53 protein-coding genes, 1 tRNA gene and 2 pseudogenes (1 of these 56 cut by a window edge) are annotated in these 57052 nt (G+C 60.2%); 29 read left to right on the top strand and 27 right to left on the bottom strand.

All coding sequences use genetic code 11. The annotated features are described in order from the left end of the window. The 3 genes from HK439_RS03965 to HK439_RS03955 all read left to right on the top strand — a co-directional run. Positions 1 to 1167, top strand: partial view of a PAS-domain containing protein gene (locus tag HK439_RS03965; protein WP_190290078.1) — the 3' portion only. 1080 nt of this gene lie to the left of the window's left edge; 1167 of the gene's 2247 nt are visible here — the last part of the coding sequence; the start codon falls outside the window, past its left edge; it ends in the stop codon at positions 1165 to 1167. 125 nt (positions 1168 to 1292) lie between these two features. Further along, complete coding sequence (locus HK439_RS03960) at positions 1293 to 1994, top strand: hypothetical protein (protein WP_190290077.1); 702 nt, start codon at positions 1293 to 1295, stop codon at positions 1992 to 1994. Beyond that, complete coding sequence (locus HK439_RS03955) at positions 1991 to 2389, top strand: hypothetical protein (RefSeq protein WP_235987580.1); 399 nt, start codon at positions 1991 to 1993, stop codon at positions 2387 to 2389. The genes HK439_RS03960 and HK439_RS03955 overlap by 4 nt, the downstream gene beginning before the upstream one ends. 42 nt (positions 2390 to 2431) lie before the next feature. Here HK439_RS03955 and HK439_RS03950 read toward each other — a convergent pair whose 3' ends face one another. Continuing rightward, entirely contained in the window at positions 2432 to 3292 is an 861-nt protein-coding gene (locus HK439_RS03950; RefSeq protein WP_235987578.1) for a quinoprotein dehydrogenase-associated SoxYZ-like carrier, read from the bottom strand. A gap of 143 nt (positions 3293 to 3435) precedes the next feature. Between HK439_RS03950 and HK439_RS03945 the strand changes: the two genes are divergently transcribed. Next, positions 3436 to 4473, top strand: coding sequence for a quinoprotein relay system zinc metallohydrolase 2 (locus HK439_RS03945; RefSeq protein ID WP_190290076.1), 1038 nt, complete (start codon positions 3436 to 3438; stop codon positions 4471 to 4473). 15 nt (positions 4474 to 4488) lie between these two features. On the opposite strand, the gene HK439_RS03940 is transcribed toward HK439_RS03945, so the two are convergent. Next, positions 4489 to 5121 (bottom strand): hypothetical protein, encoded by a 633-nt coding sequence (locus HK439_RS03940; RefSeq protein WP_190290075.1) that lies wholly within the window; start codon positions 5119 to 5121, stop codon positions 4489 to 4491. A gap of 168 nt (positions 5122 to 5289) precedes the next feature. Between HK439_RS03940 and HK439_RS03935 the strand changes: the two genes are divergently transcribed. From HK439_RS03935 to HK439_RS03910, 6 genes are all read left to right on the top strand, one after another. After that, the gene (locus tag HK439_RS03935; protein WP_190290074.1) at positions 5290 to 6402 is read left to right on the top strand and encodes an S-(hydroxymethyl)glutathione dehydrogenase/class III alcohol dehydrogenase; all 1113 of its coding nucleotides are present in this window, start codon (positions 5290 to 5292) and stop codon (positions 6400 to 6402) included. 12 nt (positions 6403 to 6414) lie between these two features. Then, positions 6415 to 7305 carry an S-formylglutathione hydrolase gene (fghA, locus tag HK439_RS03930; protein WP_190290073.1) on the top strand — a complete coding sequence of 297 codons (891 nt, stop codon included), beginning with the start codon at positions 6415 to 6417 and terminating at the stop codon, positions 7303 to 7305. A gap of 343 nt (positions 7306 to 7648) precedes the next feature. Next, entirely contained in the window at positions 7649 to 9445 is a 1797-nt protein-coding gene (gene xoxF5, locus HK439_RS03925; protein WP_190290072.1) for a lanthanide-dependent methanol dehydrogenase XoxF5, read from the top strand. A 143-nt stretch (positions 9446 to 9588) separates the two neighbouring features. Further along, on the top strand, positions 9589 to 10125 hold the full coding sequence (locus tag HK439_RS03920) for a c-type cytochrome, methanol metabolism-related (protein ID WP_190290071.1): 537 nt from the start codon (positions 9589 to 9591) through the stop codon (positions 10123 to 10125). A 155-nt stretch (positions 10126 to 10280) separates the two neighbouring features. Then, positions 10281 to 11060 carry a substrate-binding domain-containing protein gene (locus tag HK439_RS03915; protein WP_235987598.1) on the top strand — a complete coding sequence of 260 codons (780 nt, stop codon included), beginning with the start codon at positions 10281 to 10283 and terminating at the stop codon, positions 11058 to 11060. After that, the gene (locus tag HK439_RS03910) at positions 11060 to 11647 is read left to right on the top strand and encodes a PQQ-dependent catabolism-associated CXXCW motif protein (RefSeq protein ID WP_419247573.1); all 588 of its coding nucleotides are present in this window, start codon (positions 11060 to 11062) and stop codon (positions 11645 to 11647) included. Before HK439_RS03915 ends, HK439_RS03910 begins: the two co-directional genes overlap by 1 nt. Before the next feature lie 41 nt (positions 11648 to 11688). Here HK439_RS03910 and HK439_RS03905 read toward each other — a convergent pair whose 3' ends face one another. The 4 genes from HK439_RS03905 to HK439_RS03890 all read right to left on the bottom strand — a co-directional run bounded on the left by HK439_RS03905 (position 11689) and on the right by HK439_RS03890 (position 14542). Continuing rightward, positions 11689 to 12534: a quinoprotein dehydrogenase-associated SoxYZ-like carrier gene (locus HK439_RS03905; protein WP_190290069.1), complete on the bottom strand. Its 846-nt coding sequence runs from the start codon at positions 12532 to 12534 to the stop codon at positions 11689 to 11691. Then, the gene (locus HK439_RS03900) at positions 12519 to 13415 is read right to left on the bottom strand and encodes a YncE family protein (RefSeq protein ID WP_328804101.1); all 897 of its coding nucleotides are present in this window, start codon (positions 13413 to 13415) and stop codon (positions 12519 to 12521) included. Before HK439_RS03900 ends, HK439_RS03905 begins: the two co-directional genes overlap by 16 nt. 73 nt (positions 13416 to 13488) lie before the next feature. Next, on the bottom strand, positions 13489 to 14034 hold the full coding sequence (locus tag HK439_RS03895; protein WP_190290067.1) for an SRPBCC family protein: 546 nt from the start codon (positions 14032 to 14034) through the stop codon (positions 13489 to 13491). 7 nt (positions 14035 to 14041) lie between these two features. Then, positions 14042 to 14542: a DUF3280 domain-containing protein gene (locus HK439_RS03890; protein WP_190290066.1), complete on the bottom strand. Its 501-nt coding sequence runs from the start codon at positions 14540 to 14542 to the stop codon at positions 14042 to 14044. Positions 14543 to 14738: 196 nt separating this feature from the next. Here HK439_RS03890 and HK439_RS03885 point away from each other — a divergent pair, with 196 nt between their 5' ends. The 9 genes from HK439_RS03885 (at position 14739) to gfa (ending at position 22337) form a co-directional block, all read left to right on the top strand. After that, positions 14739 to 15893 (top strand): ABC transporter substrate-binding protein, encoded by a 1155-nt coding sequence (locus HK439_RS03885; RefSeq protein WP_235987597.1) that lies wholly within the window; start codon positions 14739 to 14741, stop codon positions 15891 to 15893. A 76-nt stretch (positions 15894 to 15969) separates the two neighbouring features. After that, on the top strand, positions 15970 to 16926 hold the full coding sequence (locus HK439_RS03880; RefSeq protein ID WP_235987595.1) for a PQQ-dependent catabolism-associated beta-propeller protein: 957 nt from the start codon (positions 15970 to 15972) through the stop codon (positions 16924 to 16926). 185 nt (positions 16927 to 17111) lie between these two features. Continuing rightward, entirely contained in the window at positions 17112 to 18086 is a 975-nt protein-coding gene (locus HK439_RS03875; RefSeq protein WP_190290233.1) for an ABC transporter substrate-binding protein, read from the top strand. A 163-nt stretch (positions 18087 to 18249) separates the two neighbouring features. Next, entirely contained in the window at positions 18250 to 18999 is a 750-nt protein-coding gene (locus HK439_RS03870) for an ABC transporter permease (protein ID WP_190290063.1), read from the top strand. After that, complete coding sequence (locus HK439_RS03865) at positions 18996 to 19628, top strand: ABC transporter ATP-binding protein (protein ID WP_190290232.1); 633 nt, start codon at positions 18996 to 18998, stop codon at positions 19626 to 19628. Before HK439_RS03870 ends, HK439_RS03865 begins: the two co-directional genes overlap by 4 nt. After that, a complete protein-coding gene (locus tag HK439_RS03860; RefSeq protein ID WP_190290062.1) occupies positions 19625 to 20071 on the top strand; it encodes a hypothetical protein in 447 nt (148 codons plus the stop codon). Before HK439_RS03865 ends, HK439_RS03860 begins: the two co-directional genes overlap by 4 nt. Positions 20072 to 20090: 19 nt before the next feature. After that, on the top strand, positions 20091 to 20834 hold the full coding sequence (locus HK439_RS03855; RefSeq protein WP_190290061.1) for an ABC transporter ATP-binding protein: 744 nt from the start codon (positions 20091 to 20093) through the stop codon (positions 20832 to 20834). Beyond that, entirely contained in the window at positions 20831 to 21625 is a 795-nt protein-coding gene (locus HK439_RS03850) for an ABC transporter permease (protein WP_190290060.1), read from the top strand. Before HK439_RS03855 ends, HK439_RS03850 begins: the two co-directional genes overlap by 4 nt. A gap of 142 nt (positions 21626 to 21767) precedes the next feature. Beyond that, positions 21768 to 22337 carry an S-(hydroxymethyl)glutathione synthase gene (gene gfa / locus HK439_RS03845; protein WP_190290059.1) on the top strand — a complete coding sequence of 190 codons (570 nt, stop codon included), beginning with the start codon at positions 21768 to 21770 and terminating at the stop codon, positions 22335 to 22337. Positions 22338 to 22503: 166 nt separating this feature from the next. Here the strand turns inward: gfa and HK439_RS03840 are convergent, their stop codons facing one another. The 14 genes from HK439_RS03840 to HK439_RS03775 form a co-directional block, all read right to left on the bottom strand. Beyond that, entirely contained in the window at positions 22504 to 22995 is a 492-nt protein-coding gene (locus HK439_RS03840) for a phage holin family protein (protein ID WP_190290058.1), read from the bottom strand. 9 nt (positions 22996 to 23004) lie between these two features. After that, positions 23005 to 23298 (bottom strand): hypothetical protein, encoded by a 294-nt coding sequence (locus HK439_RS03835; RefSeq protein WP_190290057.1) that lies wholly within the window; start codon positions 23296 to 23298, stop codon positions 23005 to 23007. A 453-nt stretch (positions 23299 to 23751) separates the two neighbouring features. Continuing rightward, positions 23752 to 24900 carry an FAD-dependent monooxygenase gene (locus HK439_RS03830; protein ID WP_190290056.1) on the bottom strand — a complete coding sequence of 383 codons (1149 nt, stop codon included), beginning with the start codon at positions 24898 to 24900 and terminating at the stop codon, positions 23752 to 23754. Positions 24901 to 25070: 170 nt separating this feature from the next. Next, positions 25071 to 26138, bottom strand: coding sequence for an AraC family transcriptional regulator (locus HK439_RS03825; protein ID WP_190290055.1), 1068 nt, complete (start codon positions 26136 to 26138; stop codon positions 25071 to 25073). Between the two features lie 85 nt (positions 26139 to 26223). Further along, positions 26224 to 27426, bottom strand: coding sequence for a mandelate racemase/muconate lactonizing enzyme family protein (locus HK439_RS03820; protein WP_190290054.1), 1203 nt, complete (start codon positions 27424 to 27426; stop codon positions 26224 to 26226). A gap of 263 nt (positions 27427 to 27689) precedes the next feature. Beyond that, positions 27690 to 28013 (bottom strand): AzlD domain-containing protein, encoded by a 324-nt coding sequence (locus HK439_RS03815; RefSeq protein WP_190290053.1) that lies wholly within the window; start codon positions 28011 to 28013, stop codon positions 27690 to 27692. Then, positions 28010 to 28726 (bottom strand): AzlC family ABC transporter permease, encoded by a 717-nt coding sequence (locus HK439_RS03810; protein WP_190290052.1) that lies wholly within the window; start codon positions 28724 to 28726, stop codon positions 28010 to 28012. Before HK439_RS03810 ends, HK439_RS03815 begins: the two co-directional genes overlap by 4 nt. Then, on the bottom strand, positions 28723 to 29253 hold the full coding sequence (locus tag HK439_RS03805) for a hypothetical protein (RefSeq protein ID WP_190290051.1): 531 nt from the start codon (positions 29251 to 29253) through the stop codon (positions 28723 to 28725). Before HK439_RS03805 ends, HK439_RS03810 begins: the two co-directional genes overlap by 4 nt. A 16-nt stretch (positions 29254 to 29269) precedes the next feature. After that, positions 29270 to 29995, bottom strand: coding sequence for an SDR family oxidoreductase (locus tag HK439_RS03800; RefSeq protein ID WP_190290050.1), 726 nt, complete (start codon positions 29993 to 29995; stop codon positions 29270 to 29272). Further along, a complete protein-coding gene (locus HK439_RS03795) occupies positions 29992 to 30879 on the bottom strand; it encodes an NAD(P)-dependent oxidoreductase (protein ID WP_190290251.1) in 888 nt (295 codons plus the stop codon). Before HK439_RS03795 ends, HK439_RS03800 begins: the two co-directional genes overlap by 4 nt. Further along, positions 30876 to 31733 carry a shikimate dehydrogenase family protein gene (locus tag HK439_RS03790; protein WP_190290049.1) on the bottom strand — a complete coding sequence of 286 codons (858 nt, stop codon included), beginning with the start codon at positions 31731 to 31733 and terminating at the stop codon, positions 30876 to 30878. Before HK439_RS03790 ends, HK439_RS03795 begins: the two co-directional genes overlap by 4 nt. A 213-nt stretch (positions 31734 to 31946) precedes the next feature. Continuing rightward, positions 31947 to 33575, bottom strand: coding sequence for a TRAP transporter large permease (locus HK439_RS03785; RefSeq protein ID WP_235987576.1), 1629 nt, complete (start codon positions 33573 to 33575; stop codon positions 31947 to 31949). Between the two features lies 1 nt (position 33576). Further along, positions 33577 to 34389, bottom strand: coding sequence for a TRAP transporter small permease subunit (locus HK439_RS03780; protein ID WP_190290048.1), 813 nt, complete (start codon positions 34387 to 34389; stop codon positions 33577 to 33579). A 101-nt stretch (positions 34390 to 34490) separates the two neighbouring features. Next, positions 34491 to 35501, bottom strand: coding sequence for a TRAP transporter substrate-binding protein (locus tag HK439_RS03775; RefSeq protein ID WP_190290047.1), 1011 nt, complete (start codon positions 35499 to 35501; stop codon positions 34491 to 34493). Between the two features lie 249 nt (positions 35502 to 35750). Between HK439_RS03775 and HK439_RS03770 the strand changes: the two genes are divergently transcribed. Then, positions 35751 to 36425, top strand: coding sequence for a GntR family transcriptional regulator (locus HK439_RS03770; protein ID WP_235987575.1), 675 nt, complete (start codon positions 35751 to 35753; stop codon positions 36423 to 36425). Between the two features lie 261 nt (positions 36426 to 36686). On the opposite strand, the gene HK439_RS03765 is transcribed toward HK439_RS03770, so the two are convergent. Continuing rightward, on the bottom strand, positions 36687 to 36920 hold the full coding sequence (locus HK439_RS03765; RefSeq protein ID WP_190290045.1) for a hypothetical protein: 234 nt from the start codon (positions 36918 to 36920) through the stop codon (positions 36687 to 36689). 502 nt (positions 36921 to 37422) lie between these two features. Between HK439_RS03765 and HK439_RS03760 the strand changes: the two genes are divergently transcribed. The 3 genes and pseudogenes from HK439_RS03760 to HK439_RS03750 form a co-directional block, all read left to right on the top strand. After that, complete coding sequence (locus HK439_RS03760; RefSeq protein ID WP_190290044.1) at positions 37423 to 39201, top strand: B12-binding domain-containing radical SAM protein; 1779 nt, start codon at positions 37423 to 37425, stop codon at positions 39199 to 39201. A 189-nt stretch (positions 39202 to 39390) separates the two neighbouring features. Beyond that, complete coding sequence (locus HK439_RS03755; protein ID WP_190290043.1) at positions 39391 to 41250, top strand: hypothetical protein; 1860 nt, start codon at positions 39391 to 39393, stop codon at positions 41248 to 41250. A gap of 222 nt (positions 41251 to 41472) precedes the next feature. Continuing rightward, positions 41473 to 41662: pseudogene (locus tag HK439_RS03750) on the top strand (helix-turn-helix domain-containing protein); the annotation flags it as partial. A 201-nt stretch (positions 41663 to 41863) separates the two neighbouring features. Here HK439_RS03750 and HK439_RS03745 read toward each other — a convergent pair. Genes HK439_RS03745 through HK439_RS03735 form a run of 3 tightly spaced genes read right to left on the bottom strand, consistent with a single transcriptional unit; the run spans position 41864 to position 45886 of the window. Further along, positions 41864 to 42664: a DUF3299 domain-containing protein gene (locus HK439_RS03745; RefSeq protein ID WP_190290042.1), complete on the bottom strand. Its 801-nt coding sequence runs from the start codon at positions 42662 to 42664 to the stop codon at positions 41864 to 41866. A gap of 1 nt (position 42665) precedes the next feature. Continuing rightward, positions 42666 to 44294, bottom strand: a complete 1629-nt coding sequence (locus HK439_RS03740) for a hydrolase (protein ID WP_190290041.1) — start codon at positions 44292 to 44294, stop codon at positions 42666 to 42668. Positions 44295 to 44326: 32 nt separating this feature from the next. After that, positions 44327 to 45886: an amidohydrolase family protein gene (locus HK439_RS03735; protein WP_190290040.1), complete on the bottom strand. Its 1560-nt coding sequence runs from the start codon at positions 45884 to 45886 to the stop codon at positions 44327 to 44329. A 185-nt stretch (positions 45887 to 46071) separates the two neighbouring features. On the opposite strand from HK439_RS03735, the gene HK439_RS27215 reads away from it, so the two are divergent. From HK439_RS27215 to HK439_RS03715, 4 genes and pseudogenes are all read left to right on the top strand, one after another. Beyond that, the gene (locus HK439_RS27215) at positions 46072 to 47070 is read left to right on the top strand and encodes an AraC family transcriptional regulator (RefSeq protein WP_190290039.1); all 999 of its coding nucleotides are present in this window, start codon (positions 46072 to 46074) and stop codon (positions 47068 to 47070) included. A 425-nt stretch (positions 47071 to 47495) separates the two neighbouring features. Next, a pseudogene (locus tag HK439_RS03725) lies at positions 47496 to 47691 on the top strand (IS481 family transposase); the annotation flags it as partial. Positions 47692 to 47816: 125 nt separating this feature from the next. Continuing rightward, positions 47817 to 49319: a tetratricopeptide repeat protein gene (locus HK439_RS03720; RefSeq protein WP_190290038.1), complete on the top strand. Its 1503-nt coding sequence runs from the start codon at positions 47817 to 47819 to the stop codon at positions 49317 to 49319. A gap of 52 nt (positions 49320 to 49371) precedes the next feature. Next, a complete protein-coding gene (locus HK439_RS03715; protein ID WP_190290037.1) occupies positions 49372 to 51546 on the top strand; it encodes a hypothetical protein in 2175 nt (724 codons plus the stop codon). A gap of 144 nt (positions 51547 to 51690) precedes the next feature. Here the strand turns inward: HK439_RS03715 and HK439_RS03710 are convergent. From HK439_RS03710 to mnmA, 3 genes are all read right to left on the bottom strand, one after another. Further along, positions 51691 to 51767, bottom strand: a tRNA-Met gene (locus tag HK439_RS03710). A 153-nt stretch (positions 51768 to 51920) separates the two neighbouring features. Then, positions 51921 to 52643, bottom strand: a complete 723-nt coding sequence (locus HK439_RS03705; RefSeq protein WP_190290036.1) for a class I SAM-dependent methyltransferase — start codon at positions 52641 to 52643, stop codon at positions 51921 to 51923. Next, complete coding sequence (mnmA, locus tag HK439_RS03700; protein ID WP_190290230.1) at positions 52640 to 53812, bottom strand: tRNA 2-thiouridine(34) synthase MnmA; 1173 nt, start codon at positions 53810 to 53812, stop codon at positions 52640 to 52642. Before mnmA ends, HK439_RS03705 begins: the two co-directional genes overlap by 4 nt. Before the next feature lie 416 nt (positions 53813 to 54228). On the opposite strand from mnmA, the gene HK439_RS03695 reads away from it, so the two are divergent. After that, positions 54229 to 56319, top strand: coding sequence for a flagellar hook-length control protein FliK (locus HK439_RS03695; protein ID WP_190290035.1), 2091 nt, complete (start codon positions 54229 to 54231; stop codon positions 56317 to 56319). A gap of 43 nt (positions 56320 to 56362) precedes the next feature. Continuing rightward, on the top strand, positions 56363 to 57013 hold the full coding sequence (locus tag HK439_RS03690) for a flagellar hook assembly protein FlgD (RefSeq protein ID WP_190290034.1): 651 nt from the start codon (positions 56363 to 56365) through the stop codon (positions 57011 to 57013). Positions 57014 to 57052 lie beyond the last annotated feature (39 nt).

Below are 57052 nucleotides of genomic sequence, written 5' to 3'. Positions count from 1 at the left end.
AATGAAGAACAGGCACGCGTCGACGAACAGTTGCGGCTGGCGAAGGAGCAGGCGGAAGAAGCGATGTCGTCCAAGACAAAGTTCTTTGCGGCAGCAAGCCACGACCTGCTGCAGCCGATCAATGCGGCGAAACTGCTGATTTCGACCATGAGCGAGGGGGCCAGGAACACGCCCCTGACCGATACGGTTCTGCGCCTGGAACGCTCGTTCAACTCAATCGAATCCCTGCTTCACGCGCTCCTCGATATTTCGCGGCTGGAGTCGACGGGAACGGAAATGACGGTCTCGGCCTTCCGCATTGGCGATCTGCTGAATTCGGTCAAGGAAGACTACACGCAGCTTGCGGAGGAAAAGGATATCCGGCTTGACGTGGTCCCCTGCAGTCTTTGGGTTTCCAGTGACCAGCGGTACCTGTTGCGCTCGATCCAGAACCTGGTCGTCAATGCGATCCAGTATACCGAAAAAGGCCGTGTGCTGGCCGGGTGCCGGTGCCGGGGCACGGAGGTGGTGCTGGAGGTGTGGGACACCGGCGTCGGCATCTCCATGGAAGATCAGCAGCGGATTTTTTCCGAATTCACCAGGGCATCGTCGAACGGGGGCAGCTTCGGCATGGGGCTTGGCCTGTCCATCGTCGATCGCGCCTGCCGCCGGCTGGGGCATCAGGTAACGGTGCAATCCGAACGGGGCAGGGGATCCGTTTTCTCGATCACGCTTCCCGTTGTCGCCGCCCCGGACCAGGAAGGCAACCGGGAGACCGATGATCCGCATGCCATGCCCGAGGATATGGATCTCATCGTCCTGATCGTCGAAAACAATCCGGACGTGCTTTTTGCAACGGCCCAGAAAATCGAAAGCTGGGGAGGCAGCGTTCTGACCGCCGCGTCCACCGATGAAGCCCTGGAGCAGGTGCGTGAAATCGGCATGGCGCCCGACATTGTCCTGGCCGACTACCAGCTTGATGGGGACGACAACGGCATCAGGACGATCCTGGCCGTCAGGCAGGAAACGGGCACAGAGGTCCCGGCCATAATGATTACCGCCAGCCGGGAGGAAACATTGGCCGAGGACAGCCGGTGCCACGATTTCACGGTGTTGACGAAGCCGGTGAAACTGTCGCGCCTGCGCCCGCTTATCGACTGGAAGACCCGCCGGCCCGCGGCGGTCTGAACCGCCTGCAAAACGCAGACAAAAGTCTGCAGTGACACACGGGGAGAGGAGGATAGGCTTTCGTCAAGGTTTGCCGGGACTTGATGATCTGCAGGACGGACCGGAAATACCAACGGGAGGAAATCATGGTGCGATTTCAGGTGTTGCGGACGCCGGTCTGGGGTCTTTTTGCCGCCTGGCTCATCCTGTTCGGAACGACGGCTCCGGGTCTCGCAGCTGAAGTCTATGATCTTCTTTTCAAGACCGGGACACTGGACGGCATCTCCCGGACAGCGGTTCTGGATTACGAGCGTCATGTCTCCACGCGGGACAACGAGGATCTTGCAAAGCGGGAAACCGGAACGATCAGCCTGAGTTTCGCGCCGGAGGACATGGCCGAGCTGCAATTCAAGCAGGGTGACAAGCACCGCAATCTCGGGTCTTTCCCGGCGACGGTCGGCAATCCGATGATCATGTATTTTGTCGAAACCGTTGTCAGGGACATGGCAAGTACGGCGGGGGGAAGTCCGTTCTACATCCGCAACCGGGTCAAGGCGGCGCTGGTGAAAAAGACGCCGATCCGCGAGGAAACGATCCACGTCAACGGGCGGGATGTGCCGGCGCAAACGGTGACGCTTTATCCGTTCGAAAACGATCCCAACCGGGACCGGATGCGCGGTTTTGAAGATCTTGCGCTGACGGTCACCATGTCGGACGAGGTGCCCGGCTGGTATTACGAGTTGAAGGCCGAAACCGGCGGAAAAGAGGTCCGGTCTTCCGGCAAAACGGAAGAGGCCCCGATTTACTCAAGCTCGATCGTGCTTGCGACCCTGGAGGTGCCGCAATGAGTATCCGGATGTTCCACGGTCTTGTTCCTTCCCGGCTGCGAAGCGGTGTCGTTGCAGCCCTGTCCGTCGTTCTGCTCGGTGTGACCGGCCAGGCCGAAGCGCAAAACATGGCCGAACGGCTGAACGACTACCCGACGGAAGCCCGGGCGGACTATGTGTTCGGGTGCATGGCGACAAACGGCCGAAGCAGGGACGTCCTGCGCCGCTGCTCGTGCTCGATCGATGTGATTGCCTCCATCATCCCTTACGAGAAATACGTGGATGCGGAGACGGTTCTGTCGCTGCGGCAGGTCGGCGGGGAGCAGATGTCCATCTTCCGCACGACCGCCATGGCCAAAGAGCTGGTCGCCAACCTGCGCCGGGCTCAGGCGGAAGCGGATATTCTCTGTTTCTAGAGCTGGTTCAAGTGAACAGGACCACTGCGCCGAAAACCAGGTCTAGCTTGCCGGTTCCTTCGGAAGGGTCTTGTCCCAGACGTTTCCTTCCGTATCCTCCACATGGACGGTGAGCGCCTTTGCGCCATTATCCGTATAGGCGAAGCGGATGACCGGATTTTCCGACAATGAAATGCCGCCATCGACGGTAAACAGCAGGTCTTCGCCCTGCTTGACCTCGATGTGGTTTATGAACTGGGCGGCGATGAACAACTGGGTAATCTGATCGCGCTGCAGTCCGGAATAGTTCGGGTGCCGGATCATGAGCTGGGCTTCGCGCCTCTGGCTTGCCGCTTCGACAGCGGGCGCAAAGTGCTTGATCCGGATTTGACCCATGGTCGACAGGGCAAGTTGCGGGTCTTTCGTCGCCGGCGCGGAACAGCCGCCGGAGGCCTTGACGAACCGTCCGGTCATCACCGGTCCGTTCGCGGTTTCCGCGATCAGGCGCACATTTGAATATTGATTGATGCGGACCCTGAGTTCGAGATCGAGCGGCTGCATGGCCGGCCCGAAGGTCATTTCCGCGGCAACCGGCGCCGGATTTTCGTCGATCACGAGGATGGCGCTGTTGATGGCAGGCGCCGTCGGTCCGGGCTGTTTTATGCTGATCGGAACCGTTGCCGCGTCGTGGGCGCGATAAGGGGCGTCGAGCTCGACGATCCCGTCGGCATCCGCCGGTTTCGCATCGCCGATAATGTCGGCGCGAAGGTCATTCCAGCTGCCCTTGTCGCTGAGAGGGTTGCCTCTTTCGGCCTCATCTGCCGCCTGCGCATGATGGATGGCGGGGAATACCGTAAGCGGCAGGGCGAGCGACAGGGTCAGAAGCGTCGCCAGACTGAATGTGTTTTTGTGACGAACGGTCATGTCGAGTCCGCGCTCCCTTTCGTTCGCAGCGTCATCTTTAGTGCCTCGTGCAGCGGAAATTATACCACGCGGGGTCATGTCCCCGAACCGAGCCTTTAGGATGTATTGCCCTGCGAGGGGGCGGTTGGGATCCTGACTGTTCCATGTTTGAGCTTGTCATCACCCTTTGCCTCCTGGCGGAACCGGACGTTTGCCGGGCGCAGCTCGTGCCTGGCCGGGAAACCGCGTCGCTTGCCAGGTGCGAGGCGGCTCTGCGGGAAAGCGAAATCCGGGGCCGACCGGGTCTCGCCGACGGGCTGGTTGTCCGCGACAGGCACTGCCGGCAAATGCCGGACGGCCTGGAGCTGACGGAGGTCGCTGACAATATCTTCGTCCATCGCGGCGAAATTGCTGAACCCGATCCGGATAATCAGGGAGACGTGGCCAACATCGGCGTGATCATCGGTGACAAGTCGATTGCGGTGATCGATACCGGGGGCTCGCGGGCGGTGGGCGAAGCGCTTTACCGGGCAATCCGCCGCCGCAGTTCGTTACCGATCAGCCATGTGATCCTGACCCATGTTCATCCGGATCACGTCTTCGGCGCCTCTGTCTTTGCCGAGGCCGGCGCGAAGATTGTCGGGCATCCGGGCCTGGACCGGGCGCTTCTTGACCGGGAACAGTCCTACCTGATCGGGTTCGGGGATCTGATCGGCAAACCCGCATTCCTCGGCACCCGGCCGGTCCGCCCGGAAGCCGCTCCTGCAGAAATCGACCTTGGAGGCCGGGTTCTGACCCTCAAGGTCTGGCCGGCGGCCCACACGACCACCGATCTGACGGTCCTGGACACTGCGACGGGGACGCTGTTTGCCGGCGATCTCGTCTTTCACCGCCACGCGCCGGCGCTTGACGGCTCATTGCCGGGATGGCTCGGCGTTCTGGACCGGCTGGCGGACCTGAAGCCCGCCCGGATCGTTCCCGGTCATGGCGGTCCGGTCCTGGCGCCGGCGGAAGCCCTCGCACCGATGCGCCGCTATCTGGGGGTGCTGGAAGCCGATACGCGGCAAGCGCTGGAACGCGGCGAGCGCATCAGCGACGCCGTCGGCCATATTGCGCGCAGCGAGGCTGGTGCGTGGGACCTCTTTGATCTCTACAACACGCGTAATGCCACCGAAGCCTACACCGAACTGGAGTGGGAGTAGGGAATTCGAACCGGCCTATTCCGGGGCGTGCTTCAGCAGGATCTGGGCCAGCGCATAAAGCCGCTTTTCGATGAGGACGGGCGTTTCGCACACATAGGTCAGCGATGTGGACCGGTCCTTGTAGACGCGTTCGTCCCAGTCGAGCTTTTCTTCCAGCTTGTCGACCTTGTCGTAATCCGGATCGCTGGCGGCCATGATCTGGTCCATCTCGGCGCGGGTCTCATCGATCCTTTTCGACAGCGCGATCTGTTTCTCCGAATACCGCCCGATTCCGACGATGACCTTGTGCCGCGCATTGCCGAGCCGTTCGAAGACGACGGCAAAGATCTGGCCCATGAGGTCGGTCGTCACGTCCGGGTGATCCTCGACGAAGGTTGCGACCAGCTTGTCCGCCTCCTCCAGGGAAATCCGCCGCAATTCGAGCCGGCCGGCAAGTTCCGCCGCGTCCGGCGGCAATGCGGTTTCCTTTTCGGAGCCGTCTTTCAGGGGTTTCGGCCACATCAGTCCCAGCGAAAGCTGTTCCACCTTGCGTTGCTGGCAGGGCCAGGTCGGATCATTGAAGGTGGCGGCGTTTGCGAATTGCGCACAATTGGCAACCACGAATACCGACGTAAGTATTAAAAATGGTGCATATAGTGTTTTTCGCATGATGACGTGTCTCCCTACTTAAGAGGTTATCCAGTCTTCAAGTTTTGTCCATGTCGAAAAACACACACTAAGGTCGCAATTGCTCGAAAAGTCGGTCCACTTATAGTCGAAGGATAACGTCCGCCAGCGCGCAAAAAGGCGGATCCTGGATAATGTGGAGACTGTTTTATGCAGACACGTGCAGCCGTGGCCGTTGGTGCAGGCAAGCCGCTGGAGGTAACGACCGTCAATCTGGAGGGTCCGAAGGCTTTTGAGGTCCTGGTCGAGATAAAGGCGACGGGCATCTGCCATACCGATGAATTCACCCTGTCCGGCGCCGACCCTGAAGGCCTGTTTCCGGCGATCCTCGGCCATGAAGGCGCCGGCGTTGTCGTGGAAGTGGGCCCGGGCGTGACCACCCTGAAGCCGGGCGATCACGTCATCCCGCTCTACACGCCGGAGTGCCGCAACTGCGAGTACTGCCTCAATCCGAAAACCAACCTGTGCCAGTCGATCCGCGTCACCCAGGGCCAGGGCCTGATGCCCGACGGCTCGTCGCGCTTTTCCACGCTCGATGGCGATCCGATCCTGCACTACATGGGCACCTCGACCTTCTCCAACTACACGGTGGTGCCGGAGATCGCGCTGGCCAAGATCCGCGAGGACGCGCCGTTCGACAAGGTCTGCTACATCGGCTGCGGCGTGACCACCGGCATCGGTGCGGTGATCAACACCGCCAAGGTGGAAATCGGGTCGCGTGCGGTCGTGTTCGGCCTCGGCGGCATCGGCCTCAACGTGATCCAGGGTCTGCGCCTTGCCGGTGCCGACCAGATCGTCGGCGTCGACCTCAACCCGGACAAGAAGGAAATGGCCGAGCGTTTCGGCATGACCGACTTCGTCAATCCGAGCGAGGTGGAAGGCGACCTGGTGCCCTACCTGGTCAATCTGACCAAGGGCGGCGCGGACTACACCTTCGATGCCACCGGCAATGTCGGCGTGATGCGCACTGCGCTGGAATGCGCCCACAAGGGCTGGGGCGAATCCATCATCATCGGCGTGGCGCCGGCGGGGGCTGAGATCTCCACCCGTCCGTTCCAGCTGGTGACCGGCCGCTCCTGGCGCGGCACGGCCTTCGGCGGCGCGCGCGGACGCACGGACGTGCCCAAAATCGTCGACTGGTACATGGACGGCAAGATCGAGATCGATCCGATGATCACGCACACCATGCCGCTGGAAGACATCAACAAGGGGTTCGACCTGATGCATGCCGGCGAGTCGATCCGTTCCGTGGTGCTTTACTGAGGCTGGGTGGGAATGGAAGTCGTCTCTGAAAATCGGTGCTTCGGCGGAGTTCAGACGGTCTATCGCCATAGATCCGAGGTCTGCGGCGTGGATATGACCTTCGCAGTCTTCCTGCCGCCGCATGCAGAGGACGGCCCGGTGCCGTGCCTGTGGTATCTGTCCGGGCTGACCTGCACCCACGAGAACGCCATGACCAAGGCGGGCCTGCAGGCCCACGCGGCGGAGCACGGAATGGCGCTGGTCTTTCCCGACACGAGCCCGCGCGGTGCAGACGTGGCGGACGACGAGGCCTACGATCTCGGTCAGGGGGCCGGATTTTACGTCAATGCGACGAAGGCGCCCTGGAACTCGCATTTCAGGATGTATGACTACATCGTCCGCGAGTTGCGCGATCTGCTGGTGGAAAAGCTGCCGCTGACCGACCGTCACGGCATAACGGGCCACTCCATGGGCGGTCATGGCGCCCTGACGATCGCGCTGCGCAACCCGGACCGCTACCAGTCCGTGTCGGCCTTTGCGCCGATCGCCAATCCGACCCAGTCGGATTGGGGGCGCAAGCAGTTGTCCGCCTATCTGGGCGACGATGAATCTTCATGGGCCGACTACGATGCAACGATCCTGTTAAAGGAACGCGGCTGGGATGGAGACATCCTGATCGACCAGGGGGCCGATGACCAGTTTATCGACCTGCTGCGGCCGCAGGCGCTCGCCGAGGTTCTGACGGAGACCCGCCAGCCGGCGGTGATCCGGATGCAGGAGGGCTATGACCACTCCTACTTTTTTGTCTCCACGTTCGGTGGCGATCACGTCGCCTGGCATGCGGAGCGCCTGAACGGTCATGCCAGGCACAAGTTAAACGGGCACAAGTTAAACGGGCACAAGACGAACGGGAAGGACGGCTAGGCCCTCAGAAGTATGAAAGCGCCGTATGGGTAAGGCGCTGCCGGCCGGGGCCTGGAGGCGCCCGATGTGTTTTCGATCCTACCCGGGAGATGTGTGCCGGGAAGATCCGAATTGAGCTTTGCGGGACTTCGCGAGGATGAAGACCGCAGGACAGTACCGCCGATCCGGCGACATTCGAAAGGGAAGGAGGAAGCAAGGAATCGATTTGGGAGGAGCTGGCTGAACGCGACAGCCAAGGGGTGAAATCGGATGTCGGGAGCTTGTGTTGCATCCAATGCCCTTTCGGGGAACGTGTCCTGCCAGAAATGCAGATTTCAAACCGCTACCATCATGGGAGGTTGAGATGAAAAGGCTACTGATTGCAGCGTCTATGCTGACCCTTTATGCGGGCAGCTCCTATGCTGCCGATCTTCAGACGATGATGGACGACCCGAACCAGTGGGTCATCCAGACGGGGGATTACAAGAACCAGCGCTACTCCGAGCTGGACCAGATCAACAAGGACAATGTGAAGGACCTGCAGGTCGCATGGACGTTCTCTACGGGCGTGTTGCGCGGTCATGAAGGCTCGCCGCTTGTCGTTGGCGATGTCATGTACGTCCATACGCCGTTTCCGAATATCGTCTATGCCCTCGATCTGAAGAACGACGGCAAGATCATCTGGAAATACGAGCCCAAGCAGGATCCGAACGTTATTCCGGTCATGTGCTGCGACACGGTCAACCGTGGCGTGGCCTATGCGGATGGCAAGATCATCCTGCATCAGGCAGACACGACGGTTGTGGCCCTCGATGCCAAGACCGGCGATGTGGTCTGGAGCGTCGTCAACGGCGATCCGTCCAAGGGTGAAACCAATACGGCGACCGTGATGCCGGTCAAGGACAAGGTCATCGTCGGTATTTCCGGTGGTGAATTCGGTGTTCGCGGTTCGGTGACCGCCTACAGCCTCAAAGACGGCAAGAAGATCTGGCGTGCCTATTCCATGGGTCCGGACAGTGACATCCTGGTCGATCCGGAAAAGACCACCGTTCTCGGCAAGCCGGTCGGCAAGGATTCCGGTCTGAACACCTGGGAAGGCGATCAGTGGAAGATCGGCGGCGGCACGACCTGGGGCTGGTATTCCTATGATGCGGAAGAAAACCTCATCTACTACGGAACCGGGAACCCCTCGACCTGGAACCCGACCCAGCGTCCGGGTGACAACCGCTGGTCGATGACCATCATGGCACGCGATGCGGATACGGGTGTGGCCCGCTGGTTCTACCAGATGACGCCGCACGATGAGTGGGACTACGACGGGATCAATGAAATGATCCTGACGGAACAGAAGATCGACGGCAAGGACCGGAAGCTTCTGACCCACTTCGACCGTAACGGCTTCGGCTACACGCTGGACCGTGTGACCGGCGAACTCCTAGTCGCCGAAAAATACGATCCGGCCGTCAACTGGGCAACCGAAGTGGTCATGGACAAGAACTCCGACCAGTACGGCCGTCCGCAGGTGGTGGCGAAGTACTCGACCGAGCAAAACGGCGAGGACGTCAACTCCACCGGCATCTGCCCGGCGGCTCTCGGCTCCAAGGACCAGCAGCCTGCGTCCTATTCGCCGAAGACCGAGTTGTTCTATGTCCCGACAAACCATGTCTGCATGGACTATGAACCGTTCCACGTCGCCTACACGGCCGGCCAGCCCTACGTCGGGGCGACCCTGTCCATGTATCCGGCTCCGGACAGCCATGGCGGCATGGGCAACTTCATTGCCTGGGACAACACGGAAGGCAAGATCAAGTGGTCGATCCCCGAGCAGTTCTCGGTCTGGTCGGGTGCTCTGGCAACCGCCGGTGACGTCGTCTTCTACGGTACGCTGGAAGGCTACCTGAAGGCCGTCGACTCCACCACGGGCAAGGAACTTTACAAGTTCAAGACCCCGTCCGGGATCATCGGCAACGTCATGACCTACTCCCAAGGCGGCAAGCAGTACGTTGCTGTTCTGTCCGGTGTTGGCGGTTGGGCGGGTATCGGTCTGGCAGCCGGTCTGACCAACCCGAACGATGGTCTGGGTGCCGTTGGCGGTTATGCCGCTCTGAGCGACTACACCGCGCTCGGCGGTCAGCTGACCGTCTTCAGCCTGCCGAACTAACAGGCCTTTCGCTCCAATTGAACCGGCGCACATCTTGTGCGCCGGTTCTTCCTAAAAATCACCAGACAATGCTGCAGGCAGACCGGAGGAGGTCTTGCGAATGCTCAGGTGTCAGGACGACAGAAGTTCCCGAAGGACAGGCAATGCGTAAATTGAAGGTTTTCTTTGCTGCGGCCTTAATGGCGACCGGCGCATTCTCAACGACGGCGATGGCCGAGGACGTCCCTGACGAGGTGGCGGATGTCAAAGCCGATCACAGCGAAGATGGCCGGTATTTCACCCAGTACGACATACCCACCTATAACATCCAGGCCGACGGCACCGTCGATTGGCCGACGTATTCCGGTTTCCGGCGCTATCATTCCGAATGCCATGTCTGCCACGGTCCGGAAGGCGAAGGATCGACTTACGCGCCCGCGCTCAAGAAGTCGGTCATGACCATGGACTACTACGATTTTGTTGACGTGGTGACCAACGGCAAGCAAAACGTCAGTGCATCGGAAAATCTCGTGATGCCGGCATTCGGGACCAATCCGAATGTGATGTGCTACCTTAACGACATCTACGTCTATCTGAGGGCGCGAGGGACCGATGCGGTTCCGCGCGGCCGGCCGCGCAAAAAGGAGCCGAAGTCGGATGTCATCCGCGCGGACGAGAAGGCTTGCCTCGGAGGCAGCTGAAGGCCGGAGTGACCGTTTCCTTTTCGGACGGGTTCGTCTGGGGACCGGGGCGAAGGCTCCGGTCCGGGGCTTTTCGGGCGCAAGGAGTATGAAAAATGCGAGTTAAGGTCATTGCGTTGGCAGCCGCCTGCTTCTTCGCCGTGCTTGGCCACGAAATGCCGGCAGGTGCACAGACATCGGACCTGGTCTCGCACAATGCCTTTCGCGTGTGTGCCGATCCGGCGAACCTGCCCATGTCGGACAAATCAGGTGCAGGCTATGAAAACAAGCTGGCAGACCTGTTCGCTGAAAAGCTCGGACTGCCGGTGGCCTACACGTGGTATCCGATGGCGACCGGCTTTATCCGTAATACCTTACGCGCCAACCGGTGCGACGTGGTCATGGGATATGCCCAGGGCCAGGAGCTGGTGCTGAACACCAATCACTACATGACGTCCGTCTATACGCTGATCGTGCCGAAGGACGGTGACCTCGCTGCGGTGACGACGCTTTCGGACGAAAGGCTCAAGGGCAAACGGATCGGCATCATTGCCGGGTCGCCGCCCGCCACCCACATGGCGCGCAACGGTCTCATCGGCAAGGCCAAGCCCTATCACCTGGTGGTGGATCGCCGGTACGAATCGCCGTCGGCCGACATGCTCAAGGACCTGACCGCCGGGGATATCGACGCGGCGATCCTTTGGGGGCCGATAGGAGGACCGCTCGTGAAGCAGGGCTATCCGGATCTGAAGGTCATCCCGCTCATGCAGGAAACCCTGCCGCCCCATCTTTTCTATCGCATCACCATGGGGGTCCGGCAGGGGGAAAAGGTCTGGCAGCGCAAGCTCAATTCCCTGATCCGGCGTAACCAGAAGGAAATCGATGCGATCCTGATCGATGCCGGCGTTCCGCTGCTGAACGATATGGGAACGGCGCTCTACGGGGCCGACAACTAATGCTTTCCGGCGTTGCCGGGCGGTGTCGGAACCGCAAAGCGGTGCTTGCCGCGCTTGTCGCCGGTGCCGTGATGATCTGGCCGGCCCTTGCCGCCCCGCAAACCGTGCCGGAGCCGGACGGGTACCGGGAAGATCCCTATCGGGGTCCGGTTCCGGAGACCCTGCGTGGCGGCACCGTTGTCTCGACCGAAGAGGCGCACGCACTTTGGGAAGCCGGACAAACGGCGTTCATCGATGTGCTGCCGCGCGCACCGAAGCCGCAAAACCTGCCCAAGGGAACGATCTGGCACGACAAGCCGCGTCTGTCGATCCCGGGAAGCCTGTGGCTGCCCAATGTGGGTTACGGACGCATAGCGGAGGTGACGGCCGACTATTTCCGGACCGGTCTTGCCAAGGCGACGGATGGCGACAAGAGCCATGCGGTGCTGTTTTATTGCCTGGACCAGTGCTGGATGTCCTGGAACGCCGCCAAGCGGGCGCTCGAATACGGCTATGAGACGGTCTACTGGTATCCGGAAGGCACCGACGGCTGGACTTTTGAGGATTATCCGGTCGAAAAGGCGGAGCCGGAACCGGAGCCGCAGTAGATCACACTGACATTTTCAAAAGCCTGGTTTCGAGCCGGGCCTCAATAGTCGGTCAGATCCCGCTCCGCTTCCGAAACCGTGCCGTCGGAATCGGTCAGCTTCGCCCTGACACGCCTTGTGCCGGACGGGACCGACAGGGTGACTTGCGGGTTTTCGCTCAAGGAGATGCTGCCGGTCATGGTGACGAAGGGGCTGCCGTTCAGGTCGATCTGAAGGGTTTCGACATAGCGGGCTGGGATATAGAGCAGGGAGACCTGGTCCCTCTGCATGCCGGAATGACTCGGATGGCTGATCTCGACATCGAGAGCGAGGTCGTTGGAGCTGCCCTTTCGCAAGTGCCGGACGAGGCTTGCGGTATCGTTCAACGGCCGGACGACGAGTTCCATTTGTCCAAGAGTTTTGAGCGCCTCGACCGGATCGGTGCCCGGAGGTGCGGCGCAGGCGCCCTGACCGGAAGTCTTGATGAAGCTTTCGGCCACGAAAAGCTGACCGTTGTCCAGCTCCGCCACCGCATGGACGGGCGTGGGGCCGTTGACGCGCATGGTTGCGGCAAATTCGAAGTCGGCGAGGGGCCCGGCGAACGCCAGTTGCGCCGACACCGGCATCGGGTTTTCATCCAGGATCAGCTTCATCCCCTTGAAGGTGTGTCCTTCGGGTGCGGCCATGCGAACGGTGACGTCGGTCCGGGCATCGTTCGTCGTGCGGTAAGGAACGTCGATGCTGATCACGTCAGCGGAGGTTCCGAGGAAGCGTTCGCCATAAAGCTCGGAGCGCAGATCCGGCCAGCTTCCTTCGTCCGCAGCTACCGGTTTCGGCAGAAGGACGGGCATGAGAGCCGTCGCCACGACACCTAGCCATAGGGCCCGGCGTGTCAGTTTTTTGCGCATGGAACGTCTCCCCCTGAAGTCTCATGGATGAATTTTCCATCGGCACGCGGACCGTCACCGGTCTCTATTTCGCCGACAACTTCCAATGTCTCCGGATCGATCAGGCTGACCGTGTTGGAAAACCAGTTGGTCGAGACGACCAGCCTGCCGTCCGGCGTGGCGTCGATGCCTTCCGGATATTCGCCGACGTCCAGCGTGTCCTCGGGCGCGAAGTCGGAAAGCCGGTAGACGCTGACGGTGTCCGCATACTGGTCGGTCGTAAAGGCGCGCCCATTGGCGAAGGCCACGCCGTAGGGGCGGGCGCCGACCGGCACCGTGGCAATGACCGATTTCGTTTCCGGGTCGATGACCGAGACGGAATCCGATCCGACATTGGCCGCATGGATCCGCCCTTGCGGATCGACGCCGATCCCGAAGGGCCGTTCGCCGACGGCAATGCGGGCCCGCAATGTCATGTCCGGAAGGTCGAAGATCGAAACCTGGTTTGAATCCCTGTCCGCGGAGGCAAGCCAGCTGCCGTCTTCGGCAACGATCATTTCCGCAGGGGCTCCACCGGTTTTCAGTTCGCCGGTCAGGGTGAGTTCTTCGGCGTCCAGGACAAAGATGCGGGCATTGTACCAGTCGGACACGAAGACGAGGCCGGATTGCGGAGCGGCGGCAACGGCCATCGGTCCGCCGGGCAATTCGGCGCTGGCAATGACTTTGCAAGTGGAAAGGGAAAACCGGCGCACCGTCTTGCTGTCGGGGCTGACCGTGTAAAAGGCATTTAGCCTGGCGCTGACCGCAATGCCGGCCGGCTTTCCTGCAACCGGTATGCGTTGGATCTCCTTGCGGTTTTCAAGATCCAGAACGCTGACATCGGAACTGTTCTGGTTGGTCACGAAGGCAAAAGACCCCGCGAGCGCTGGGCCGCCCGCGGGGGAGGTAAGGAGGAAGCAGCAGAAGAGGAGTTGCTTACTTCTCCGAAAAACGCGTGTGAAGGGCATCGAGGCCGGCCTTGTAAACGGCGGTGACAGCCGCGATCGCGGCTTCGTCGTTGAGGTTTTCAGGCGGATCGTTGTTCGGATAGCCGCGATAGAAGGCGCCTTTCCATTCGATCACCGAGCCGCCATCCTTGCCCGGCTTGACCGTGAGATGGGAGGAGTAATTGGTGACCGGCAGCACCTCCACTTTCACGTCGGTGATCCGGTAGGAGTAGCTCATCTTTTCGGCGCTGTACTTGTAGAGCACTTCCGAGATGGTCGGGCCGCCTTTCTCGCTCAGTGTCAGCACCCGCGTGGCGTCGACGGCATTGCCGCCTTCTCCGGTCGTGGAATAGACGGCGGGATGCCAGCTCATGTCCTGGAAGTTGCCGATGACGGCCCAGACATCGGCCGGTGCAGCGGGGACTTCCGTCGTCAGCGCGATCTTCTGACGTGTGGGGCCGTGGGCTTCGGAAGAAGTCGTCAGGAGAAGGGGCGTTAGCAGCATGGAAAGCGCCGCAATCAGTCTCAACATCATGTCGTGTTCATTCCTTGAAGAAGGCGGTTTTCAGAATGTAATTCATGCCACGGGTCCAGGACTGGTCCGTGTTGGAGCGGATGTCGACGACACGCGCCCGCACGTCCTTGCCGGTTTCAACATCGCGCAGGACCAGTTTCATGGAGAGGATCAGGTTCGAGACCTTCTGAACGAGCCCGACCAGAACGAAGTCCGCGCCGAGCGTTTCCGCCATGCGGACGTCGCAGCCGTGGCAACTGGCCAGATTGGCCCTGTTTTCCAGCTTCTTCGAAATGGGCGACAGGTCCACGAGGACCATGCCTTCCTTTTTGAAACGGTCTTCAATCAGTTTGTTCAGAAGGGCGAGACGTTCGGTTTCATCGGCCCTGACACCGTTGTAGGCGCCCTCGGTCGAGGTATCGAGAAACGTCAGTCCGAGAAAGGCGACCTTGCTGCCGGGAACAAACTCATTCGCCGTTGAGGGAACGGTCAAGACAAGCAGGACAGCGAAGGTCAAAAGCGGTCTCATGGACGTATCTTAGGCGGGCGTCCGTGTACCGCAATGGATCCTAAAGTATCGGTTTTTTTGCAGCTAATTTGTCTGGCACACTCAAGAAAAAGCAGGGCAAGAAAACAGAAACCGGGAAACGCCTTATATGACAGTACGCGCGCTGGTTCGCATTAGCGTGTTCTGCACGTTGCTCGCGGGATATCTCACGGGCTGGATGGCTCTGGCGGGCGCACTCACACCTGCCGCCGCCATGGATATCAAGGTCGGTATCCTCCGGATCGACTATCCGGTGCTTGTCCCGATTTCCAGATATGACCGGAAACCGGACGACCTCGGCTTTGCGGGTGGCAAGCTCGGGGACGAGGACAATCAGACAACGGGTTCCTTTCTCGGTCAGACGTATTCGACCGTGACCGTGGCGACGCCGCCCGAGAACGCGGAAGCAGCGACACGGAAGCTTGCCGAAGAAGGCATCAAGTATCTCGTGGTTCTGGGGCACGGCGAGGATGTCCTGCGCGTTGCCGATGCAGCGGGACCGGATGTGCTCGTGTTCAACGCGAGCGCGCCGGACAATATCCTGCGTGACACCGAGTGCCGGGCGAACCTGTTTCATGTGGCCCCGAGCCGCGCGATGCTGGCCGATGCGGTAGCCCAGTTCCTCGTGTGGAAGAAATGGAACCGCTGGTTTCTGATCGAGGGCTCCCACCCGGCCGACAAGAAGCTCGGCGAGGCCTATCGCCGGTCGGCTGCCAAATTCGGTGCGAAGATCGTCGACGATCGGGTGTTCGAAGACACCGGCGGCTCCCGGCGGGCGGACAGCGGCTATGTGCTGGTTCAACGCCAGATCCCGGTCTTTACCCAGGGAGCGGCGGATCACGATGTTATCGTCGCCGCCGACGAAAGCGATGTCTTCGCGCTCTACCTGCCGTTTCACGCGTGGGATCCGCGCCCGGTTGCAGGCTCGGCGGGGCTTCGTCCGGTCAGCTTCCACGCTGCCCACGAGGCCTGGGGCGCGACCCAGTTCCAGCGCCGCTTCGAGAAGCTGGCCGGCCGTTACATGCAGTCCGAAGACTACAATACCTGGCTGGCGCTTCGGGTGATCGGAGAAGCGGTCACGCGCACCGGAAGTGCCGATCCCAAGGTGCTGAGGGCCTATCTGCTCAGCGATGCTTTCGAACTGGCCGCATTCAAGGGGCAGAAGGTCACCTTCCGGTCGTGGAACGGCCAGCTGCGCCAGCCCATCCTTCTGACCGACAGCAAGATCACCGTCAGCGTGTCGCCGCAGGAGGGATTTCTGCATCAGCGATCGCCCCTGGACACACTGGGGATCGACAAACCCGAATCCGCCTGCAAGGCGTTTGACAGTTGAGGACCCTGCCATGAACCGGTCGGCACTAAAGATATTCCCGCAACGTCTTGCGGTTCGGGCGGTGCTTCTTGCCGGCATGACGGCGGCCGGCCTTTCGATGCCCGGCGCGGCCATGGCCAACAAGATCTTCGTCAGCAACGAAAAGGGGAATACGGTTACCGTCATCGACAGCGACAGCTGGGAGGCGATCGGCGATTTTCCGGCCGGGAACAGGCCGCGGGGGATCGGCATCAGCCCGGATGGCAAACATCTTTATGTCTGCGCGTCCGATGACGACACCATCAAGGTCTTCGATGCAAAGACCCATGACTTCCTGTGGCAGTTGCCGTCAGGCCCCGATCCGGAATTCTTCGTGCTGAGCCCGGATGGCAGCGAGCTTTTCGTTTCCAACGAGGACGACAATCTGGTCACCGTCGTCGATACAGCGCAAAAGACCGTGGTTTCGGAAATTCCGGTCGGCGTCGAACCGGAGGGAATGGCGGTCAGCCCGGACCTGAAGTTCGTGGTTAATACGTCGGAGACCACGAACATGGCGCATTTCATCTCGATGGACGACTACAAGATCAAGTACAATGTGCTGGTCGACCAGCGGCCGCGCTACGCCCGCTTCACCAATGACGGAACGAAATTGTTCGTCAGTTCCGAAATCGGCGGCACGGTCTCCGTCATCAACATGCTGGGTGAAAACGGGCCGGAACTCGAGGCGAAAATCGGATTTGCGGTGCCCGGCGTCCAGCCGGAATGGCTGCAGCCGGTGGGCATGCGGATCACCTCCGACAACAAGTGGCTGTTCGTGGCGCTGGGGCCGGCGAACCGGGTCGCGGTGGTCGATGTGAAGAGCCATGAAGTCGTCCGTTACATCCTGGTCGGACAGCGTGTCTGGCACCTGGAGTTCACGCCTGACGAAAAGTACCTGATCACCACCAACGGAAATTCGAACGATGTCACGGTGATCGATGTTGCCGACCAGGAGGCCATCAAATCGATCCAGGTCGGCCAGCAGCCCTGGGGCGTGGCGGTCGCGCCGAATTAAAAAAAAGGGCCGGCTGCAGTCGAGGTTGAGCATGGAGGCGGCGGAACTCGATTGCGGTCGGTGAATACGGGGCAAAAAGTCGGAAAGACAGTCGAGTACGGGAGGAAATCATGAGGACTGCGGAAGACACTGCACGAAACGGAATGAGACGCCCGTTGTGGCACCGGATCAGCCGCCGGCTGCTCATGGGACTTGCCATTGCCGGTATCGGGACGGCCTTGAGCCCGTTCCCGGGCGGAAATGTCGCCCAGGCTTCGGATCTGCCCAAGCTTCGGGCCGCGGTTCTCAAGATCGGCACCGTCAACTGGGAGCTGGATACGATCAAGCGGAACGGCTTCGACACGGCCAACGGGTTCGAGCTCGACATGCAGCCTTATGCGGACAACGGTGCGACCCGTGTGGCGCTGGAAGGCGGCGCGGCCGACATGGCCGTGGCCGACTGGATCTGGGTCGCGCGCCAGCGGGCAGCAGGCAAGGACTATGTGTTCATTCCCTACTCAAAGGCCGTCGGCGGAATGGTGGTGCCGAAGGACAGCACCGCCAAGACCCTGGAGGATCTCAAGGGCAAGAAAATCGGCATCGCCGGCGGGCCGGTCGACAAGAGCTGGCTGATCCTGCGCGCCTACGCCCAGGAGCAATACGGTTTCGATCTTGCAGCCGAAACCGAGCAGGTCTTCGGCGCACCGCCGCTTGTCTTCAAGTCGGCGCTCAAGGGCGAAACCGATGCCGCGATCAATTTCTGGCATTTCCTTGCCAAGATGAAAGCGGCGGGCATGCGGGAGCTGATCTCGGTGGAAACCGCGTCCAGGGAACTGGGCCTCGATCCGGATATTCCGCTGCTCGGTTATGTGCTGAAGGAAAGCTATCTGAAGGACAATCCGCAGATGGCAAAGGCGCTTTACGGCGCGTCCCGCGCAGCGAAGGATCTGCTGGCCAGCGATGACGCTGCCTGGGAGCCCCTGCGAGACCAGATGAATGTCAAGTCGGAGGCACAGTTTGAAACTCTGCGGCAGGACTTCAGGGCCGGCATACCGGCGCCGGGCAACGTCAATGAAGACGGGGCGGCGACGTTCTTTGCGCTGATGGCCCGCCTTGGCGGCAAGAAGCTGGTCGGCGATACCACCGAGTTGCCGCTCGGCCTCTTCGTGAACGTCGAGTAAAGGCCTTTGGCTAGTTCGTATCACTCATCCTCCTCGCCCCCGGAGCAGCCTGAAACAGGGGGCAGGGCCGGAGACTGGCGTCGCGTGATGGCGCTCATCGGAGGCATGGTGCCGCCAGTTCCGGCCGGCCTGCCCACGACGCAGGCCGCAGGGAGGGTGCGAGATGCGGGCTAACGCTGCCATCCGGTCGGTTTCCCTTCTCGGCTTCATTCTGCTTTGGACGGTCGCTGCCTGGCTCGGCGGGGATCCGACGGTGTTGCCGTCGCCGGCCGATCTGGTCAAACCGTTCCTGTCGGAACTGTCTTCCGGGATGCTGCTTTATTCCCTGGGCGTCACGGTCTTTCGGGTGATCGCGGCCTTCTGCCTGGCAATGAGCCTCGGCATCGTCCTCGGGCTTCTCATGGGAACGAACCCGGCGCTCGACCGGTGGCTGGACCCCTGGCTGGTGGTATTTCTCAACCTGCCGGCTCTCGTCCTGATCGTGCTTTGCTATCTGTGGATCGGGCTGAACGAGACAGCCGCGATCGCGGCCGTGACGCTCAACAAGATCCCCAACGTCACCACGATCATCCGCGAAGGGGCCAGGGCGCTCGATCCGGATCTGAAAGCCATGGCGCAGGTCTATCGCATGCGCCGGTCGGTCTATCTCCGCCATGTGGTCCTGCCGCAGCTTGCCCCGTTCATTACCGGGGCCGCACGGTCCGGCATGGCCGTCATCTGGAAGATCGTTCTGGTGGTGGAGTTCCTGGGCCGGTCAAACGGGATCGGCTTCCAGATCCATCTCTATTTCCAGCTGTTCGACGTTGCCATGGTGCTGGTCTATTCGCTCAGTTTCATCGGCTTCATGCTGGTGGTGGAATGGCTGTTGCTGCAGCCGGCCGAGCGGCGGATACGCGCATGGAGGCTGGCGTGATCCGGGTCGCAATCAAATCCAAGTTCTTCGGCAAGAGCCAGATCCTCAAGGATGTGGCGTTCATGCTCAAGCCGGGCGAATGTGTTGCGATCCTGGGCAAATCCGGCGTGGGCAAGTCGACGCTGCTGCGCCTGGTCGCCGGCATCGATATGGAATTCGAAGGCACCGTCCAGCGGCCGGAGGCCATGGCCTTCGTGTTTCAGGAGCCGACGCTTCTGCCCTGGCGCAGCGCGCTCGACAACCTGCTGCTCGTTCATCCCGACCTGTCGGAGGTTCAGGCGCGTGAAAGCCTTCGCAAGGTCGGACTTTGGGACAAGGCGGACCAGTTTCCGGGGCAATTGTCCTTAGGGCAACAGCGGCGGCTTGCGCTGGCAAGGGCCTTCGCCGGAAGGCCGGAACTGCTGATCCTGGACGAACCTTTCGTTTCGCTGGACGAAAAGACAGCCGCCGAGATGGTCGCCCTGACACGGGAGCTGATGAACGAGGTCGCGCCCGCAACCCTGTTCGTGACCCACGAGAAAGAAGAGGCGCGGCAACTTGCCGACCGGACCCTTGAACTTGCCGGAACGCCGGCCACCGTCGTTCCCAACGTGGTGCATCCTGTTTTTCATAGGGGGGAAGTCAAATGAGGAAATTTCTGGCGATCGGTCTTGCGGTATCGGTTCTGGCCGGCATGGCCCTCACGGGCGCGGCTCAGGCGCATGAATTCGGCTTTGCCGGTATTCTGTCCAAGTCGAACAAGGAGGAACTGCCGGAACTGACGCTCGGATCCGGCAAGCCGGTCGCAGAAGGTCCTCTGGTGCTGAAGTCCGGAACCCTTTACGAGATCGAGATCACCTCCGACGGGTCCGATGAACTCGGTCTTGAAGGGCCGGGGTTCTTTCGGGCAATCTGGATCAACGAGGTGGTGATCAACGGCCTGGAAGTCCGCCCTTTCGGTCTGGAAAGCATCGAGTTCGACAAGGCCGGGACAATGGAAATCGAGTTTCTGGCGATCAGGCCGGGACGGTACTTCCTGCGCCAGCCCGGCACGACCGGCGAGAGCCAGCGCGTCGAGATCACCATCCAGTAAGTCCAAGACCCGGGGTCGCATGAACGTCTTTTCGGTCCAGAATGTCAGCTACAGCTACGGCTCCAAAAAGGCGCTCGATGATGTGACGATCGAACTCGAGGCAGGCCGGTTTTGTGCTCTGCTTGGCCCCAACGGGGCCGGCAAGTCGACGCTGTTCAACCTGTTGACCCATCTGTTCGTAACAAGGCAGGGCAGCATCCGGATCGCCGGGTACGATCTTGCCAGGGAGCCGCGCAAGGCGCTTGCCCGGCTCGGCGTCGTGTTCCAGCAGCCGACGCTCGATCTCGACATGTCCGTTGCCTGGAACTTGTCCTACTTCGCGGCTCTCCAGGGCCTGTCCGGCGCTCACGTGAAGAAACGGATCGAGGCGGTTCTCGACCGGCTCGACATGCGCGAGCGGGCGAAGGAAAAGGTCCGGGCGCTGAACGGCGGCCACAGGCGGCGGATGGAAATCGCCCGGGCCCTGATCCACGAGCCGGAGGTCCTGCTGCTGGACGAACCGACCGTGGGCCTCGATGCGGCCAGCCGCACGGCGATTACCGCCTACGCCCATGATCTGGCGGACAGCGGGCTCCTGATCTTCTGGGCAACCCATCTGGTCGATGAAATCCGGCCCGCCGACGATGTCGTGGTGCTGCACAAGGGGCAGGTTCTGGCCCATGACCGGGCGAGCGTTCTGGCCGGCGGCGGCAGCCTTGTCGATGCCTTTACGGCACTGACCCGCGACACGGCGCGTGAGGGCGAGCGGAAGGTGGCGATATGACCGCCTATCTTGTGGCCCTGAAAGCCATCGTGCTCCGCGAAGCCTGGCGGTTCCTCAATCAGAGGAGCCGGTTTCTGTCTGCGCTTGTCCGGCCCATGGTCTGGCTCGTGGTCTTCGCCGCAGGCTTTCGCGCAGCGCTCGGACTTTCGATCATTCCGCCCTACCAGACCTATATCACCTACGAGGTCTATATCGTGCCGGGCCTGTGCGGCATGATACAGCTTTTCAATGCGATGCAGTCTTCGCTCTCGCTGGTCTACGACCGGGAGATGGGGTCCATGCGCCTTTTGCTCACCAGCCCGCTGCCGCGGGGCTGGCTGCTGTTCTGCAAGCTTCTGGCGGGCACGGCCGTGTCGATCCTGCAGGTCTATGTCTTTCTGGCACTGGCGGCCGTCTTCGGGATCAAGATGCCGGCCACGGGCTATGTCTACGTTTTCCCCGCGCTGATCGTGTCGGGCCTGATGCTGGGCGCGCTCGGACTGCTGATCTCCTCGACGATCCGGCAGCTGGAAAATTTCGCAGGCGTGATGAACTTCGTCATCTTCCCGATGTTCTTCCTGTCTTCCGCGCTCTATCCCTTGTGGAAGATGCAGGAAAGCTCGAAGCTTCTGCGCGACATCTGCGCGGTCAACCCGTTCACCCATGCGGTGGAACTGATCCGCTTCGCGCTCTACGGCCAGTTCAACGGCTTTTCGCTTTTATGGGTCACGGTCGCTTTCATCGTGTGCCTGCTCGGCGCCCTGTGGGGCTACGATCCGGCGCGGACGATGCTCAGGCGCAAACTGGGCTGACAAAGATCCAAAAAAGGCCAGAAAAGGCCGGTAACGCCGGGAAACCGAGACTTTCCGCTGTATTGCCTCAACCAGGGTTTGTCCCAATGCTTATGGGGCAAAGATGGTGCTCCGGCATCGTCATGTAAGCGGAGGAAACCCTATGATCAAATTGCATCCGGCCATTGATAATGGCTTTCCGCCAGCCAAGCCGGGCTTTTCCGGTGGGACGCTGAAATGTCATTGCGCGACCAACCCGGTGACTGTGGAAGTCGGCGCGCAAACGGCACACAACCATGCCTGCGGCTGCACCAAATGCTGGAAGCCGGAAGGCGCGATCTTCTCGCAGATTGCCGTGGTCGACCGGAACAAGGTCAAGGTCACGTCCGGCGAGGAAAAACTCTATGTCGTCGACCCCAGCGCGACCATCCAGCGCCACGCGTGCAAGGAGTGCGGCGTGCACATGTTCGGCCGTATCGAAAACACGGGGCATCCCTTCTACGGGCTTGATTTCGTCCATACGGAACTGAGCGATCAGGACGGCTGGTCGCCGCCCGAATTCGCCGCCTTCGTCTCGTCCGTCATCGAAAGCGGTGTCAGCCCGGACAAGATGCCCGAAATCCGCGCGCGGCTTAAGGAACTCGGCCTGCAGCCCTACGACGCCCTGTCGCCCGCGCTGATGGATGCGATTGCCACGCATATCGCAAAACAGAGTGGCGTTCTCGCGGCCTGAGCGGCCGCACATCCGATGTGTCCACCTCCCGGGACCTGCCGGAGCACCCTGCGTTCACCTGGGCGTTGGGTGCTCCACCACTTTGGGAGGGTTCACCTTATCCGCTGCTATCCGCGATCCGGCGGGAAACCGGTTCGGGGCGCGGACATCGTGCCGCCGGCGACTTTCAGTCCTTGCGCTTGCTCAGGGACTTGATCAACAGCGTGAGGAGCGGGGCGAGCAGCAGGTTGATCGTCTTGTCCACCGGGTTCCTCGAAAACCCGACCAGGCTCTCCTTCAGGGCCAGGATTTCATCGCGCGCCGCCTCGAACTCGTCGTGGACGAACTCCGCCTTAGCCTCGAGTTCCTTCAGACCGGCATCGCGCACCTCGCGCGCCAGTTCAAGCTCCGGCCCCGTGCTTACCCGCGAGCCCCACAGAAGTACCAGCGCCGCCACCAGGAAGTCGGCGGCAGCCACGCCGAGAGCGGCGTAGATCGGACCCCAGGTCGCCTCCAGCGCGAAGAACCCGGCCACGTTCAGCATGCCCAGCCCGAAGATGAAGATCAGCCCGGCAAAGGCGGTCGCACCGATCCGCTTTGCCGCGACATTGAGCTTCGCCTCGATGATCAGCAGCTCCGCCCGCCAGATGATGCGCATCGTCCGCACAAGACTTTCCATGTTTATCTCCTAGCGGCGCAACAGGGCGCCGACGACGACACCGAGCGCAAACGCTCCAAGCACCATGGTGACGGGGCGCTCCTTGATTTCGGTTTCCGCGTCCTCGACGAGATCCGTCAGCTTGTCCACGAGCTCCTGGAGCTCGCCGGTCTGAGCCTGCATCTCGTCAACAGACGCTTCCTGGGGAGCGGTGTCCGCCGGCTTTGCTTTCCTTGAACTGCGCGGCTTGCGCTGTTTCGGCGCGGCCTCCGCCTCCAGCTTCAGTTGCGCGATTTCCGATTTCAGATCACTGGCCGTGGACATGAGACTTTCCTCTGCCTTGGATGCGGTCAGCGTAGCGGAAAGGCCTCTGATCTGAAAGGCATGAGACGGGTGAATTGCGCTGAGCCGCAAAAGGCATCGCATTTACCCCGATTGCGGATTGAACGGTCGGTAAGAGGTCGTGATGTCTTCGGGGATGATGAAGAGCAGACCCCCCCACACGTGGATTATGCTTCCAGCGGAAAGATGCCGCTTCCCGGTTGTCCGGGCATTTGTCAGGTGCGTTGAAACACCTTCTCGATCATTCTGCCGTCCCTGTGAAAATCGTGCAGGGCAACCCAAACACGGGGGCACGGAACAACTGCGAACCAAGCGGACGTGTAAACGAGGACCATCAGGGGAGCATGTCGTTATCAAGCTTCTTGCGCATCAATACGCGGAAGAATGAGAAAATTGCATATATGGTTGCGGTCAAAGATCGGAATATGGCGGTGATCAGACCGGCACGGTCACCGGGTCGTATTTCAGAAGTCCCCTGTCGACCGCGGTCTTTCGAGGGATTCTCGGATCTTGCAGCGCCCGGCCTTCTTCCAGGGACATCAGCTGAACGCCGTTGCCGCGCTCCTTGCGCGCTCCTTCGTATCGCACGAGCGCCTCTTTCACGCTTTCGGAGGCCGCGAAGGCGCGTGCCAGCAGCATGCCGTCCTCGATCGCGAGGCAGGCGCCCTGTCCGAGGAAGGGGGTCATGGGGTGGGCCGCGTCGCCGAGCATTCCCACGCGGTCCGTCGTCCAGGTTGCCAGCGGTTCGCGGTCCCGGAGCCCCCATTTGAAAAGCCCGCCCTCGGGAATGTTCCCGATCATTTCGAGCAGGTGGGGCGCGAAATCGCAGTAGGCGTTTAAGAATTCGTCATTCGTCGCGGGGATCGCCCAGCCTTCCTCCTCCCATGCCGTTGCCTGCCCGCATCCGATGATGTTCATGATGCGGCCGCCGCGCAACGGGTAGTGGAGGATGTATCTCTGCGGGCCGGCATACATGCCCTGTCCGATTTCGTTGACGCGGTCCGGCACCGCGTTCGCCGGGAGGAGGGCGCGGAAGGCGACCTGGCCGTTGAAGGTCGTCGCCACGCCGGGGAACAGGAGCGCGCGGATTGCCGAGGCGTTGCCGTCGGCGCCGATGAGCGCATCGCCGCTGTCCGTCGCTCCGTTCGCGAAGCGGACCGTAACACCGGTTTCAGTCTCGTCGAGGCCGACGAATTCATGTCCGGGGTGAAGGGCTTCCGGATCGTTCGCCGCGACGGCATTCATGAGGAGGGTGTGCAGATCCGCGCGGTGAACCTGAAGAGTGGCGAACCCGTATTTCTCGCGGATCCCCGCATTCGGGTGTTCCCGGATGATCTCGCCGGTTTGATAATTGCAGGTGTACATGATCGGCACGCAGCACGAGAGCCGTTCAAGATCCTCATCGACGCCCAGATCATGGAGCGCGCGGCGCGCGTTGGCGGTGACGATCAGGCCCGCTCCGACTTCGCGAATTTCCCGTGCACGCTCGTCAACGGCGACCTTGAACCCCCTGCGCTGCAGGCCCAGGGCAGCGGCGAGCCCGCCGATCCCGGCGCCGATGACGATGATTCTTTTTGCGTACATGTCTTTCTCCACCGGATCGCTGCGAGCGGGGCAAGTCGTCAGATCGCCTCATATTATCATCGCGGAGACCGGCGTCTTTTCACCGGCTGCAAGGGATTGCGCCACAGTGCAATTGAAGGACCGACCGCCGCAAGTCTGGCAAGAAGCGTTTTCTTCCGGTGGGCGGGCGGTTAGCCTGCCGTCTCGTCGCGGGGCGTGGCTCCAAAATACGAAGCGCGTCGCGCGGTTTCCGTGGGGGTCTCACGAAACCGGTTGCGGTAATCACGGGAAAACTGGCTCGGATTTGCGTAGCCGCAATCGAGGGCAATTACGGTGACAGGCATGGCCTTGTTCTCCGGTGCCTCAAGCAACGCGCGGCGCGCGAGATTCAGGCGGACTTCCTTCAGATAGGACATCGGCGTCGTATCCCGGAATCTTCGAAAACCGAGATAGATGGACCGCGCACTCACGCCGGCTGCCCGGATCATGTCTTCAATGTCGATCTGTTCCCGGGCGTGGTTGCGGATGAAGTCCTCGACCCGGCGAACATAATAGGGTGCGGCGGATTGGGCGGGCGCGGAGAATTGCATGCCACTGTGACTGTTCGGAATGGACTGAAGCAGCAGGTGCAAAAGAATTTGCTCGGCATGCTCTGCACTTGGACCGTTGAGGAACGGGGTCGGCTCCAGCAGATCGTTGTAGATCATGAGAATGTGGTGCCAGAGCGTCGGTACGCGCTCCAGATCGATCACCTGGATCGTGTCGAAGTCCAGGGGACGGGATCCCAATGCGCCCATCGTCCGGGCGGCCAGCCGTTCAAGGGCGCGGCGGCTGAGCCGGAAGGCCATCAGTTGGGTCGGACCGCCCCAATCCTTGCGCGTTATCGCACGCGCTTCCTGCAGGACCAGTTGGGCACTGCGCGCCTCGATCCGTGTGGTGCTCTGCCGGTAAAGGGCGGAGCCTTTCAGCAGGACCTGGACATAGATCAGGTCCGGATCGGCGTTCATGTCGATCCGGTATCCGGCTTCACTGTCGATGTTGACGACGGTGACGCGGCTTTCGCCCAGCAGCCGCGCTTTCGAGGAGTATTGGTGAAACAGCCCGTTGTGGGGAATCGATAGCTGGAAGAGCCCCTTGCTCGATTTCTCAAGGTGGTCCTGAGCGATGCGATAATCGCTGGTTACGAAGTGCGGTTTCGAAAACGGGTTCCAGCCCGGCCGGCCGGAGCTCGCAAGATCGATATCTCCCGATGCGGCCACGGCGCCTCCTTCGCATGTGTCGCACTTTTCCTCACACTATAGGATCGGTCCTGATGTCCGATCAACCGCGCTCGATGGCCGTACCCTAGAGGTCCTCCGCACGGCTGGTCTGAGAGATCACGGTGTAGCGCTGGTTCAGATCCGGGGCTAATTCGAGGCCAAGCCCAGGCCCGGGCGGCACCGTGATTATGCCATGTTCGACTTCGGGAAGGGCCGTGACGAGATCCCGGTACCAGGTCCGGTAGAACGCGCGCACGCTCTCCTGAATGAGTGCATTGGGCGCGGCCAGGGACAGATGGGTCGAGGCGGCCAGGACCACCGGGCCGGTGCAGTCATGTGGTGCGATGGGAAGATTCTCGGCTTCGGCAAGAGCCGCGACCTTGCGCGCGGTCGTGATCCCACCACACCAGCTGAGATCGAGCATGACGACGCCGGCCACCCCTGTTGCTATCAGGTCGCGGAAAGCACCGATGCCGCCGAGTGTCTCAGAGGCGCAAACCGGCGCGGGTGACACATTTGCGTAGCGTCTGAGCAGGTCCAGACTGTCGAGGCGGATCGGGTCCTCGTGCCAGTAGGTCGCAAAAGGTGTCAGAGCCTTCGCGATTTTCATCGCCGGCAGCAACTGCCACATCGAGTGGAACTCGACCATGATATCCATCTTGTCGCCGACGGCAGCGCGGATCTTTTCAAAAGGAACAAGGGCTGCCTTCAGATCCTCGGCCGAGATGTCACGGCCTTGCGTTTTTTCCGCCGCCATGTCGAAGGGCCAAATCTTCATCGCGGTTATCCCATCCTCAAGAAGGGACTGTGCCAGTTCGTCGGCCCGGTTCAGGAATCCGTCCAGGTCATCGTAATTGCCTCCGATGCCAAGACCGTAGTTGCCGCTCTGCTGACCGGTCTCGTCTTTTATGTAGTCCGTTCCCGCGCAGGTGTTGTAGGTGCGGATTGCCGTGCGGGTGAAGCCTCCCAGAAGCTGGGCGATCGGTTGGCCTGTGGCCTTGCCGGCGAGGTCCCACAGCGCGATATCGAAGGCCGAGTTCCCCCGGGTTTCGGCTCCCGAAGACCGCCACCCGAGGTAGCCTTCGGCCCGTCGCGAGAGATACTCGATTCTGAGCGGGTCTTCGCCGATCATCAGCGGCGCCAGGGTCTCGTGAACATGGGCCTCGACCGTACGCGCGCCGTAAAAAGTTTCTCCGAGACCGGTGATGCCTTCGTCGGTGTGGACGAGCAGCCAGAGAATGTTCGGGCGCTCGGCGATGCGAACGGTTTCAAGGGCGGTGATCTTCATTTCAGACCCCGGACAGGTGAGGAGAAGGCATGGATGGGAGGAAGTCATCCGAAGCCGCCGTGGTTATAGCAATGCAAATCGGATTCGTAGATCCCGCACAGGCGAAAACTGCGCTCATGTCAATCACTCCCCTGTTCGAACAGGATCTCTTCGAGCCTGTCAGTTGCAGCCTTTTACGGGGCCGTTTGTGCTTCGGGAAAATGGTATGATTCTCCATCAAGGAAATCTCCCGGAGTTTGACGAATACAGGCGCGAATGGCTTTTCAGAGCCCGAGTGCCTGCAAGAGGTAGAGACTGCCCATCCCGGTGAAAATCGCACCGAGGACGGAAAATCGCATGCCGACAACGAAGGCCGCCGCTGCCGCGATCAGGCGTGCCGGATCGATCTGTCCGCCGGTCGCCTCGGGCCAGAGGACCAGCGGCGTGATCATGGCCGGGAAGACGGCGGCGCCTACGTATTTCAGATGCATCAGCAGCCACTGAGGCAAGGTTCGCCCGCCCAAAAGGCCGAGAAAGGAAAACCGGATCAGATAGGTTCCGATCCCGAGGCCCGCGGTCAGAAGCCAGAAAGCGCGATCATCGATCATGCCGTGGTTCTCCGGTCTGCACGGCGGCGCATGTAAAGCTCCGTCTGGACGCCCGCCCCCATGGCGCACAGGGTTGCAACGAGAAGGCCAAGGCTCCACGGCAGTCCGGAAAAGACCAGCATGGCGGCCACGGACGTCAGCGCCGCCACCACATGCGGCAGGCTTCGAAGACCCGGTGCGACGAGCGCGATGAAACAGACAGGTACGGCGAAATCGATCGAAAGCGACGCCGGGATTGCCTGGCCCAGGATGGCGCCTGCCAACGTGCCGCCATACCAGAACGGGCAGATCAGCATCATGCAGCCGAAGTAGTAGGCCACCCTTTCCGCCGGTGAGAGAGGCGGCGGGCTTTCATAACGTTTCACGGCGACCGCAAACGCCTGATCGACCATCAGATAGGCCATGAGCGCCCGAACCCCCAGACGTGCATGGCCAAGGTGCGGCACAAGCGCCGCGGAATAGATCGCCATCCGCAGGTTGACGACGAGAGCCGTCAACAGGGCGACGAAGACGGGAGCATCTTCCTTCAAAAGGGTGAGCGCTGTGAACTGGGATGCTCCGGCGATCACCAGGACCGACATCGCCATGGTTCGGAAGACATCGAGACCCGCGTCGCGCGCGACGACGCCGAACATCATCGAATAGGGAATGACGATCAGGATGAAGGGCGCACAGTCCGCAAACCCCCGCCAGAAGGCCGAGCGTGACGTCATTTGAGGGTCTCCGAACGCACCAGCAAGCGGATATAGGCCAGTCCCGCCGCTGCGGCTTCACATCGTTTCTTCTGCAGGAGCCTGTCTTCGTCTGCCGTCTGATAAAGCGCCGAGAGTTCGTCCAGCCGGTCGCACTGCAGGAGATTGGACAGAAGATCATAACGGCTTTCGATATTGGCAATGGAAGCGATCCTGGGGGCCGCGGTCTTTGCTATTGTGCTCAGCCGTTCCTTGATCCGGGCGTCCCAGTTCTTTCGCGTGTTTACGAAACAGAGCGTGGCCAGCGCTTTCGAATTGGGAGGGAAAGCCATGCAGGGAGCATGAAGTTCCATCAGGCAGTCGCCGGGCGGGCGTTGTGCTTCAACTGCCGTAGAAACGCAGCTTTCGGTTCCGGACAGATCCGCTCCGGCATTCGCATCGGAAGCCGCACCCGGATTGGCGGCGACAAGGGCGAAACCGAATGCCCAGCAGATGACACAAGCAGCGATCCGGTACGCGCGCGGGGATGAGAGAGATGCTGCCGCCATGACCGTTTGCTCCGTGTCAGCCTGCGGCCCAGCCACCATCGATCACATGCGCCTGACCGGTGGTGAAGCCGGATTCATCGGAGCCGAGGTAGAGCGCTAGCGCCGCGACTTCCTCTGGTGTTCCGATCCGTCCCATGGGCTGGCGGGCGATGAAGGTGGCGCGGGCGGTTTCATAATCACCCATGGCACGGAGCCTGTTCTGCAGCGACGGGCTTTCGACCGTGCCGGGGCAGATGCAGTTGCAGCGGACCCCCTTGGTCACGTAGTCGATCGCAACCGATTTTGTCATTCCGATCACGGCTGCCTTGGACATGCCGTAGATGAACCGGTTCGGCGCTGCGATGATCGAGGAAGCGACGGAGGCGATATTCACGATGGATCCGTGTCCGCGTTCCACCATGCCCGGCAGAGCCGCCTGCATCGCGTGAAACTGCGAGCGGACGTTGAGGTTCATCGCAACGTCGAAGTCGGCATCGGTCGCTTCGGCAATGGTGCCCGCATGGACAAAGCCCGCGCAGTTGACGAGGATATCGGCCTTGGCGTTTTCCACCGCCGCCTGAAGGGCGGCCTTGTCGGTTACGTCGAGTGCAAAGGCCTCGGCGGTGCCGAGACCGGCCAAAAGATCATTCTTCAGATCGGTCGCCACGACATAGGCGCCTTCCGCGGAGAAGCGTTCGGCGATGGCGCGGCCGATACCCTGACCCGCCGCGGTTACGAACGCGCGTTTGCCCTGAAGTCTCATTTCCTGTCCAGGCTCCCCGCCAGATAATCGACGATTTCGGGAACCATGCGATCCCCCCAGCCGGCGCCAAGCGCTTCCTTCAGCGTGCCGGCCGCAGCCGAGCTCATGCGCGAATTCGCGCCAAGCCCTTCGGCCATCTGGCGATAATAGCCGACGTCCTTGGACGCGTTGTCCAATGAGAAGGCCAGGTCGATTTTTCCTTCCATGGCGAAGTTCCTGACGAAGTCCATCATGCCGGAATGAAGCGGACCCGCGGACATCACCTGATAGAGCTTGTCACGCGGGACTCCGGCGCGATCGGCCATCGCGAATGCTTCGGCCATGGCGCAGGCCGTGGTCATAGCGAAGAAGTTGTTTATGAGCTTGATCGTATGGCCGGTGCCGAGCGGCCCGAGGTGGAAGACGTTTTCGCCCAGATCATCGAGCACCGGCTTGACCTTCCGGTAGGCCGCCTCATCGCCCGAGCACATGATGTTCAGGAGACCGTCCCTGGCATGGGCGGGGGTTCTTCCGAGCGGCGCATCGAGATAAACGGCGCCTTTCGCGGCCATGTCAGCGCCTATTTTCTGCGTCGAGCCGGGGAGGGAGGTGCCGAAGTCGATGACGATCGACCCCTCCTTCACACCGGCAAGGACACCGTCATCTCCGTAGACCCGGGATTCGACGCTGGCGGATGTGTCCATGCAGAACATGACGATATCCGAGGCGGCGGCAAGTTCCGCCGAGGTCCGGGCTTCCGTGGCGCCGCGCGCCACGGCGTCGTCGATGGCCTTGCGGGAGCGGTTGGCAATCACCGTGAGTTCATATCCGAGGCTTTGCAGACGCTCGACCATTGCGGCGCCCATCAAACCCAATCCAATGAATCCGATCCGTGGTTTGGTCATGACTTGAACTCCAATCCTGGTTTTAAATCGTCCAGCTGCGGAAGCATCTGCTCCGCATCCGGCGTGCGCCCGGTGTAGGCTTCGAACGTTCGCAGGGCCATGTGCTTGAACAGGCTGAAGCCGGTGATGATTTCGGCGCCGGCAGCGCGACCATCCTGGATGAATTGCGTTTCTGTCGGCGTATAGATCGCGTCGAAGACCCATGTCGGCCCGCCAGGTATGGGGGAGGGAAAGGCCGAGCCCGGGTACTCCGCGGTTCCGATGGGTGTCGCGTTCACCAGCCCGTCGAAATCGCGGATGATGTCCGGGATTTCCACGAGTGAACAGCTCCGCGCAGTTGGGCCGATCGATTTGGCGAGCTCATTGGCGCGCTCGGGAGCGGCGTCAAAGATAACGATTTCGGTCGCGCCGAGCCGGGCAAGCGCATGCCCCAAAGCGCGCCCGACGCCGCCTGCGCCAGCCAGAGCGACGCGCCCCGGTGCGATGCTGCCCATCTCCGCCTGCCAGGCAGAGAGGAAGCCGGTATAGTCGGTATTCGTGCCAAACGTAGTCGGACCAAAGACGATCATGTTGACGGATCCCAGCTTCGCCACTTCATCGGTCTGGTTGCCGTCCAGCCATTCGAAGGCGCCGATCTTGTGCGGATGGGTGACACTCACGCCATTCCAGCCCTTGTCGCGACAGGCAGCGAGGCAGGCGGAAAGGTCGAAATCGACGTCCTCCGCCGAATCTATCAGTTCAAATTCAAGAGCCAATCCGGCATCGATACACAAAAGGGACAGCGCCGCAGGCAGGCGCGTCCTTGAAATATGGGCGCCGATCAGCCCGCCGCGTAAAGTGTCAGCTTTTCTCATCACGTCACCGCGCCGATCCGCCACCGCAGGAATTCATGGGCGTCGCGACCCTGAACGCTCCTGCGTGCCACTTCGCTGGTTGCAGTTACGACAGTGTCGGAGGTGGAAAGTCGAACAGGTTTCATGGTTGCACTTGAGGGATCGAAGGACAGAGTGTCGCGAAGGTCTCGGGGGCGGCATGGTTTCGCCGTCCCCGGGACAAGGCCGCGGAACCTACAGGAACAGTGTCACGATTGACGGCCAGAACAGCAGGACCGACAACGCGAGAAGCTGTATCGCGATAAAGGGCAGGAAACCCTTGAAGATGTCGGTCAGCGAAATATGCGCCGGCGCGACGGATTTGAGATAGAACGCTGCCGGGCCGAAGGGGGGCGACAGGAAGCTCACCTGCATGTTCATGCAGAAGACCACGCCGAACCAGATGGCGACGAATTTCGGTTCGAGGCCGCCGAGAAAGCCGATCTCCGCCGCCGGCAGTTTCACAACGATGGGCAGGAAGACCGGCATGATCAGAAGCACGATACCCACCCAATCCATGAACATGCCCATGACCAGGAAGATTGCCATCATCATGAGGATGACCCCCATGGTGGGGAGTTCGGAGCCGACGATCAGGTTTGCCACGTATGCCGGCCCGCCCGCGAGCGTATAGGCGCCGGCAAGCGCGGCGGCGCCGATGGTGACCCAGATGATGGTGCCGGTGGATCGCAGCGTGCGAATGATGCTCTCCCAGATGATGTCCGGCGTCATCTCGCGGCGGATGAGTCCGATGACGAACACCGCGATCACACCCATGCCGGCGGCCTCGGTGATCCCCGTAATGCCGCCGTAGATCGAGCCAAGCACCACGCCGATCACCACGGTCGGAGCGATCAGGCCGCGGCCGAGATGCCAGCCGCGGGAGGTGCGCTCCCGGCCGATGGCGAAGAAGATAAGCGCCGCGGCAATGATGCCGGCGCCGAGGATGTAGGGGATGTCGGAAACCATGCCGAGCGGAATCGGATCGACACCTTCCGTGATCGCGTTCGCGCCGGTTGCCGTGAAGAAGAGGGCGCGAACCAGCAGCACCCCGGTGACCCACAGCGTAAGGCGGGCAAGAAAACCTGCAAACATCAGTGCCTTTTCGCTGCCGGGCGGGTCGTCCGGGTCCGCTTCCGGGAGCGGTGCCAGGCTGGGGTTCAGCCGGGTCCGGATGAAAATATAGACGATGAAGAACGATGCCAGCATGAACCCGGGCAGGAAAGAGGCCGTAAAGAGCGACTTGATCGAGGTTTCGGTGACGAGCCCATACATGATCAGCACGATGGAAGGAGGGATCATCGTGCCGAGTGTGCCGGAGGCACAGATCGTCCCGATGGCCAGGTTCTGATTGTAGCCGAGGCGCAGCATTTGCGGCAGGGCGATCAGACCGAGGAGCACGACCTCGCCGCCGATGATGCCGGACATGGCCGCCATCAGCACCGCCATGATTGCGGTGACGAACGCGATGCCGCCACGGGTGCGGGACAGCCAGACATTGAGTGAGGAATACATGTCCCGCGCAATGCCGGAGCGCTCGAGAAGCGCGGCCATGAAAATGAAGAGTGGCACCGATATCAGCACGTAGTTCGTCATTTGACGGTAAATCGCCTGAGCCAGGACGTTCAGCGGACCACGGCCGAAGTGGCCGAAGAGCAGTTCGGGGCCGAATTTCATGACGAGCGTGGCGACGGCCAGAAAGGCGGAGGCGAAGCCGAGCGGCATGCCTATCGCCAGAAGAAAGAACATCGCGATCAGCAGGATCATGCTGAGAGTGCCGATATCGGAAACTTTCATCCAGGAGAAGAACTCGAGAAATTCCATGTCAGTTCTTCTCCCCCAGCGTGCTGCGGATATTCTCGATTTCGACGTCGTCGATTTCGTCGGCCGGCGAATGGTGTTCCGGGGCTTTGTTCCAGTCGGCGATCAGATTGGAGAGCGCCTGTATGGCGACCAGTGAAATGATGACGAGGATCCCGGTCTTCAGCGTGGCCGGTAGGGGCGGATCCCAGGCGGTTCCGAATTTCTCCCAACGCAGCAGTTTCGCGGAGGCTTCGTTGTATCCGCCCCAGACGAGGGCAATGGTGAAGCACCAGATCAGAAAGACCGAGATGATATCCGAGGTCTTTTGTGCCCATCGGGGCAGGATGTCGTAAATGATGTAAATTCGGATATGACTGCGCTGCTGCATCGCATAGAGGCCGGCGAGCAGAAAGGTGAAACCGGCAACCCAGAGCGAGAGTTCGTTCGCCCAAAGGGTGGGTTTTTCAAAAACGTAGCGCGCCACGACTTCGTAAATCATCACCAGGACGACGAAGACGATGGCGATCATGCCGACCCGGCCCAGGATCAGCGAAAACCAGTCGAAGAAGCCGTCAGGCCGGGGCTCGATGACGCCGATATTGTCGGAAAGGTAGAATGAGGAGAAGAGGACGGAGCAGAAGAAAGACCAAAGGATCAGATAAGCCGACAGATTGCCGTCCGGCCGAAGCATCTCCTGCATTCCGATATTCCAGCCGAGCGCAAGATCGGCGAAGATCACCCAGAGATAACTGGCCGCCAGAACCGCCAGGGACACATACATGGCCCATTTGACCGGCTTCCGAAGCGCGCCCAGCCATACTCCTTCCTGTTCCATAAGATATCCCCCCTCCCGGAACGGGACCTCCATTGGAGAAGGTCCGGAAGCCGGCGGGCCCGCAACGGGACCCGCCGGCGTTTTCTAAGCCTGTCGGGTGATCAGTCGATCCAGCCCTGAGACTTCAGGTAGGCGGTATGGCTTGCGACCAGGGCCTTGGCTTCGTCGGTGGTGGCGAACTCCGGCCAGGTGGAAACAGCAGCTTTGCGGAATGCCGCGCGGGCTTCCGGGCTGAGGTCATGCAGTTGCACGCCTGCGGCGCGCAGTTCGGCGGCGGCCTTGTTGTTTTCGAATTCCGCCGTCAGAGCCTGCTGGAGCGCGAGCTTCTGCATCGCCGTGTCCATGATGCGGCGGTGATGCTCGGGCATGTTGTCCCAAACGTCCTTGTTGCAGGCCAGATGGTCCGAAGGCATCGAATGGAAGCCCGGATACGTGGCGTGCTTGACGATGTCATAGAGGCCCATGCCCTTGTTGTTGGCGAGGATCGAAGCGTCGGCGCCATCGATGATGCCGGACTCAAGCGCGGTGAAGATTTCGGTGAAGTCCATCACGACCGGCTTGGCGCCGAGTTTTTCGAAAATCTTGGTTTCCATTCCCGGAGGCGAACGGAATTTCCAGTCCTTGAAGTCCGCGACATTTTCGATCGGCTTCGAGGAGGCAAAAGATTCCTGACCGACGACCCACCAGCCGACGAGCTGCATGCCATATTCATTGTACAGCTTTTGGGCAGCCTCGTAGCCGCCGCCCTTGTAGAGCCAGCCAAGCTGCTGATAGGGCGTGTCGTAGCCGCCCATGATGTCGCCGACGAACTGGAAGGCTGGGTTCTTACCGGTCTGGTATGCGCCGCCGGTCATGTCGCAGTCGAGGATGCCGTTGGCCGCAGCGTCGAAGGTTTCGACCGAGGCGACGACCGAGGACGAATAGAACATCTCGATCGTGATTTCGCCGTTCGACATCACCTGCACATCATCGACGAACTGCGCGGCATTCTTGCCCGATATCGTTTCCGGACCATAGTGCGTCTGGATCCTGAGGTGGGTATCCTGGGCAGCCGCCGGAATGGCCATCATGGCAGTGATCGCGACCGACGTTATAATCGATTTAAATTGCATATCTTTTCCTCCCTATTCAGCCTTCCGAAGGCCTTTGATATGGTTCTGGCTGCGGTTATCTGCTCCGCTTTGGTATACCAATCCCAAACCCAAGCTAACGAAAGCAGCCTCGACAATCAATGAATTTTGGTATACCAAATTCATGAATTCCTTCGTCTCTCATGGAAGTGAAGATATTCCCGGGTCGGAAAAGGCCGGGATTGGGCCGAATTTTGACCGCGTCGGAGCATTTTAATGTCGGAAGCAAGCTTGGCAGATGAAATCGCGGTGCGTCTTCGCCGGGATATTCTTCGTGGCAAGCTGCCGCCCGACGCTCCGATAAAGGAAAGGGACAACGCCTCGGAACTTGGCGTCAGCCGCACGCCTATGCGCGAGGCAATCCGGATGCTGGCGAAAGAAGGACTGGTGATCCTGCGCCCGTCGCGCAGTCCGATCGTGGCCAGGCCGAGCTTCAAGGAGATATCCGACCAGGTCGCCGTGCTTCTGGCACTTGAGAAGCTCTCTACCGAACTCGCCTGCGAGAACGCCACGGTTGCCGATCTGGCCGAGTTGAACGCGGTCAACCAACGCATGTCCGATTGTTACGATCAGGCCGATCCGCTCGACCTGTTCGAGATCGACATGGCGTTTCACACCGCGATCGCCAAGGCATCGCACAACGCGTCTCTTGCCGAGACGCACCGGGCCTATCTGGCGCGCCTGTGGCGGGCGAGGTTCCTCTCCGCCAGCCAGAAGCGGAACAGGGTGCGGGTGATCGGCGAGCACAGGGCGATTCTCGATGCGCTCGAGGCGCGGGATGTCGAAGCCGTTCGCGCGGCAATCGACCGGCACCTCGGTCATCTGGCGGAAGCTATTCGCCCTATTATCGAAGAGGAACAGCGTCGGCACGGTATGCGGACCGAAGCCGGACCGGGTCACGAATGATCGCGAGGGATAGAGGTGAGGTCCGCGAGGGACGCCGGTAAGAAATGGTGGCGGAGGAGGGGCTCGAACCTCCGGCACGCAGACGATGTTTCCACCGGGAAAACAAGACGCAATTGGCTCGTTGCGCAGCGGAGAGATGACCCGATCGAAGACTGCTGCCTTAAGCAATGCCTTTGCATCGGACTGATCGACTGGTTTTGCGAGGTTGGGCCGGATTCGAGGCGGTGACGGGACCGTCGGTGGAGCGATGTCCGCTTCGCGTTACGAAGACGCGAATGTGACCTTCACGCCGCGCTGGCGAAAGTAGGCCTGGAGCAGCTTCCGGCCGGACCGGTTGTTGTGCGGGAGCCTGGCCGGGTCGAGGACAGCCTCTTTCAGGCCCTCACGCTTCAACGCCGCCTTGAGGGCCGCGATATGCAGGTCAATGTCCTGATTGTCCGCCTCGAGGGATTGATAAATGCGGTTCGTCGCCTCCGCTACGGTCAGTTCGCTCAATGGTCCATTCCCGATGGTGTTTGCTAGCCCGATGGTGTTTTGCCGGCGCTTACCACATTTTCGGGCGTGACACCAAAAAGAGTTGGTGGGGACATATCTGACCGGTTTTGGAGAGCTTTTCGTTTCGCTTGGTCGCCCGCGCACAGACTTGCGCGCTCTGGCGCGAAAACGCTCTAGGGGCGGCCTTGGTATCCTAGCGGAAGATTGCCGCACACTGACGCCCGCGGGGCATTTATCATAATTCGAGGTTCGCAAACTCAAAAAAATGCTCATAAAATCGGATCGATCGAACAGATTTCGTTTGTCATCTCAATGACCTTTGCAAATAGTTTGGTGGTGCCGGGAATTTAGATGATTTCCGCCACGGGCAGGTTGCTTGAATGGCGGCTCAGAATGGGGCAAAGTATCAAATAGATTTGGGGGGACAACTTGGATGTTGTTCGGGCGTTGCGGCGAGAGTCCCGTTTCGTGCCCAACCATCCGGCCGATCTCGGGAGGGACGATGACCGAAAAGAAGTCTTTCGCAATCGTCCTGATCAAGCCATCGCACTATGATGACGATGGCTACGTCATTCAGTGGTGGAAAAACGCAATCCCTTCGAACTCGTTGGCCTCGGTCTACGGGCTTGTTCGCGACGCCGCCGACGCTCAGGTGCTTGGACCCGACGTCTCCTTCGACCTTGTCGCCCACGACGAAACCAACACCGTCATCAAGGTCGATGAGATCATCCGCCGCATCAAGGCGGCCGACAACGGGTTTGTCGGACTTGTCGGGGTGCAATCGAACCAGTTTCCCCGGGCACTGGACCTGACCCGGCAGTTCCGCGCGGCCGGTGTGCCGGTGGTCATTGGCGGTTTCCACGCGGCCGGTTGTCTTGCCATGCTGCCCGAAACGCGGCCTGAGATCGCGGAAGCCCAAAGTCTTGGCGCGACGATTTATGCGGGCGAGGCCGAGGGGCGGATGGACGCGTTGCTGCGCGATCTTTGGAACCGCGAGCAAAAGCCGCTCTACAATGTGATGCACGACATGCCGGACATGACCGGCGCATCGCGACCCTATCTGCCGAGCAGCAACATCCGCAACACTGTCGGGCACCTGACCAGTTTCGATTCCGGGCGTGGCTGCCCTTACCAGTGTTCGTTCTGCACGATCATCAATGTCCAGGGCCGCAAGTCGCGGTACCGCACGCCGGACGACATCGAAGCGATCATCCGCCAGAATTATCAGCAGGGCATAAAGCGCTTTTTCATCACCGACGACAATTTTGCCCGCAACCGGAACTGGAAGGCCATTCTGGAGCGGTTGATCTACCTGCGCGAACAAGCAGGCCTTCGCTTCAAGTTTATCATACAGGTGGACACGTTGTGCCACCGCCTCGACGGCTTCATCGAGATGGCCGCGCGCTCGGGCTGCAACCGTGTCTTCATCGGCCTTGAAAACATCGACCCGGATGCGCTTATGGCGGCCAAGAAGCGCCAGAACAAGATCTGGGAATACCGCAAGATGCTGCAGGCATGGAAAGACGTCGGTATTGTCACCTATGCAGGCTACATCCTCGGTTTCCCGGATGACACACCGGAGAAGATCCGCCGGAACATCGAGATCCTCAAGAAAGAGCTTCCACTCGATCTGATTGAATTCTTTTATCTGACGCCATTACCCGGATCCGAAGACCATCAGAAGCTGGCCGCAAAGGGTATCTGGATGGATCCGGATCTAAACAAGTATGACCTCAATCACCGGGTTTCACATCATCCGGTCATGAGCGACGCGGATTGGGAGAAGGTCTATCTGGATTCCTGGAAACAGTACTATACCGCTGAACACGTTGAAACCGTTCTGCGCCGGGGGGCGGCCCGGGGACTGAAAACAAATCAGTTAATGTTGGGGCTGGGCGCATTTTACGGCTCGATTTTCATCGAGAAAGTCCACCCGCTGGAAGCCGGTTTCATGCGCCGCAAGGTGAGAAAACAGCGGCGCCACGGCATGAAGATCGAGAATCCGTTGATCTTCTATCCGCGTCGGGTCGTGGAACACATCATCAAAATTTCTTCCTGGGGACTGCTCTACCTAAAATATTCCCGCATCCACCGGCGCGTTCTCAAGGATACCGATCGTCTCAAATACACCGATCTTGCCCTTGCGCCGGTCTCCGAGGAAGAGGAGAACGAGCTTGATCTGATCAAGGTTTTCGAGGATGCGATCCCCAACACCTACGGCGCGCCGGTTGCAAAACCGCAGAAGGCGGAGGCGGAGAAGATGCGGGCGCGGGGCCGGTAAGACCCGTCACTGCCGATGACCGCCGGTATTGGATGACGACCAGGGTCCTGACCCTGGAGACGTTGCAGGTTCATTCCGCAGGCGGATTGACGATATGGGGCTCATCGAACCGGCATTGGCAAAGCGTCCGGTTGCCGGTTGACAGTGGTTCGCGAAAGTTAATACGATTTTGGCATCTAAGTACTTCCATTGCTTGCCGAAACGGAATTTGATTTGACTTTCAAGACGATTATGTCGCCTGCCTCCAAAGGGCTCTATCCTCTCACGGTCAGTGAAATAAAAGTTGCTGTTGGCGATATGGTGACCGCCGATCAGCCGGCGGTGATTGCCGTCACCGGCGACGGCAGACGGATCGCGATAAAATGCGGTTCCGACGGGCGAGTGATCGCTGTCACGGCCTCGGGCACGGTGATGGATAGCCGCCAAATGACTTTGGTCGTCGAGATTTTCGAAGAGGCGCCGCCGGTCGATACTGTCACGGCGTCAGAAAACGTCGAAGAAAACGCGCAATCGGAAGAGGCCGCTTCCGCCCCGGCGGAGCCGGCAGACAGGCCCGTCGATGCCGGCCCGGACGAACAGGTTCGGCGGCCGCGCGGGGTCCATCGGGCAAATGCAGAAACGGCCGCTCGTACCGCAACTTCGGCCACATCCCCGTCACGCCCGGACGGTGCGTCCAAAATGGGCCGGCGCGGCGTGTTGATCGGCGGCCTGGCAACGGTTGCGATTGCGGGCGGGGTTGTCGGCTTGAAGGTGCTCTCGTCCAATGACGGGGGACCGTCTTACGAGACTGACACGGTTACAGATGCCGAACCTGCAGCTCCACCGGCGCCGCGACGCCCTTTTCCTGCACCGGAAGATACGGATTGGATGTCGGCGCGCACGCTCGAAACCCGTGCTACGGGGAGGTACTCCGATGAGGGCGCAAAGGAATTTCTGGCGATCGATATCGACAAGAGCGGCAATGCCATTCTCGTGGGCCGGACCTCGAACAAGGGCTTTGCCCTGTCGCACCGGCTTGGGGACGGGGAATCGGGGGCCAAACTGGATGTGGATGTGGATCCGGCATTCGGCTTTGCTGCCTATAGCGACATTCAGCGTCACGACACGCTGGTCGGCTTCACTCCGAAAAGTCCCAGGGAACACTCGAGGCTTTGGACCTACGACAGGAACGATGGAGGGACCAGCACGGTGGACGGTGTGCTGGAAAACGCGCGCATCATCCGCTATTGCCGAAACCGCGATTTTGCGGTTTTCCTGATTGAATACATCGATGGCGAGAGCACCAAGAGCTACGGCGCAGCCGTTTTCAGCATGGATAGCAACCATGTGGCATTGTTAAAGCTGCCAAGTGCAGATCGTAATTTCGACAATTACCGCTCATACACGCATGTCTCGATTTTTCAGGGAGATTTGAACAAATGGTTCATTGTCCTGTCGGGAAAAAACGAAAACGCCTTCAGCAACAAGAGCGTAGGATACACGCGGACGATTTCACTCGAGAAGGATTCGGAGGGAAGGCCTCAAACCTGGCTGGTTGATGAACAATACTTGAGCCCATATGTCATGATGCCGGAGGGGGTGGGCAGTCCCCAAGACAGCCAGCCCGCATATTTTCATGCGACTGCAAGTGCTTACGCTCAGGATGGCCGAACAAATCTGCTCGGTGGGTCGATTTGGAACATGATCGTCCAGGAGGTGGGAAATGGCTTTCGCCAAGACGTTGCCGTGTCGATTCAAACAGCCGACGGGAAAGAATACCGCCGCATGTTCGTGCGCAGCGACGAGAGAAAAGACGATGGTCTCGTTCTCGCCGATGCCGTCGCCCTTTCAGGCGGACGCTTTGCGCTCCTCTTTCGCGAGGCGAGGGGGGAGCCTCTCGCCATTGTCGCCGTCATCGACAGCACCGGAAAGACGCTTGCCAGGTCATGGTATTCGAACAGTTTTCCAACCGTAATCGCCGTGGCTCCGAACGGAGAGCTTTACAGCGCGGGATACGATATCAAAAATGGAGACCGGGTCGCGACCTATGCGGCTTATAAGCTCTCCTAGAGATACGTTCTTCGCAATCCGGAAACGCATCGGCTCAGGCAATCCGCAGCCTGGGCAATGGCTATGGAGTTTCGATGGCGCGTGTTGAACACCGGCATTGGGTGTTCCCGCCTGATGGCTGCTTTGCCTGATCTATGTAGGTTATTGTGCCCGACCTGAGACATAGGTGACAGAACGTTCCGGAGATATAGGTAACACTTTTCGCTTTTGCGGGAGGTGTCGATGCCGTGGAAAGAGCTGTCCGTTATGGAGGAACGTCTTCGCTTCGTCGCCCGTCTTCTGGATGGGGAAGGCATGAGTTCGGTGTGCCGCGAGTTCGGCATCTCGCGCAAGACAGGCCACAAGATCTGGGATCGTTACCGGCAGGACGGCCTGGAAGCTCTTTGCGACCGGTCCCGTCGCCCGAAATATCTAAATGATGTCCTGAAAGCCGACATTCAGTGGCGGGTAGAAAAGGATTCTCTTCGGGCGCATTGGAAATCGTCAACGCCTCACCCATTGGTCATGATTAGGTGTGTGATCCGATCAGTCAGAGATTATTCGCCACCTCTCAACATCGCCCCAAAAAAGGTAAACAACGGCAAATCTCGAAAAAGGGTTTCAGGGAGCGTCTTTAGTTTGTTTCCTCATTTACCGTTGTACGTTTGCGATCAACACGGGCCTCCCCACCGGTAAAAGCTCGAAAACTTCGAGTTTCAGCGGATGTTTTGTCGCCCGCGTCGGAGAGATCTACGTTTGCGGCATGCTGAGCGACCATGGTCCAGCTTCCGACCATACGCACCTCGCCATCAAGAAGATAGATCGTCTCATCGTGCGGCGTTGCGTGCAGCGTTCCGGTTACCTGGACCGGTTGATAGAGAGACGTTGTAGGCACGCCCTGCGGAAGGGAGACACGCACAAGCTGGTTTGGTGGCGGGGGCGGAATATGGCTGCACATGCCCACCTGGGAAACCAGATATCCAACGTGGACTCCGTCCGTATTCCGGCCTGCGGGGATCAGAAAACCGGACAAGGAGATCTCATTGTTGTCCAGGGCGGGATTGGGCTCAAACATGGCGCGGCGGCGATTTTCTGCGACCGTCCAGCGTTGGGACAGGAGCTCAGCGATGTCATAGCCGTTCGTCTCAAGACGGGCGCGGGCAGCGTCTATCCGGGTCCGCAGCCGCGGCAGGGCTTCAGGCGATATCTCTCCATTGGTAAGACGCGCCTCCTGCCGGACAACGGTCCGGAGTTCTTGGAGCATGTCGTACCCCATCGCCTTGAAGGGGTCTGCGAAGCCTTGGGCGGCCGGGTCGGGCAGATCCTGAAAGGTGATCACCTGCGGTTCGGCCAAAGCCGGAGCCTTGGACATCAAACAGATGAGGCAAACGGCGATAGCAGCGAGCAACAGTCTTGGGAGGCTCGGGTGCGCCATCTCAGTTTGCCCCCTGCGGCGGGATACCAGGCGCCACATCAGGCATACCGGTCGAGAATTCGCGGTTCCAAGCCTCTTCGGTCACCGTCTCGAAACGCGGCTGATCCTCGGGTTCGAAGCGGATCGGCTGGCCGGCGAAAACCTCCAGCAACTCGTCGTCGCGTACCGTGACCTCGCCATGCACGATCACCGCCTTGAATCCGGTCGAGGGGATCGAGCCCTGATCATAGGTCGCATTGTCGGTCACAGTCTCGGGGTCGAACACCACTATATCGGCGACCATGCCCTCCTGCATCCGGCCCCGCTCCTGCATCGCCTTCAGCCCTGTGCGGCCCAAATGGTGCGCCGCGTTGTAGCTGAGGATCGACAACAGGTGCATCATTGGGATGTCGTTCTCGCGCCCGAGGCGCAGCGTGGCGGCGCGCGCACCGGCACCACGCGGGTGCATGTTACCCAACTCCTCGAATGGAGTATTCCAAGGTGCCATCAGAGGCTCAGCGAACATTGCGTCACTGGCCATCGTCGTGCCCCTGAGTGTCAACCATTTCACGGAGTCCTCGGGCGGCATCTTGAAAAGCACGATTTCCTTGGTCGGGGTTTCCTCCAAGCCTTTGTTGTAGGTTTCCAACGTGTAGAAATCTCCCGTCACAGGGTCTTGCAACGTATCCTCGTAGCTATGGCCGAGCCGATCCACCCAGTTCTCGGGCTTCAGGAAGACCGCGTTCAATGCAGTTGAGCCGGCGGCATAGGGATAGATCTCGCCCCAGATGTTGAAGCCCTGTTCCTGCAGGCGCTGGATGATCTCGTGACCGAGGCGCCAACCCGGGTTGTTGTAATGATTGATCGTTGCCGGCGCGTCGAGAGCGAGCGCGTTGGCGATAATTTCCTGGAGCCCGAGATTCTCGAACGTGGCGTTGTCGGGAGTGAAACGGGTGTGCACGGCTGTATGCCTGCCATAGCGCGCACCGACCTTCTGCACCTCGAACATTTCGCGCGAGGTCACGCCATCTCGCATGTAACCAAGTGTGCTGCCAATGCCGAGCGCACCGTCCTGCAAGCCCTTGTCGATGATCTGAAGGATCTGGTTGCCGGTGTCGTAGTCTGCCTCGGTCAGGCTCCAACCCGAAGCCTTCCGTGTCTCCAATGCAGCGGCAGGACCATGAAGCAGGATTTCCTGGTCGGCGAACCCGTCGAGGACGATGGACCGGGCAAGCTCATGGCTGGAGGCGCATCCGTAATTCGCCTGCGTAACACCGGCGCGCGCCTCGTACCACTTGGCGATGATTGTGCCGGCGCACCCTTCTTCGATGTCCATGCTGCTGGTTAATCCGTCGCGAAGCCCGAGCGAATAACCCATCGGCTGCTGCCAGTGGAAATGGGTGTCGATGAACCCTGGCGCGACGATGTGTCCGGAGGCGTCGATTTCCTCCGCTCCCGTCAAAGGCTCTTTGGAAATCTCGACGATGCGGCCGTCCGAAATCCCGACATTGGCGATGCTGTCGTAGAGCGTCTCCGGGTCCATGACCCGCCCATTAAGGATGACGAGATCGTATTCCTGGGCTGTAGCGGCGCTAGCGAAAAGTAACGCGGAGGCAAAAGCGACTGCGGTAAATGACGAATTCGGTTTCATTGGCGTCATTCCTTTTCGGTTGATAGGCCGTCTCATTGCTCCTGTGCTCTGCGGATCGGCTGCCCGTGTGGCGCGTCGAGTATGAGGTTGCCGTCGCGCACGACAAAGCCGCCGTTCACGAGCACGGTCTGAACACCGACAGCGGGCTGGTTGGCGTTCTCGAAGGTCGCGCGATCGGCCACCGTCTCGGGGTCGAACACAACGATATCGGCGTCCATACCCACCTGCAGCCGGCCCTTTCGACGCATCTGTGGCACAAAGTCTTCCAGCGTCTGCGCCGGCATCAGCGACATCTTCCGGATCGCCTCGCTCATCGACAAGACACCGCGTTCGCGCACATAAGAGCGAAGAATCTTTGCATATGTACCGGCCGAACGGGGGTGGGCAAACACGTTGTCGGGTAGGGGCCAAGCATCGCCCGTGTAGGTCTGGATGCTGCCATCCTCGTCAAAGTAGGACCAGAAGGTGGCATCCGAAGCGATCATCGTTGCAGGGTGCGTGACCGACATGTCCAGCAGGGCCAGGTCTTCCGGCTTGCTCTCGTCCAGGAAGTGCCACGTGATGAAGGTGCCCGGTTTGTTGGCCTGATAGTCCGCCAGTTCGTCCTCGCTCATGCGGTCGGCACCGAGCTGGAAGTTCTCGGCCGTCGACTGCATCCGGTCGCGCCAGTCCGGCCCTGTGAACATCGCGGCCCCGACAACGGTGCTCGCAGCGCCATAAGGATAGGCCTCGACGGTGATGTTGATGCCCTTCGTCATGGCCTCGTCCACAAGCGCCAGCGTTGCCTCGATATCCGCCATCGAGGTGCTGTTGATATGGCAAATATGCATGTGCGCACCGGTTATTGCCGCATTGGCAATCAATTCCTTGAGCGCTTCGAAGGAACTTTGCGGTTCGATCACGCTGGCGTAGCGGACATGGGTATAGGTGGCTACTCCATATCGTTTGGCGAGTTCCGCCAGCGCAAAATACTCCTTCTGGCCGTATCCGGGCGCATAGCCTGCATTGACCCCAATCCCGAGCCCGCCTTCCTTGAGCCCCTGTTCGACCAGGGAAAGGATATGCTCAGACTGCGCCGTGTCGGCGAATTTCGTTTTCCAGTCGCTCTCTGACTGAGCTTGCTGGAAAAACTCGACTGTGGCCAGAGGGTCGGTGTTGTCGAAGGTCGCGATCCGGCTGTAAGTCCAGCCCGCTGCCGCTCCGTAGTTGATCGGCAGGTTTTTCGCCGCCTGACCCTCGTACCACGCGCTAATGGGCAGAACCCCCGACTCGAGCTCCAGCGCCGTCGTCACCCCCTGCATCGCCTGCATGCGGTAATCGCCGATGCTTTGGCCGTGTGCGTGCAAATCGATGAACCCGGGCGACACGACGTGACCCGTCGCGTCGACCACAACGTCGCCTTCAAGCGGGAATTCACTAATTGCCGTGATCTTGCCGTCTGATATTGCCACGTTTCGGATCGCGTCAAGGCCAGTTTCCGGATCAATAACGCGGCCGTTCTGGAGAACGATGTCATTTGCGAGGGCTGCGGTCACACTCATCAGTGAAGCAACCAGGGCGCAGGTAGCGAAAGAAAATGCATGGGAAGACATGAGGTTGAACCGTGTTGAGCAAGCCGCAAAAAAATGACGAACGTTGCAAGTATTCAAGCACGGACACCACCTTCTAAACACTGCGTCTCAGGACAAGATGCTTTGATTGCTGTCCTCTAAAGCAAAGACGTAGTATGCGTCGAGCGTGTTGCCGTTTGCCGGTTTGGATTGAAGGGAGCTGAGTTGTGTCCGATGGGATTGCATTTAACCGTGCTGCGCAGCTTTTGCCATTTCTAGCGCAGTTCCGGCAGCGAGGAGGCCGCATCGATCCGGTCTTGAAGGCCGCTGGCCTGGAACACCTCGATCTCGCCGACTCAACGGTGCTGATTACCGGAAATGCACTTTATCTGGCAGTTGAGGAAATGGCGGGTGCCTTGAATGATCCCTACTTTGCCGCACGGTCGGCGGAGCAGTTCGTAAGAGCCGGACCCGTTTTCGTTCGCGAGAGCTATGCTGTGTCGCAAACGCTTGCCGAGTTTCTTCCTCTCGCCGTTCTTGAACTTGGCAATCAGATCACCAACATCCGCTACTCGCTCCAGATCAATGCCGATCACACCGTGATCCAGGGTAAACGGGCCTTCAGCCCATCGGCGCCGATCGTGCAGGCGGACGCGGCTGTGATCGGTATCTGGGTCACGTTCTTGCGCCTGGTCGTGAAAGAAGACTTCAAACCAGAACGGCTCCTGGTTTCAGCACAAAACCTTCGAGGCGTTCCGCCGGATCTGATCCCTCATTCTTCGCTAATGAAAAGGAAATGGAATGGGGTTCAGGTCGTCTTCCCATCCGATTGGCTGCGGCGACCGCTCGACCTGGACTGGGACATTCCACGTTCCCTCCGGGGTGAATTCAAGGACGGCTCTCCCCGTGAAGCTGTGCTTGCATATCTTGAAAAAACCTGCCGTGAAAAACTATCCGATAAAGCGTTCGGCTTGGAAAACCTGGCACATCACCTTGGGGTTCATCCCAAGAGCTTGCAGCGCACACTCGCTCAGTTAGGAACGACTTTCCAGGGAATCAGAGATAAGACTCGCTACGAAACCGCCCTTAAGATCATGGCCACAAACACGCCTCAACGGACCGAAGAGATCGCCGGGGCACTCGGGTTTTCCGATGCAGCGAGCTTCGCCCGGGCATTCAAGCGCTGGACCGGACAATCGCCCTCCAGATATCGCAAAGGGCTGTGATCTCATGCCTGTCTTGCCGGGATACCCGAGGGAAACACCCATCGATAATGGCGCGATTTCCCAGAAACATAGGTCTAGATGCGCGACGAAAGCTTTCTAAACAGTTTGAGTGGATGTAAGTTCGGGGGCTATAAGCGACCGTGCGTCTACTTTGCACGAATGTCTGCATTTTTTCTCGTACGATGTAAAACCAGACGGTCCGCAATCGGACCCAATTCCGGTCAGTTATTTACGCACAGGCGTGCGGGCAGCAGCCCACGCAATGCTTTACGTGTTGTCCAAGGACAAGGAATGATATGCGGGAGAAGATAGCGCGCCCTGCAACTTAAGAGAGTTCTTCGTTGCAATACTGCCCGACCTGAGAGATAGGTGACAAAACGTTCCGGACACATAGGTAACACTTTTCGTTTTTGCGGGAGGTGTCGATGCCGTGGAAAGAGGTGTCCGTCATGGAGGAACGTCTTCGCTTCGTCGCCCGTCTTCTGGATGGGGAAGGCATGAGTTCGGTGTGCCGCGAGTTCGGCATCTCGCGCAAGACAGGCCACAAGATCTGAGATCGTTTCCACAAAGAAGGACAAACCGCGCTGGGGCGCGCGCAAGATCCGGGAGATCCTGCTCAGGGCGTTTTCAACGCTTAAACGATACTCAGGAACTCGGCTAATTGACATCGCTCAAAGCTGTATTCCGGGTTCGCGCTATCGTGGCAAAAGATATGTGAACCAAGTAGTAGACAGAGGCGGGCGGCCATGTCCAATTTCCTATCGACTTGTGGCCTGGTATCGGGAACGGTCGCCTTTCTCTTAATGACAGGCCTTGTGTACGCCGCCGACGACAGTCTGACTGTTCTGGACAATATTGCGCCGTCGGGCTGGGATATCGATGCGACGAGTGACGTCCACACGCTCACCGCGCCGATGGAAGACGGCAGGGTCTTCATTGAACTCAGGCGCTTCGACAACCCATCGAAAGTGGCCGACCTCGACAACCGGCTAAGTATTGCAAAAAGCACGATTGGTGACTTAGACGAAGCCGCCAGGTTTAATGACACGCCGCCCAGCCGCTCCAACCGGATCAAGGACGGTGCGATCCGCCAATTCGATGCACATTACGTCTTAAACGGTATTCAGGTTACGTCTTGGGTCGTGGTGTTGAAAGGCCGGGCGCCGGGCGAAGAACTTCTGTGGCGTTATGTGGCGCCGTCCCTTGTCTTTGAAGATTATCTGCAGGATGCGGTCAGCGTCCGGGAAAGGCTTGCAGGCGTCATCGGACAAGACAAACCTGCCGCACCGGCCCCGGTCAAAACACCGCCGGTTTCTGCCGCACCCTCACCCCAAAACGAAACAGCGTCACAGTCTCGTCAGCCGGCTTATGATCCCGTCGAGTTGGCCTTCTGGAACGCCATCGCCAATTCCTCCAACCCGGCTGAATTCGAAGCCTATCTGACACGCTATCCAGATGGCGCTTTTGCCGATCTTGCCGGTTTGAGGTTGAAGAGCTTGAAAAATACGCAAGCTCTGCCAGCGAGCGAGCCGCCGGCAGCCAAAGCGTCTCCTCCCGCGCCCGAGACACCCGCCCCTGCACCTGTTACCGCCAAGGCTGGTCTTACTGACTGCGACCGACTTGCGGCTGATCCGAAAGACCCTGACGCAGTTGCACTCGGCCCCAATGACGACCTGGCAATCATTGACGATCCGGCACGGGCACTGGAGGCTTGTGAGCAAGCGCTTGCGGAGTTTCCGAATGAGACGCGCTTCATGACACAATTGGCGCGGGTCTATTTGAGCTTTACCGACGAGCGCAACAACCCGCAAAAAACCATCGACTATTACAAGAAGGCGGCAAGCCTGGGGTCGCGACAAGCCATGTATTCCCTCGGCATGCTGGCGCGCGACGGCATGCTCGCGGAAGGTGGCCGTCATCACATGGAAGAAGCCGCCTATTGGTTGCAGCAGGCGGCGGAACGGGACCATGTCGCGGCAATGACCCATCTTGCCCTCGTCCTTGAAAGTGGTGAAGGCATGGCTCCCGACTATCAAAAGGCCGCCGACTATCTCGTCGCAGCGGCCAAGGCCGGAGATGAAGGCGCTATCGACGCCTTGCTGACCTATCCGGAATCCCGTGCCGGAGAGACGCTGAAGGCCGTGCAGATGTATCTCTTCCGGCTAGGCTATTACCACGGTGGAATTGACGGCCGGTTCGGCCCGGCGAGCAAGAAGGCACTCGTGACTTTCCTGCGACAGAGCCAATGATGGCTGCTCGAGGTTGCCTATAAGAAGACTGCTTCCACGGACGAGAAGACCAATGCCTGACATGAAAACGCTAGCCGCATTTTTTCGTTTCCTGGCCCTCGCCGCTACGGTCACGGTTTACGTCCCCGATAGCGCCAATGCCCAGACCGCTACTGAAGACGCGTTGGAAACAGTCGATGCGGTAGAAAGCGATTTCAAGGACATGCTCGATGAGATCGACGATACGACGGGAAAGCTTGATGCATTTCTGGAAAACATCGAGCTCGCCGACAAGACTTTTCGTGTATTGATCGAAAAGAACAAGAACCATCCGGAAAGGGTGAAACAGCTTAAGGAAGCCTTGCGGGTTGTGCGAACCGTGCAGACGGAAGTTTATGACCAGGTCGGCAATCTGAAGCTCTTGCAAAAGGGCGCCGGCCACGTCAAATCCGCCTTCGACCTCTACGACAAGGTCAAGGAAATCCGCGACCGGGCCAAGGCCCGCAAGGGTGGGCCGCTCGCCAAGAATCTTTCCGTTCTTGCCGACGTGATGAAGGAATATGGCGGCAACGTTCCATTGATCGGCGATGCGATCGAAATGTACGGCGACATTACCGGACAATTACTCGGTGCAACCGACAAGCTGGCCGGTACTATCAACGAAAAATTCAAGCAGGATATGATTGGTGGCGGTGTCAGCCAGAATATCGACGATCCGCGCTATCTGCGGCTGAAGGAACAGTTTCCCGACCTCGCCGACGAAACGCTTGCCCCTGCCGGTCCGGATTATCTTTTCAAGAATGTCGTCGATAACAACGATCCGCGTAGCTACATCTGGGATGAGAAAGCCAAGAGCTGGTACGTGGTGAAAGGGCCGGTTCCGGCTACGAAAATATTTGGCCGGGTGCTTGCCAATGGCTCCCGACCAACACCCAGGCAATTGGCCTTCCTTGTGAGCCATGGCGACGCAGCCCTTAAGCGGGAGCAGAATGCACAGCAAGTGCTTTCCATCATGCGGCGGCTGCGTGGCAGCATCAACATGGACGTCGAGTTCGGGGCTACCAGGCTCTATGGCCTTGATATCATCGGCGACCAGAGGATCCCGGAGCTTTTCCTCTCCCGTTACATCTACGACGGAAAATACCGCGACCTCGTCCGCAAATACGCGGCGCAAATCTGGATGAATGCCCGGACCATGCGCGGCTCGGCGCGGTTCGCCCGCGCGTTGGACGACTGGGCCAAGAACGCCGGTTTCGACCTTTATGATACGCTGACGGAGGATCAGAAGGCGGAACTCGCCGCGCGACTGGAGGCTCTGGAAGCGGAACGGCAAAAAGCGAAAAAGGAGAAAGAGGAGAGAAAGAAAAAGAAAAAACCGAAGAAACCGGAACAAATGGCTACAGCCGATCAAAAGCCCGAGCTTGAGCAAAAAGAGACAAAGACTGCACCATCGCCTGCCGGCCCGGCCTCAACGATTCCGCCAACGCAAAAACCGAAAAATCTGATAAATCAGCCTAAGACCTCGGTAACGCCGCCCACGGCTGCTCCGAATTTGCCAAACGCCACAATCACCCCTTGGGACAAAGCGTTGCCGCGCTCGGTCTGCCTTGCCTATCAGAAGCAAATCTCAAAGAGCTTTGACGGTGCCAATTACCGGAACCTGAAAGCTGTCGGCGATCCGTCGGTCGATGAAAAGGATGGTGGCACCTGCAACATACGGTTCTCCGGAGAAATGAAAGACGCCAAGGGCAAATGGCAGCAGCTCGACCAGTTCCAGCTCAGCTTCTACATCAAGGATATCCGCAATCATCTCAGTCAGCTAAGCGGCGAGAACGCCTATAACAAGGTCTGCGCCAATTGGAAAACCGTTGAATGGTGTGAAGGCGGCAAGCGCATCTGCGTTGCACATGAGACCTATACCTATTGCGTTGGATGGAAAGGCGAGATTGCGCGTCCCGAATGCGCCAAATACGATACCAAGACCGTCTGCTCGAAATGGGATTGGGTTTGCGTGAAAGCGCACGCGCGGACTTATTGCGACAAATGGGCTCCCGTGACGGCGCAAAAGACTGCGCCCCAGCCGGTCAAGTCAGCGCCTTTAGGGGAGAAGCCCAAGCCATCGGTAAAGGAAGACAAGGCCGCGGACAGCTCGCTCAATTGCGAAGAGATTGCGAAGAAATATCCGTCCTGGTCGCTTAATCCGGCTGCCATCAAGGCGCGGATGAAATGTCTCAAGATCGGGAAATAGGGTGCGCAACCCAGACACTGGCTATTAAGAACGATTCAAGGTGATCTTACGCCTGTGGAAATGACGAGGTTCGGAAATACCGTCTCTCTCCCAGTAATGGATATTTCAATGGATGTGCCCGACCTGAGAGATAGGTGAGAAAAATGGTAGCGGAGGAGGGACTCGAACCCCCGACACGCGGATTATGATTCCGCTGCTCTAACCGGCTGAGCTACTCCGCCACAGGTCTTCGCGTTCGCGAATGTGCGCTGCTTATAGTGAGGCAGGGGGCGGGCTGTCAAGCGGTCTCGTGCCGGGAAACGGTGGAGTTCGCGACGGGACCGGAACGGGCCGGTTTTGCGGCCGGATCCGGCGTTTTTGCCAAGGCCCGCCGGTCATTCTGCCGAGGCGGGGTGTTCCGGCTTTCTGAAGGTCATCAGGGTGAACAGGCCGAAGGGCGCCAGAGTGGTTTCCTTTTCCAGGCGCATGCTCGTGCGGGTGAGAATGCGCGACTTGGGGAAGTCCGTGTTCCAGCCCAGGCGGTCGGCGAACCGTTCCAGGGCGCGCTCGGCATGGGCGCGCAAGCCGCCGTCGGCGGAAAAGTGGTTGACCAGGATGACGGTGCCGCCGGGCTTGGTCACCCGTTCCAGTTCCCGCATGACCCTGGCGGGATCGGGAACCACGGTGATCACATACATGGCGACGGCCACGTCGAAATGATCGTCGGGAAAGGACAGGTTGCCGGCGTCCATGGTGGTCAGTTCGCGCACGTTCGGCAGGTCGCGGGCCCTCAGGCGGGCCCGCTCCAGCATTTCCTCAGACAGGTCGATGCCGGTGATCTCCAGGTCGGAGCGGTATTTCGGCAGGGAGATGCCGGTGCCGACACCCGCTTCCAGGATATGGCCCGAAAGCGTGTTGATATGTTTCACGGCTTCCTGGCGGCCCTTGTAGAACGGGGCGCGGAAGACGAGGTCGTAGTAAGGCGCCCAGCGGGCATAGGCGGTGCGGACCGCGGTTTCATCCAGCCTGGCCACGTCCTGCGGTAGGCTTTTCAGACGGGACCTGATCCGGTTGGCGATGAACCGAAGGCGCTCGGGGAATGTGTCGCTTCTGTTCATGCGGTCAACGTCTCTCTTTCCGTCTTGTCCAGGGTCCAGCTTCCCGCGCGTTCGGCCCGGTCGATCCAGCCGCCGCCGAGCACGCGGGCCTCGTCTGTGTCACTGTCGAAAAAGACACAGGCCTGGCCGGGCGCGACGCCGGTCTCGCCGGTGACGAGCTCGACCGATACCACATCGCCGTCCCGGCGCAGGATGGCAGGCGCCGGCGGCCGCGTCGAGCGCACCTTGGTGAAGAGATCGATTTCGGCGCCGTCTTCAAGCGGCAGATCGCCGATCCAGTTGACCTCGCGCAGGTAGATCTTCCGGGTTTCCAGCGCTTTGCGCGGGCCGACGACGACGCGGCGCCGGTCCGCGTCCAGGCGCACCACGTAAAGCGGCTCGCCGGTGGCGACACCGATGCCGCGGCGCTGGCCGATTGTGAAGTGGATGATGCCGTCATGGCTGCCGAGCACCCGCCCGTCCATGTGAACGATCTCGCCCGGTTCGGCCGCATTGGGGCGAAGCTTGCGGATCACATCTGCATAATTACCGTTCGGCACGAAGCATATGTCCTGGCTGTCCGGCTTGTCGGCAATGGCGAGGCCGTACTTGCGGGCGAGGTCGCGCACGTCCGACTTCGGCAGGCCGCCGAGGGGAAAGCGCAGGAAATCAAGCTGTTCCTGGGTGGTGGCGAACAGGAAATAGCTCTGGTCCCGGTCCAGGTCGGCCGGGCGGTAGAGGCTGCGCTTGTTGCCCGAGGCGCGCGAGCGCACGTAGTGGCCGGTCGCCAGAACGTCGGCGCCCAGGTCCTTTGCGGTCTTCAGCAGGTCGTGGAACTTGACCGTCTGGTTGCAGGAGACACAGGGGATCGGCGTTTCGCCGGCAATGTAGCTGTCGGCGAAGCGGTCCATGACCGCTTCCTTGAAGCGGCTTTCATAATCGAGCACGTAATGGGGAATGCCGATCTTTTCCGCCGCCCGACGGGCGTCATGGATGTCCTGGCCCGCGCAGCAGGACTTGGCGCGGTGCACGGCGGCGCCATGGTCGTAAAGCTGCAGCGTCACGCCGATGACGTCGTAGCCTTCATCCTTCAGCATGGCGGCCACGACCGAACTGTCGACGCCGCCGGACATGGCAACGACGACACGCGTGTCTTCGGGGCGGCCGGGAAGATCCAGACTGTTGCGCATATATACTGTCACTCAGAGTTCATTCTGTCGGTCAAAAAGGGTGGAAACGGTTCGGCCATTTTCCGCCGGCGGTTTCTTTGTCGCTTCGGTGCTTCGTCGCATTTGTGTTCGGCGCTCAAGCCGTTGATCCCGCGGCCGGCCGGGCCGAGCTCAGGCGTGCAGCGAAAGTCGGCGCACTATACAGATAGTCATTGTCAATGCCAATTCCACCGGGGTGGACTCGGCAAGCTTTGCCGATTGGGCAAGGGATTCCGGGCGGATCTTGCGACGCTGATTCATGCGTCTTTTCTAATCCTCTGAAATATATAGAAAAAATCCAATTTTCGATTTGGCGCGCCGATTGCTTTCCCCTTGTGTGACGTGGTTTGCCCAAATGGGCTTGAGCATTGGGGGCGAGTTTGCTGCCTTTCGGATTGTTGACTGAAGTTTCTGCCGGCGCGCTTGGCGTCGGGGCCGGTGCAGCTGCCGGCGCCGCGGGGCCGTTCCCTGCGCTGCCCGGGGATGCTTCTGCTTTTGCGGCTGCCCTGAATGCAACCGGTGGCATTGCCCAGGTTGGGGCCCAGGCCGGGGCCCAGGCCGGCGCTCAGGCCGGGGTTCTGCCCGACGGGGCGGCCATTCCCGGCCTCGATCTGAAAAACCAGAAAACAGCGGCAGACGGCACGCAGGGCCTTCCGGCCGGGCTGGAGGCGTTGCTGCTGGGTGTTCCGGCCGTACAGCCGCCTGTCGCGAACGGACAGAACCTGGACGGGGAAGGCGGGGCTTTGGACATTGACGGGGCTGGAATTGCATCGGCGTCCGCCGAGGCCGGTGCCAAGGCCGGCGGTTCGAATGGCGTAAACGGTGCGGCGGGTACCGGCACGCCGCCCGCGGGTGGCTTCGTGCCCCAGCTTCCGGCTGCTTCCGCCGGTGAAGGCGTGCCTCAGGCGCCGGTCGATCCTTCCCTGGCAGGCAAGGGGCAGCCTGTACCGTCCGTTCAGCCCTCAGGGCAGCCGGCCGATGCGTCCGGAGATCTGTCCGGTGCGGCTGGTTCTCGTGACGCTGCGCTGGAAGATGTAGCGGCAGCAGCCACCGCCAGGGCCGGTGAGCAGGTCGGGGGTGCCGGTGTCGAAGATGCAGGGGGCGATGAGGCCCTCGTAAAGACTGTGTCGACGGAAGCCCAGCCGTCGGCCAACGTGGCTTCCGGTGCGAAGGATGCTGCAGTCCCGGCGCCTGAGACCGTGTCCGCAAAGGCCGATGTTCAGCCGGCTGCGGAAAGTCAACGCAAGCGCCGCTGGCAGTCGGATCTTCCCGAGAACGCCCGTTCGACGATTTTGAAAGAGTCTCTTGCCGCCGATGCGGCAAAGACGCAGCAGGCTGACAGCGATACGGATAGCGTTGCCGGCGTCGCCGATAGTTCGAAAAAGACCGCAAAGACGGCCGGAGAACTCCCGGTGGTTCCGGTCTCCGGCAAGGACAAGCCGTCTTCTGCATCCGCAAAGAGCGCGAATAACGCGACTCAGGCCGCCGCATCATCCCTCTCCGTTTCCGCCGGCGGGCAGGCTGAAAACGCGCCCGTCGACGCGGAAGCCGCCGATCCGCAAACGGAAGCCGCAGGGACAGAGACCCTCCAGTCCCGAAAGCCGGCCTCGATGCCGGCGGCCGCTGACGACGGTCAGCCGTCCGGAAACCCTTCTGTTGAAGCCGCGGCCAAGCAGGTTGCGAAAAAGGCTGCGGATGCCGATCTGGCCGATCAGGCCGCGGCCGATGACGCCGCGCTCGACGATCCGGACGCCGTCGATCCCGGCGAACCGGTTGCCGTTTCCGAAAAGACCGCGAAGGGCACGTCCGTGGCGGATGCGGCCGATGACAAGGCTTCGGCAGGTTCCGGTAATGCGGCATCCCGTGCCGCGGAACGCAATGCGCTTGCAGCGGCCGCGAATGCCGGGGCATTGGGCAGGGCAGCCGATGCTGATGCCGACGCGGATCCGGATGGCCAGCTGACCCTTTCGCTCAACATGCGCACGGATGGCAATACCAGCCAGATGACCACCGGGCGGACCGACATGCAGCAGAACCCGACCCAGGCGCAGGCGGCCCATGTGGCGACGCAGGTTGCCTCGGGCATCGTCCGTCATCTGCAAAACGGCCAGACCCGGTTCCAGATGCGCCTCGATCCTCCCGAACTCGGGCGGGTCGATGTCGATCTGAAAGTGGCACATGACGGCCGGGTCCATGCCCATCTGATCGTGGACCGCCCCGAGACCCTGGACCTGTTCATGCGCGACCAGCGCGGTCTGGAACGCGCGTTGCAGAATGCCGGTCTCAACACGAACGCCGACAATCTGTCGTTTTCGCTGAATGACAACGGCAGCCAGCAGTCCGGCTTTTCCTGGGGCAACGGCGACCAGGGCTATCCCGGCGATACCGCTGGTGGTCCGGCCGCCGACGACAGTCCCGACGTGATCGACAGCCAGAACATCCAGGTGGCCGTCCGATCCCAACAAGGCGGCCTGGATATCAGGATTTAACGCCGGAGCGAACGCCCTCAGGGCGAACCAAGGAGTATGCGTAATGACAACGGTTGATTCTGCAACAGCTGCAAATAGCACGTCCAAGTCCTCGGCGGCATCCGATGCCCTGCTCGGCAACTATGACCTGTTCCTGTCGATCCTGACCACACAGGTTCAGAACCAGGATCCGCTCAATCCGATGGATTCGTCGGAATACACCAGCCAGCTCGTGCAGTATTCATCCGTGGAGCAGTCGATCCAGACCAACAAGTACCTGGAACAGCTGGTTTCGAGCATGGCGGCGAACCAGGCTTCGAATTACGTCAACTATCTTGGGTCCACGGTGACCGCCAGCGGCAGCACGGCCATGCTGGAGGACGGCAATGCCAACTGGTCGTATACCCTGCCCGAAAATGCCTCCGGCACCGTGACCATCAAGAATTCCAACGGCGCAACCGTCTACTCGGGCGATGTCAACCTGTCCAAGGGCAGCGGGACCTATTCCTGGGACGGTGTCGGCAGTTCCGGAAATGCGCCCGATGGCGCCTACACGGTCAGTTTCGATCTCAAGAATGCGGCCGGAAATTCCATTCTGGCGAAGACCGAGGTGTCCGGCAAAGTCGATGAAGTCGACCTTTCGGGCGAAACGCCTTACCTGAAGGTTGGCAATGTCAGCATCCCGGTCAGCTCGGTGAAGTCCGTATCCAGCTAAATTATTTTCTCCCTGTCGGCATTCGGGCCGGGAGGGAGG

Origin of the sequence: Roseibium aggregatum (assembly GCF_014692675.1) — a bacterium.
GTDB lineage: Bacteria > Pseudomonadota > Alphaproteobacteria > Rhizobiales > Stappiaceae > Roseibium > Roseibium aggregatum_C.
Note: the sequence above shows the minus strand (reverse complement) of the source record. Positions and strands in the feature narration are given on the sequence as shown.

Excerpts from the sequence above, each read along its gene's own strand:
- HK439_RS03960 (WP_190290077.1), top strand. The coding sequence starts at position 1,293 with ATGGTGCGATTTCAGGTGTTGCGGACGCCGGTCTGGGGTCTTTTTGCC.
- HK439_RS03955 (WP_235987580.1), top strand. The coding sequence starts at position 1,991 with ATGAGTATCCGGATGTTCCACGGTCTTGTTCCTTCCCGGCTGCGAAGC.
- HK439_RS03950 (WP_235987578.1), bottom strand. The coding sequence starts at position 3,292 with ATGACCGTTCGTCACAAAAACACATTCAGTCTGGCGACGCTTCTGACC.
- HK439_RS03945 (WP_190290076.1), top strand. The coding sequence starts at position 3,436 with ATGTTTGAGCTTGTCATCACCCTTTGCCTCCTGGCGGAACCGGACGTT.
- HK439_RS03940 (WP_190290075.1), bottom strand. The coding sequence starts at position 5,121 with ATGCGAAAAACACTATATGCACCATTTTTAATACTTACGTCGGTATTC.
- HK439_RS03935 (WP_190290074.1), top strand. The coding sequence starts at position 5,290 with ATGCAGACACGTGCAGCCGTGGCCGTTGGTGCAGGCAAGCCGCTGGAG.
- fghA (WP_190290073.1), top strand. The coding sequence starts at position 6,415 with ATGGAAGTCGTCTCTGAAAATCGGTGCTTCGGCGGAGTTCAGACGGTC.
- xoxF5 (WP_190290072.1), top strand. The coding sequence starts at position 7,649 with ATGAAAAGGCTACTGATTGCAGCGTCTATGCTGACCCTTTATGCGGGC.
- HK439_RS03920 (WP_190290071.1), top strand. The coding sequence starts at position 9,589 with ATGCGTAAATTGAAGGTTTTCTTTGCTGCGGCCTTAATGGCGACCGGC.
- HK439_RS03915 (WP_235987598.1), top strand. The coding sequence starts at position 10,281 with ATGCCGGCAGGTGCACAGACATCGGACCTGGTCTCGCACAATGCCTTT.
- HK439_RS03910 (WP_419247573.1), top strand. The coding sequence starts at position 11,060 with ATGCTTTCCGGCGTTGCCGGGCGGTGTCGGAACCGCAAAGCGGTGCTT.
- HK439_RS03905 (WP_190290069.1), bottom strand. The coding sequence starts at position 12,534 with ATGCGCAAAAAACTGACACGCCGGGCCCTATGGCTAGGTGTCGTGGCG.
- HK439_RS03895 (WP_190290067.1), bottom strand. The coding sequence starts at position 14,034 with ATGATGTTGAGACTGATTGCGGCGCTTTCCATGCTGCTAACGCCCCTT.
- HK439_RS03890 (WP_190290066.1), bottom strand. The coding sequence starts at position 14,542 with ATGAGACCGCTTTTGACCTTCGCTGTCCTGCTTGTCTTGACCGTTCCC.
- HK439_RS03885 (WP_235987597.1), top strand. The coding sequence starts at position 14,739 with ATGGCTCTGGCGGGCGCACTCACACCTGCCGCCGCCATGGATATCAAG.
- HK439_RS03880 (WP_235987595.1), top strand. The coding sequence starts at position 15,970 with ATGACGGCGGCCGGCCTTTCGATGCCCGGCGCGGCCATGGCCAACAAG.
- HK439_RS03875 (WP_190290233.1), top strand. The coding sequence starts at position 17,112 with ATGGGACTTGCCATTGCCGGTATCGGGACGGCCTTGAGCCCGTTCCCG.
- HK439_RS03870 (WP_190290063.1), top strand. The coding sequence starts at position 18,250 with ATGCGGGCTAACGCTGCCATCCGGTCGGTTTCCCTTCTCGGCTTCATT.
- HK439_RS03860 (WP_190290062.1), top strand. The coding sequence starts at position 19,625 with ATGAGGAAATTTCTGGCGATCGGTCTTGCGGTATCGGTTCTGGCCGGC.
- HK439_RS03855 (WP_190290061.1), top strand. The coding sequence starts at position 20,091 with ATGAACGTCTTTTCGGTCCAGAATGTCAGCTACAGCTACGGCTCCAAA.
- HK439_RS03850 (WP_190290060.1), top strand. The coding sequence starts at position 20,831 with ATGACCGCCTATCTTGTGGCCCTGAAAGCCATCGTGCTCCGCGAAGCC.
- gfa (WP_190290059.1), top strand. The coding sequence starts at position 21,768 with ATGATCAAATTGCATCCGGCCATTGATAATGGCTTTCCGCCAGCCAAG.
- HK439_RS03840 (WP_190290058.1), bottom strand. The coding sequence starts at position 22,995 with ATGGAAAGTCTTGTGCGGACGATGCGCATCATCTGGCGGGCGGAGCTG.
- HK439_RS03835 (WP_190290057.1), bottom strand. The coding sequence starts at position 23,298 with ATGTCCACGGCCAGTGATCTGAAATCGGAAATCGCGCAACTGAAGCTG.
- HK439_RS03830 (WP_190290056.1), bottom strand. The coding sequence starts at position 24,900 with ATGTACGCAAAAAGAATCATCGTCATCGGCGCCGGGATCGGCGGGCTC.
- HK439_RS03820 (WP_190290054.1), bottom strand. The coding sequence starts at position 27,426 with ATGAAGATCACCGCCCTTGAAACCGTTCGCATCGCCGAGCGCCCGAAC.
- HK439_RS03815 (WP_190290053.1), bottom strand. The coding sequence starts at position 28,013 with ATGATCGATGATCGCGCTTTCTGGCTTCTGACCGCGGGCCTCGGGATC.
- HK439_RS03810 (WP_190290052.1), bottom strand. The coding sequence starts at position 28,726 with ATGACGTCACGCTCGGCCTTCTGGCGGGGGTTTGCGGACTGTGCGCCC.
- HK439_RS03805 (WP_190290051.1), bottom strand. The coding sequence starts at position 29,253 with ATGGCGGCAGCATCTCTCTCATCCCCGCGCGCGTACCGGATCGCTGCT.
- HK439_RS03800 (WP_190290050.1), bottom strand. The coding sequence starts at position 29,995 with ATGAGACTTCAGGGCAAACGCGCGTTCGTAACCGCGGCGGGTCAGGGT.
- HK439_RS03795 (WP_190290251.1), bottom strand. The coding sequence starts at position 30,879 with ATGACCAAACCACGGATCGGATTCATTGGATTGGGTTTGATGGGCGCC.
- HK439_RS03790 (WP_190290049.1), bottom strand. The coding sequence starts at position 31,733 with ATGAGAAAAGCTGACACTTTACGCGGCGGGCTGATCGGCGCCCATATT.
- HK439_RS03785 (WP_235987576.1), bottom strand. The coding sequence starts at position 33,575 with ATGGAATTTCTCGAGTTCTTCTCCTGGATGAAAGTTTCCGATATCGGC.
- HK439_RS03780 (WP_190290048.1), bottom strand. The coding sequence starts at position 34,389 with ATGGAACAGGAAGGAGTATGGCTGGGCGCGCTTCGGAAGCCGGTCAAA.
- HK439_RS03775 (WP_190290047.1), bottom strand. The coding sequence starts at position 35,501 with ATGCAATTTAAATCGATTATAACGTCGGTCGCGATCACTGCCATGATG.
- HK439_RS03760 (WP_190290044.1), top strand. The coding sequence starts at position 37,423 with ATGACCGAAAAGAAGTCTTTCGCAATCGTCCTGATCAAGCCATCGCAC.
- HK439_RS03745 (WP_190290042.1), bottom strand. The coding sequence starts at position 42,664 with ATGGCGCACCCGAGCCTCCCAAGACTGTTGCTCGCTGCTATCGCCGTT.
- HK439_RS03740 (WP_190290041.1), bottom strand. The coding sequence starts at position 44,294 with ATGAAACCGAATTCGTCATTTACCGCAGTCGCTTTTGCCTCCGCGTTA.
- HK439_RS03735 (WP_190290040.1), bottom strand. The coding sequence starts at position 45,886 with ATGTCTTCCCATGCATTTTCTTTCGCTACCTGCGCCCTGGTTGCTTCA.
- HK439_RS03720 (WP_190290038.1), top strand. The coding sequence starts at position 47,817 with ATGTCCAATTTCCTATCGACTTGTGGCCTGGTATCGGGAACGGTCGCC.
- HK439_RS03715 (WP_190290037.1), top strand. The coding sequence starts at position 49,372 with ATGCCTGACATGAAAACGCTAGCCGCATTTTTTCGTTTCCTGGCCCTC.
- HK439_RS03705 (WP_190290036.1), bottom strand. The coding sequence starts at position 52,643 with ATGAACAGAAGCGACACATTCCCCGAGCGCCTTCGGTTCATCGCCAAC.
- mnmA (WP_190290230.1), bottom strand. The coding sequence starts at position 53,812 with ATGCGCAACAGTCTGGATCTTCCCGGCCGCCCCGAAGACACGCGTGTC.
- HK439_RS03690 (WP_190290034.1), top strand. The coding sequence starts at position 56,363 with ATGACAACGGTTGATTCTGCAACAGCTGCAAATAGCACGTCCAAGTCC.